At 65.5% G+C, this 57,024-nt stretch carries 56 protein-coding genes and 1 pseudogene (1 of these 57 only partly in view); 51 read left to right on the top strand and 6 right to left on the bottom strand.

Going from position 1 to position 57,024, the window contains the following annotated elements; translation table 11 throughout:
* From pilQ to AB1411_00180, 22 genes are all read left to right on the top strand, one after another.
* Positions 1-1,070, top strand: partial view of a type IV pilus secretin PilQ gene (gene pilQ / locus AB1411_00285; GenBank protein ID MEW6542033.1) — the 3' end only. The gene continues 1,186 nt to the left of window position 1, outside the view; 1,070 of the gene's 2,256 nt are visible here — the last part of the coding sequence; the start codon falls outside the window, past its left edge; its stop codon occupies positions 1,068-1,070.
* Positions 1,071-1,082: 12 nt separating this feature from the next.
* Positions 1,083-2,258, top strand: a complete 1,176-nt coding sequence (gene aroC, locus AB1411_00280) for a chorismate synthase (protein MEW6542032.1) — start codon at positions 1,083-1,085, stop codon at positions 2,256-2,258.
* A 159-nt stretch (positions 2,259-2,417) separates the two neighbouring features.
* Entirely contained in the window at positions 2,418-3,536 is a 1,119-nt protein-coding gene (gene aroB / locus AB1411_00275) for a 3-dehydroquinate synthase (protein ID MEW6542031.1), read from the top strand.
* Positions 3,533-4,798, top strand: coding sequence for a GAF and ANTAR domain-containing protein (locus AB1411_00270; GenBank protein MEW6542030.1), 1,266 nt, complete (start codon positions 3,533-3,535; stop codon positions 4,796-4,798). Before aroB ends, AB1411_00270 begins: the two co-directional genes overlap by 4 nt.
* Before the next feature lie 198 nt (positions 4,799-4,996).
* Positions 4,997-6,772, top strand: a complete 1,776-nt coding sequence (locus tag AB1411_00265; protein ID MEW6542029.1) for an NAD+ synthase — start codon at positions 4,997-4,999, stop codon at positions 6,770-6,772.
* Between the two features lie 35 nt (positions 6,773-6,807).
* Complete coding sequence (locus tag AB1411_00260; GenBank protein MEW6542028.1) at positions 6,808-8,151, top strand: ammonium transporter; 1,344 nt, start codon at positions 6,808-6,810, stop codon at positions 8,149-8,151.
* A 65-nt stretch (positions 8,152-8,216) separates the two neighbouring features.
* Positions 8,217-8,555: a P-II family nitrogen regulator gene (locus AB1411_00255; GenBank protein ID MEW6542027.1), complete on the top strand. Its 339-nt coding sequence runs from the start codon at positions 8,217-8,219 to the stop codon at positions 8,553-8,555.
* Positions 8,552-11,275 carry a [protein-PII] uridylyltransferase gene (gene glnD, locus AB1411_00250; protein MEW6542026.1) on the top strand — a complete coding sequence of 908 codons (2,724 nt, stop codon included), beginning with the start codon at positions 8,552-8,554 and terminating at the stop codon, positions 11,273-11,275. The genes AB1411_00255 and glnD overlap by 4 nt, the downstream gene beginning before the upstream one ends.
* A 28-nt stretch (positions 11,276-11,303) precedes the next feature.
* Positions 11,304-12,713: a type I glutamate--ammonia ligase gene (glnA, locus tag AB1411_00245; GenBank protein ID MEW6542025.1), complete on the top strand. Its 1,410-nt coding sequence runs from the start codon at positions 11,304-11,306 to the stop codon at positions 12,711-12,713.
* Positions 12,714-12,922: 209 nt separating this feature from the next.
* Positions 12,923-14,134 (top strand): sigma 54-interacting transcriptional regulator, encoded by a 1,212-nt coding sequence (locus AB1411_00240; protein MEW6542024.1) that lies wholly within the window; start codon positions 12,923-12,925, stop codon positions 14,132-14,134.
* 19 nt (positions 14,135-14,153) lie between these two features.
* Positions 14,154-15,431 (top strand): CmpA/NrtA family ABC transporter substrate-binding protein, encoded by a 1,278-nt coding sequence (locus AB1411_00235; GenBank protein MEW6542023.1) that lies wholly within the window; start codon positions 14,154-14,156, stop codon positions 15,429-15,431.
* Between the two features lie 9 nt (positions 15,432-15,440).
* Positions 15,441-16,319 (top strand): ABC transporter permease subunit, encoded by an 879-nt coding sequence (locus AB1411_00230; protein MEW6542022.1) that lies wholly within the window; start codon positions 15,441-15,443, stop codon positions 16,317-16,319.
* Positions 16,320-16,322: 3 nt separating this feature from the next.
* Positions 16,323-17,174 (top strand): ABC transporter ATP-binding protein, encoded by an 852-nt coding sequence (locus AB1411_00225; GenBank protein ID MEW6542021.1) that lies wholly within the window; start codon positions 16,323-16,325, stop codon positions 17,172-17,174.
* A 98-nt stretch (positions 17,175-17,272) separates the two neighbouring features.
* Positions 17,273-17,725 (top strand): cyanase, encoded by a 453-nt coding sequence (gene cynS, locus AB1411_00220; protein MEW6542020.1) that lies wholly within the window; start codon positions 17,273-17,275, stop codon positions 17,723-17,725.
* A 365-nt stretch (positions 17,726-18,090) separates the two neighbouring features.
* On the top strand, positions 18,091-18,381 hold the full coding sequence (locus AB1411_00215) for a hypothetical protein (protein MEW6542019.1): 291 nt from the start codon (positions 18,091-18,093) through the stop codon (positions 18,379-18,381).
* Positions 18,371-19,528, top strand: a complete 1,158-nt coding sequence (locus AB1411_00210) for an ammonium transporter (GenBank protein ID MEW6542018.1) — start codon at positions 18,371-18,373, stop codon at positions 19,526-19,528. The genes AB1411_00215 and AB1411_00210 overlap by 11 nt, the downstream gene beginning before the upstream one ends.
* A 142-nt stretch (positions 19,529-19,670) precedes the next feature.
* Positions 19,671-20,117: a ubiquinol-cytochrome c reductase iron-sulfur subunit gene (locus AB1411_00205; protein MEW6542017.1), complete on the top strand. Its 447-nt coding sequence runs from the start codon at positions 19,671-19,673 to the stop codon at positions 20,115-20,117.
* 95 nt (positions 20,118-20,212) lie between these two features.
* Positions 20,213-21,235 carry a cytochrome b N-terminal domain-containing protein gene (locus AB1411_00200; protein ID MEW6542016.1) on the top strand — a complete coding sequence of 341 codons (1,023 nt, stop codon included), beginning with the start codon at positions 20,213-20,215 and terminating at the stop codon, positions 21,233-21,235.
* Between the two features lie 106 nt (positions 21,236-21,341).
* Positions 21,342-22,757, top strand: a complete 1,416-nt coding sequence (locus AB1411_00195; protein MEW6542015.1) for a multiheme c-type cytochrome — start codon at positions 21,342-21,344, stop codon at positions 22,755-22,757.
* Between the two features lie 85 nt (positions 22,758-22,842).
* Positions 22,843-24,180, top strand: a complete 1,338-nt coding sequence (locus AB1411_00190) for an ammonium transporter (protein MEW6542014.1) — start codon at positions 22,843-22,845, stop codon at positions 24,178-24,180.
* Positions 24,181-24,282: 102 nt separating this feature from the next.
* A complete protein-coding gene (locus AB1411_00185) occupies positions 24,283-25,074 on the top strand; it encodes a CBS domain-containing protein (GenBank protein ID MEW6542013.1) in 792 nt (263 codons plus the stop codon).
* A gap of 145 nt (positions 25,075-25,219) precedes the next feature.
* A complete protein-coding gene (locus AB1411_00180; protein MEW6542012.1) occupies positions 25,220-25,516 on the top strand; it encodes a GYD domain-containing protein in 297 nt (98 codons plus the stop codon).
* Here AB1411_00180 and AB1411_00175 read toward each other — a convergent pair whose 3' ends face one another.
* On the bottom strand, positions 25,517-27,790 hold the full coding sequence (locus AB1411_00175; protein MEW6542011.1) for a hypothetical protein: 2,274 nt from the start codon (positions 27,788-27,790) through the stop codon (positions 25,517-25,519).
* Between the two features lie 77 nt (positions 27,791-27,867).
* On the opposite strand from AB1411_00175, the gene AB1411_00170 reads away from it, so the two are divergent.
* Positions 27,868-29,562 carry a hypothetical protein gene (locus AB1411_00170; GenBank protein MEW6542010.1) on the top strand — a complete coding sequence of 565 codons (1,695 nt, stop codon included), beginning with the start codon at positions 27,868-27,870 and terminating at the stop codon, positions 29,560-29,562.
* A gap of 63 nt (positions 29,563-29,625) precedes the next feature.
* On the opposite strand, the gene groL is transcribed toward AB1411_00170, so the two are convergent.
* From groL to AB1411_00155, 3 genes are all read right to left on the bottom strand, one after another.
* Positions 29,626-31,260 (bottom strand): chaperonin GroEL, encoded by a 1,635-nt coding sequence (groL, locus tag AB1411_00165; protein ID MEW6542009.1) that lies wholly within the window; start codon positions 31,258-31,260, stop codon positions 29,626-29,628.
* A 61-nt stretch (positions 31,261-31,321) separates the two neighbouring features.
* Positions 31,322-31,633, bottom strand: coding sequence for a co-chaperone GroES (locus AB1411_00160; protein ID MEW6542008.1), 312 nt, complete (start codon positions 31,631-31,633; stop codon positions 31,322-31,324).
* Positions 31,634-31,872: 239 nt separating this feature from the next.
* A complete protein-coding gene (locus tag AB1411_00155; GenBank protein ID MEW6542007.1) occupies positions 31,873-32,922 on the bottom strand; it encodes an RNA polymerase factor sigma-32 in 1,050 nt (349 codons plus the stop codon).
* Between the two features lie 151 nt (positions 32,923-33,073).
* Here AB1411_00155 and AB1411_00150 point away from each other — a divergent pair, with 151 nt between their 5' ends.
* From AB1411_00150 to AB1411_00095, 12 genes are all read left to right on the top strand, one after another.
* A complete protein-coding gene (locus AB1411_00150) occupies positions 33,074-34,297 on the top strand; it encodes an MFS transporter (GenBank protein MEW6542006.1) in 1,224 nt (407 codons plus the stop codon).
* Positions 34,298-34,370: 73 nt separating this feature from the next.
* On the top strand, positions 34,371-35,579 hold the full coding sequence (locus AB1411_00145) for a bifunctional 3,4-dihydroxy-2-butanone-4-phosphate synthase/GTP cyclohydrolase II (GenBank protein ID MEW6542005.1): 1,209 nt from the start codon (positions 34,371-34,373) through the stop codon (positions 35,577-35,579).
* Positions 35,580-35,722: 143 nt separating this feature from the next.
* A complete protein-coding gene (ribH, locus tag AB1411_00140; protein MEW6542004.1) occupies positions 35,723-36,244 on the top strand; it encodes a 6,7-dimethyl-8-ribityllumazine synthase in 522 nt (173 codons plus the stop codon).
* Between the two features lie 26 nt (positions 36,245-36,270).
* Entirely contained in the window at positions 36,271-36,744 is a 474-nt protein-coding gene (gene nusB / locus AB1411_00135; protein ID MEW6542003.1) for a transcription antitermination factor NusB, read from the top strand.
* A 72-nt stretch (positions 36,745-36,816) separates the two neighbouring features.
* Positions 36,817-38,136: an adenylosuccinate lyase gene (purB, locus tag AB1411_00130; protein MEW6542002.1), complete on the top strand. Its 1,320-nt coding sequence runs from the start codon at positions 36,817-36,819 to the stop codon at positions 38,134-38,136.
* Between the two features lie 4 nt (positions 38,137-38,140).
* Entirely contained in the window at positions 38,141-38,845 is a 705-nt protein-coding gene (purC, locus tag AB1411_00125; protein ID MEW6542001.1) for a phosphoribosylaminoimidazolesuccinocarboxamide synthase, read from the top strand.
* Positions 38,832-39,083, top strand: a complete 252-nt coding sequence (locus tag AB1411_00120; GenBank protein ID MEW6542000.1) for a hypothetical protein — start codon at positions 38,832-38,834, stop codon at positions 39,081-39,083. Before purC ends, AB1411_00120 begins: the two co-directional genes overlap by 14 nt.
* Positions 39,080-39,322 (top strand): phosphoribosylformylglycinamidine synthase subunit PurS, encoded by a 243-nt coding sequence (purS, locus tag AB1411_00115; protein ID MEW6541999.1) that lies wholly within the window; start codon positions 39,080-39,082, stop codon positions 39,320-39,322. Before AB1411_00120 ends, purS begins: the two co-directional genes overlap by 4 nt.
* A 78-nt stretch (positions 39,323-39,400) precedes the next feature.
* Positions 39,401-40,126, top strand: coding sequence for a phosphoribosylformylglycinamidine synthase subunit PurQ (gene purQ / locus AB1411_00110; protein ID MEW6541998.1), 726 nt, complete (start codon positions 39,401-39,403; stop codon positions 40,124-40,126).
* 51 nt (positions 40,127-40,177) lie between these two features.
* Positions 40,178-40,492, top strand: a complete 315-nt coding sequence (locus tag AB1411_00105; GenBank protein MEW6541997.1) for a hypothetical protein — start codon at positions 40,178-40,180, stop codon at positions 40,490-40,492.
* Entirely contained in the window at positions 40,474-40,674 is a 201-nt protein-coding gene (locus AB1411_00100; GenBank protein MEW6541996.1) for a DUF2283 domain-containing protein, read from the top strand. The genes AB1411_00105 and AB1411_00100 overlap by 19 nt, the downstream gene beginning before the upstream one ends.
* A 68-nt stretch (positions 40,675-40,742) precedes the next feature.
* Positions 40,743-41,726 carry a M23 family metallopeptidase gene (locus AB1411_00095; GenBank protein MEW6541995.1) on the top strand — a complete coding sequence of 328 codons (984 nt, stop codon included), beginning with the start codon at positions 40,743-40,745 and terminating at the stop codon, positions 41,724-41,726.
* 164 nt (positions 41,727-41,890) lie between these two features.
* On the opposite strand, the gene AB1411_00090 is transcribed toward AB1411_00095, so the two are convergent.
* Positions 41,891-43,192: an IS1380 family transposase gene (locus tag AB1411_00090; GenBank protein ID MEW6541994.1), complete on the bottom strand. Its 1,302-nt coding sequence runs from the start codon at positions 43,190-43,192 to the stop codon at positions 41,891-41,893.
* 935 nt (positions 43,193-44,127) lie between these two features.
* On the opposite strand from AB1411_00090, the pseudogene AB1411_00085 reads away from it, so the two are divergent.
* The 16 genes and pseudogenes from AB1411_00085 (at position 44,128) to AB1411_00010 (ending at position 56,412) form a co-directional block, all read left to right on the top strand.
* Positions 44,128-44,457 (top strand): annotated as a pseudogene (locus AB1411_00085) (DNA methyltransferase).
* Positions 44,458-44,580: 123 nt separating this feature from the next.
* Entirely contained in the window at positions 44,581-45,399 is an 819-nt protein-coding gene (locus AB1411_00080; GenBank protein ID MEW6541993.1) for a hypothetical protein, read from the top strand.
* Between the two features lie 71 nt (positions 45,400-45,470).
* Entirely contained in the window at positions 45,471-45,692 is a 222-nt protein-coding gene (locus tag AB1411_00075) for a hypothetical protein (protein ID MEW6541992.1), read from the top strand.
* 12 nt (positions 45,693-45,704) lie between these two features.
* Positions 45,705-45,920: a DUF433 domain-containing protein gene (locus AB1411_00070; GenBank protein ID MEW6541991.1), complete on the top strand. Its 216-nt coding sequence runs from the start codon at positions 45,705-45,707 to the stop codon at positions 45,918-45,920.
* 17 nt (positions 45,921-45,937) lie between these two features.
* On the top strand, positions 45,938-46,201 hold the full coding sequence (locus AB1411_00065) for a DUF4258 domain-containing protein (protein MEW6541990.1): 264 nt from the start codon (positions 45,938-45,940) through the stop codon (positions 46,199-46,201).
* Entirely contained in the window at positions 46,198-46,398 is a 201-nt protein-coding gene (locus tag AB1411_00060) for a DUF2283 domain-containing protein (protein MEW6541989.1), read from the top strand. Before AB1411_00065 ends, AB1411_00060 begins: the two co-directional genes overlap by 4 nt.
* Before the next feature lie 154 nt (positions 46,399-46,552).
* The gene (gene purL, locus AB1411_00055) at positions 46,553-48,826 is read left to right on the top strand and encodes a phosphoribosylformylglycinamidine synthase subunit PurL (protein ID MEW6541988.1); all 2,274 of its coding nucleotides are present in this window, start codon (positions 46,553-46,555) and stop codon (positions 48,824-48,826) included.
* A 72-nt stretch (positions 48,827-48,898) separates the two neighbouring features.
* Positions 48,899-50,305, top strand: a complete 1,407-nt coding sequence (gene purF / locus AB1411_00050; GenBank protein ID MEW6541987.1) for an amidophosphoribosyltransferase — start codon at positions 48,899-48,901, stop codon at positions 50,303-50,305.
* Positions 50,306-50,567: 262 nt separating this feature from the next.
* Positions 50,568-51,101, top strand: coding sequence for a TlpA disulfide reductase family protein (locus AB1411_00045; GenBank protein ID MEW6541986.1), 534 nt, complete (start codon positions 50,568-50,570; stop codon positions 51,099-51,101).
* Between the two features lie 19 nt (positions 51,102-51,120).
* Complete coding sequence (locus AB1411_00040) at positions 51,121-51,360, top strand: hypothetical protein (GenBank protein MEW6541985.1); 240 nt, start codon at positions 51,121-51,123, stop codon at positions 51,358-51,360.
* Between the two features lie 115 nt (positions 51,361-51,475).
* Positions 51,476-52,072, top strand: a complete 597-nt coding sequence (locus tag AB1411_00035; protein MEW6541984.1) for a hypothetical protein — start codon at positions 51,476-51,478, stop codon at positions 52,070-52,072.
* A 5-nt stretch (positions 52,073-52,077) separates the two neighbouring features.
* Positions 52,078-52,908: a tetratricopeptide repeat protein gene (locus AB1411_00030; protein ID MEW6541983.1), complete on the top strand. Its 831-nt coding sequence runs from the start codon at positions 52,078-52,080 to the stop codon at positions 52,906-52,908.
* On the top strand, positions 52,905-53,333 hold the full coding sequence (locus AB1411_00025; protein MEW6541982.1) for a hypothetical protein: 429 nt from the start codon (positions 52,905-52,907) through the stop codon (positions 53,331-53,333). The genes AB1411_00030 and AB1411_00025 overlap by 4 nt, the downstream gene beginning before the upstream one ends.
* 103 nt (positions 53,334-53,436) lie before the next feature.
* Positions 53,437-54,549, top strand: coding sequence for an aldo/keto reductase (locus tag AB1411_00020; protein ID MEW6541981.1), 1,113 nt, complete (start codon positions 53,437-53,439; stop codon positions 54,547-54,549).
* Positions 54,546-55,631, top strand: coding sequence for a class I SAM-dependent methyltransferase (locus AB1411_00015; protein MEW6541980.1), 1,086 nt, complete (start codon positions 54,546-54,548; stop codon positions 55,629-55,631). The genes AB1411_00020 and AB1411_00015 overlap by 4 nt, the downstream gene beginning before the upstream one ends.
* 379 nt (positions 55,632-56,010) lie before the next feature.
* Positions 56,011-56,412 (top strand): DUF393 domain-containing protein, encoded by a 402-nt coding sequence (locus AB1411_00010; GenBank protein ID MEW6541979.1) that lies wholly within the window; start codon positions 56,011-56,013, stop codon positions 56,410-56,412.
* A 47-nt stretch (positions 56,413-56,459) separates the two neighbouring features.
* Here the strand turns inward: AB1411_00010 and AB1411_00005 are convergent.
* A partial coding sequence (locus AB1411_00005) for a putative molybdenum carrier protein (GenBank protein MEW6541978.1) occupies positions 56,460-57,024 on the bottom strand: 565 nt, incomplete at its 5' end.

Raw genomic sequence — 57,024 nt, 5'->3', positions numbered from 1 at the left:
TGCTGAAGATGAACAACCTGGGCATGATCAAAGAGGGCAACATCATCTGGATCGACACGCTCGCCAACATCGCCAAGCAGCAGGACGAGGAGGCCAAGGCCAAGGAGTCCAGGGTCAAAGCCGAGGACCTGGTCACCAGGATCGTCTATGTGAAGAACGTCCAGGCGCAGGAGCTCCTTCAGACGCTCCGTCAGTACCTGAGCGCCAGGGGGCAGGTCCAGGTGGCCCAGGCTACGAACGCCCTGGTCATCCAGGATACGGAGTCCCGCATCGCCGCGTTTGCCAAGCTCGTCGAGGACCTCGACATCGAAGTGCCCCAGATCCAGATCGAGGCCCGGATCGTCCAGGCCGACACGACGTACATCCGGTCGCTGGGGGTCCAGTGGGGGGTCCAGAACCTGACCAACCTGCCCAACGACCGGGTGTTCAACTTCTTTAGCGGGAACACGGGCAACTTCGCGGCGCAGACGGGGAACTTCCTCGTCAACCTGCCGGCGTCGCCCGGCTTCACGGTCCCGGCGGTGGGCATCACGCTGGGGAAGACGACCGGCACGCTGCTGGACATGCGGCTCTCCGCGGGCGAATCCTTGGGCTTGACCAAAACGCTCGCCGCTCCTAAGATTACGACCCTCGACAAGAGGGAGGCGAAGATCGAGCAGGGGGAATCGATTCCCTACCAGACCACGTCGCTCCAGGGAACCCAGACCACGTTCGTGGACGCGTTGCTGACGCTCCAGATCACGCCTCAGATCACCTCGCGGGACCCCAAGGACCCGGCGAAACAGATCCTGATGAAGGTCAGGGCCACGAGGAACGCGCCTGGCTCCGCGAGCAACCCGAATGCGGGCGTCAACATCTCCAAGCGGGAGGCGATCACCCAGGTGCTCGTGCGCGACGGGGAGACGATGGTCATCGGCGGGATCATGGAAGACGTGCAGACGAACACGGTGAACGGCGTTCCCTACCTGTCGCGCATTCCGATCATCGGGTGGCTGTTCAAGAGCAAGACGGAGAACATCTCCAAGAAGGAACTGCTGATCTTCCTCACGCCGATCATCCTGAAGAGCTGAGGCGAAGTTTCTATGCTGCGGTACCTCAATGCGGGTGAATCGCACGGGAAGTATCTGCTCGCCGTGCTGGAAGGCGTGCCGGCCGGCCTGCCCCTGACGGCGGAGGACGTCAATCGGGACCTAGCCCGCCGTCAAAAGGGCTACGGGCGGGGCGGTCGCATGAGGGTCGAGGAGGACCGCGTCGAGTTCGCCTGCGGGGTCCGCAAGGGGTTGACGCTGGGGAATCCGGTCGGGCTGATCGTCGCCAACAAGGACTGGGAGAATTGGAAAGAGGTGATGGCGGCGGAGCCGGGGCCGGTGCCCCAGGAAAAGGTCGTGACCCGGCCTCGCCCCGGGCACGCCGACCTGGTTGGGGCGATCAAGTACGGCCATCGGGACGTGCGAAACGTGCTCGAAAAGGCCAGCGCGCGCGAGACGGCCATCCGCGTGGCCGTGGGCGGCGTCGCCAAGGCCCTGCTGGCGCAGTTCGGTGTGACGGTGCTCAGCTACACGACCGAGATCGGCGGGATCCTGGCCAAGAGGCCGGAAGGCTCGAGCCCGGCGGACTACCTCGCCGCCTACGAGCGGGCCGAATCCTCCGACGTCCGGTGTCCCGACCCGGAGGCCGGGGCCCAGATGATCGAGCGGATCAGGACGGCCAAGCACCGGGGGGACACGCTGGGCGGCGTCTTCGAGGTCGTGGTCACGAACCCCCCGATCGGGCTAGGGAGCTACGCCCAGTGGGACCGGCGCCTGAGCGCCAGGTTGGCCATGGCGGCCATGAGCATCCAGGCGATGAAGGGCGTGGAGATCGGCATGGGCTTCGAGGCGGCACGCCGGTTCGGCTCCGAGGTGCACGACGACATCTATTACGACCACGGTGAGCGGCGGTTCGTGCGCAAGACCAACAACGCGGGCGGACTCGAGGGCGGGATCACCAACGGCGAGCCCATCGTCCTGCGGGTGGCCATGAAGCCCATTTCCACCCTCTACAGTCCCAAGAAGAGCGTGGACATCCAGACCAAGGAGCCGTTCGACGCCACGGTCGAGCGGTCGGACATCTGTACGGTGCCGGCAGCCGGGGTCGTCGGGGAGGCGGTCATCGCGTTCGAGATGGCCAACGCCATGATCGAAAAGTTCGGCGGCGACAGTCTCGAGGAGATGAAGCGGAACGTCGAGTCCTACCAGGCCTACGTGAAAGCCTTTTAGCTTCCGCTCCGCTTGTGGTACCATCCCCGCAGTTCCACTCCGTCCCAGCAAGCCGATAGGAGTCTCGGCGAACTCCGTGCCTCCGGCTGGGGACCTTCTCCCGGAAGGCAGGAGTCTTCCTGCGGCTTGAGTTCCGGCATCGGTGGGCGAGGTCTTGAGGTGACTGCGAAACCCCGTTGCGTGACGGTCTCCCTGGCCGAACGCAGCTACGACATCCTGATCAAGGCCGGCTTGTTGGAAGAGACCGGCGCGCGGCTGCGGGCGCTCGGGCTCTCCGGGAAGGTGGCGGTCGTGACGGACCGGACCGTCGCCCGGCTGTACGCCCCGGATGTCGTCCGCTCCCTGAAGAGGGCCGGCTACGAGACCCGCACGGTCGTGGTGCCGGCCGGCGAACGGGCCAAGACCCTCCGCTGGGTGTCCTCGGTCCTGGACGGACTCGTCAGGGGGAAATTCGAGCGCCAATCCGTCCTGCTGGCCTTGGGGGGGGGAGTCGTCGGAGACCTGGCGGGGTTCGCCGCCGCGATCTTCGTCCGCGGCATTCCCTTCGTTCAAGCCCCGACCACGCTGGTGTCCCAGGTGGACTCCAGCGTCGGCGGGAAGACCGGGGTGAACCACCCGCTGGGGAAAAACCTGATCGGGGCCTTCCACCAGCCGCGGCTCGTCCTCATTGATCCGGCGACGCTCCGTACCCTGCCGGCCCGCGAATGGGTGGCCGGGCTGGCCGAGGTGATCAAGTACGGGGTCATCGAGGATGAGACGTTCTTCGCCTACCTGGAGCGGCACATGGAGGGCCTGTTGAAGGTGGAGGAGGAGCCGGTGGCGCACGTGATCACCCGCTCCTGTCAGATCAAGGCGGCGGTCGTGGCGGAGGACGAGCGGGAGTCCGGCCGACGGCGCGTCCTCAATTACGGCCATACCATCGGCCACGCGCTGGAGTCCCTGGGGCGGTATCGGAACCTGATCCACGGCGAAGCGGTCGCGATCGGCATGGTGCAGGAAGCGGACCTGGCCCGGCACCTGGGCCTGTGCGACGAGGCCGTGGTGGCCCGCCTGCGGGAGCTGGTGCGGGCCGCCGGGCTGCCGGACGCGCTGCCGCCCGTGACCTTTGCCGAGCTGTGGGACGCGATGCAGCACGACAAGAAGGTCGCCCAGGGCCTCGTCCACTGCGTCCTGCCCGAGCGGGTCGGCGCGGTCCGGATCGCGCCGTTGGAACGCACTGCGGTCAAGGACTGGTTCCGGCAGCGCACGCATCGCAGCCGGAGGCGGAAGCCATTATGATTTCCAAGCGGACGCCCTCACCCCAACAGCTCGAGCAGGCCCTGCGGGAGAAGACCCGCGAGGTGGACGTGCTGCACCGGATCAGCGAGTCCATCAGCGGGACGCTCGACCTGGAAGCGGTGCTCAAGCACATCGTCGAGGTGGTGGTGGAGGTCACCAAGGCCGACGCCTGCCTGCTCTACCTGCTCTCCGAGAGCCGGGAGGAGCTGATCCTGCGCGCGTCCAAGAATCCCCATCCCCGGCTGATCGGGCGGATCACGATCGGGCTGGGAGAGGGGATCACCGGCTGGGTGGCGCGCGAGCGCACGCGGGTCGTGATCCCCAGCAACGCCAACGACGATCCCCGGTTCAAGTTCTTCCACAACCTGCCCGAGGACCGGTACCAGGCCTTCGTCTCGGTGCCGATCATGGCGAAGAACGAGGTCGTGGGCGTGATCAACGTGCAGCACAAGCGCCCCCGCCGGTATCGGCCCGACGAGCTGGCCCTACTCTCGACGATCGCGAACCAGGTGGGCGGCGCCATCGAAAACGCCAGGCTCTACGCCGAGATGAAGCGCAAGGCCGTGCAGGTGGACACGCTCTCGCAGGTCTCGGAGACCGTGGCCTCGAACCGGCTGCTGCAGGACATCCTGCAACTGATCGTGACGGTGACCGCGCAGATGCTGAACTCCAAGATCTGCTCGATTATGCTGCTGGACCCGGAGAGCGACGAGCTGCGCATCATGGCCACGCAGAGCCTGAGCGAGCAATACCGCCGCAAGCCGAACCTGAAGGTCGGGCAGAGCATCAGCGGCCGGGCCGTGCAGGAGCGCCGTCCCATCATCGTGCCGGACGTCACCAAGGAGCGGGACTACATGTACCCGGAGATCGCCCGCAAGGAGGGGCTCTGCTCGCTGGTGTCGGTCCCGATGCTCATCCGTGACCGGGCGGTCGGGGTCATCAACAGTTACACTTCCGTGCCCCACACCTTCACCGCCGAGGAGATCAAGGTCCTGCAGGCCGTGGCCAACCAGGCGGCCATCGCGATCGAGAACGCCAAGCTCGTGGAGAAGTCCTTCGAGATGCAGGAGGCCCTCGAGGTCAGGAAGCTGGTGGAGCGGGCCAAGGGCTGCCTCATGCAAGCCAAGGGCATCTCGGAAGAAGACGCCTTCCGCCTGATGCAGCGCCAGAGCATGGACACCAGGAAATCCATGCGCGAGATCGCCGAAGCCGTGATCCTGGCGATCGGCATCGAACGGCAGGTCGACCGAAAAAGGGCTTGACAGGTCGGGCTGGCCGATGATACAAGGTCGTTCAATTGCGTAGGGAGACAACGACGTTTCCCCATTGGAAGTGAGCCCGGCAGAGCAGGCCGGATGACGGACGACGACGTCCTCAGCCCCCGAAGAGAGTCGGTGGGGCGAGGGCGTTTTTTTTTGCCTTTGATCCGGGGTTGTGAGCGCTGAAGAGGGTGACGGCGCGTGCGCACGTTCCGCATCGCCATGGTCCAGATGAACCCCACCGTGGGGGACCTGAGCGGCAACGTCCGCCGGATTGCGGATTGGCTGCGGGAGGCCAGGAAGGCGAGGGCGGATCTCGTCGCGTTCCCCGAGCTGGCCATCACCGGCTATCCGCCGGAGGACCTCCTGCTCAAGCCCAGGTTTCTGGAGGATACGAGACGGGCGCTGGAGGAAGTGGTGGCCAGGTGCCGCGACACGTCCGCCGTCGTCGGTTACGTGGCCGAGGGTGCCATGGCGGAGCCCAAGCCGGGCCATCCCATGGTCGTGCCGGCAGGCCGGCACGAGCTGTACAATGCGGCGGCCGTCATCGCCGATCGGCGGCTGGTCGCCACCTATTGCAAGATGTTCCTGCCCAACTACGGAGTGTTCGACGAAAGCCGGTATTTTCACCAGGGCCGCAGGGTACCGCTCATCGTTCTGAACGGGACCGTGCTGGGCGTGAACATCTGCGAGGACATCTGGTTTCCGGAGGGGCCGACCAGGATGCAGGCCGCGGCCGGGGCCGAGGTGATCGTGAACATCAACGCCTCGCCCTTCCACGTGGGTAAGAGCCGGTTCCGCGAGCAGATGCTGGCGACCAGGGCGCGCGAGAACGGCGTGATCGTGACCTATACCAACACGGTGGGCGGGCAGGACGAGTTGGTCTTCGACGGGAACAGCCTGATCCTAGACCAGACCGGCGAGGTAGTCTTGCGCGGCAAGGCGTTTGAAGAGGACCTGCTGGTGGCCGACCTGAACGTGTCGGCCGTGGCCAGAACCAGCCTGCACGGAAGGAGAAAATGGCCGGCCGGAAGGGCCGCCGCGTCCATCGAGCGGATCGTCGTCTCCGACGCTCCCGCGGCCAGGCCGCGCCCCGGGCTCGTGCCCCACAGTGAAGCCCCGATAAGTCCGTTGGAAGAGGTCTACGAGGCGCTCGTGCTGGGCGTGCGGGACTATGTCCGGAAGAACGGATTCAAGCAGGTCGTCATCGGGTTGAGCGGCGGGGTGGACTCGGCCCTGACCGCCGTGGTCGCGGTGGATGCCCTGGGGCCGGCCCATGTTCTGGGGGCCTTCATGCCTTCGCCCTACACGTCGCGCGAGAGCCGGGAGGACGTGGCGGAGCTGGTTCGCCGCCTGGGGATCGAGCAGTGCACGATCCCGATCACGGGCACGTTCCGGTCCTACCTCCGCACGTTGGCCGGGGTGTTTGCCCAGCGGAAGCCGGATGCGACGGAAGAAAACATCCAGGCGCGCATCAGGGGCAACATCCTGATGGCCATCTCCAACAAGTTCGGACACTTGGTCCTGACGACCGGGAACAAGAGCGAGATGAGCGTGGGCTATGCGACGCTGTACGGAGACATGGCCGGCGGCTTCGCCGTGATCAAGGACGTGCCCAAGACGATGGTGTACGATCTGGCGCGGTTGCGGAACCGGGCCGCCTCCCAGCCGGTCATTCCCAAACGGATTCTGGATCGGGCTCCGTCGGCGGAGCTCAAGCCGAACCAGCGGGACGAGGATACGCTGCCGCCCTATGCGATCCTCGATCCGATCCTGAAGGCGTACGTGGAGGAGGACCGGTCGCCGGAAGAGATCGTCGCGATGGGGTTCGACCGGGGCACGGTGACGCGCGTGATCGCCATGGTGGATCGCAGCGAGTACAAGCGGCGACAGGCGCCGATCGGAATCAAGATCACCCACCGGGCCTTCGGCAAAGATCGGCGGATGCCGATCACGAACGGTTATCGGAACGTCTGAGGAGCGCCCACACCATCCGGGGGGAGGAGGGGACGGTGACGCCAACGAGACGCAAAGGACGCGGGAGTCGGACTGGATGGGCGTGGGCGGCCCTGTGCCTAGCCGTGACGGCGGGGGAGGCCTGGGCGGAGCAGGGCACGCCGGCTCCGCCGGCTTCCGGGATCAACAGCGGCGACACGGCCTGGATGCTGGCCGCCTCGGCGCTCGTCCTCGCCATGGTTGCGCCCGGGTTGGCCCTGTTCTACGGAGGGCTGGTGCGGAGCAAGAACGTGCTCGGCACGATCATGCAGACCTTCGTCATCCTCTGCCTGGTCAGCGTCATCTGGGCCCTGTTCGGCTACAGCCTCGCGTTCGGGCCGGACAAGGGCGGGGTGGTCGGCAGCCTCGACTGGGCGGGGCTGGCCGGGGTCGGGGCCGCCCCCCATCCGGCCTATGCGCCCACGGTGCCCCACGGGCTCTTCATGGTTTTTCAGTTGCTGTTCGCCGCCTTCACTCCGGCCCTGATCGCCGGCGCCTTCGCCGAGCGGGTCCGATTCAGCGCCCTGCTGTTGTTCACGGTCCTCTGGTCGATCTTCATCTACAGCCCGCTCGCGCACTGGCTCTGGGGCGGGGGGTGGCTGGGCAAGATGGGGGCCGTGGACTTCGCCGGCGGAGCCGTCGTGCACACGAGCTCGGGCGCCGCGGCCCTGGCCTGCGCCCTGGTCGTGGGCAAGCGTCGGGGCTGGCGGACGGACTACATGCCTCCTCACAACCTGCCCCTGGTGATGCTGGGCACGGGGATCCTGTGGTTCGGTTGGTTCGGCTTCAACGGGGGGAGCGCGCGAGGCGCCAACGCGGCGGCGGTCGGTGCGGTGGTCTCGACCCATCTGGCGGCGGCGGCCGCGGTCCTGAGCTGGATGACCGTGGAATGGATGCACCGGGGCAAGCCCACGGTGCTGGGAGCCGCGACCGGGGCGGTGGCGGGAATGGCCAGCTCCACCGCCGGCGCCGGTTTCATCGGTCCCCTGGCCGCCCTGCTGATCGGCGGGACGGCCGGAATCCTGTGTTACTACGCCATTGTTTGGAAAGGGAGGATCGGCTATGATGACGCCCTCGACGTCGTCGGGATCCACGGGGCGGCCGGGATCGTCGGAATTCTGGCGGCGGGCCTCTTCGCCTCCAAGGCCGTGAATCCAGCCGGGGTGGACGGGCTCTTTTTCGGAAACTCCGCCCTCTTCGGGATCCAAGCGCTGACGGTCTTCGCGGTGGTCGCGTTTGCCTTCATCGGCACCTTTGTGCTCCTCAAGCTGGTCGACGGGGTGATCGGGCTGCGGGTTCCGCCGGAGCAGGAGTCCACCGGCCTGGATCTCAGTCAGCACAACGAGCGGGCGTACTCATAAGCAGCCGGGGCGCGGGGCTCGGGGCATCGGGCGCGGGGCGGGATGACAGCATACAGGGAGACCATATGAAACTCGTCGAGGCGATCATCAAGCCGTTCAAATTGGATGAGGTCAAGGACGCCCTGTTGGAGATCGGCGTCCAGGGCATGACCGTGACCGAAGTCAAGGGATTCGGCCGGCAGAAGGGGCACAAGGAGACCTATCGGGGCACCGAGTACACGATCGAGTTTGTGCCGAAGGTCAAGATAGAGGTGGCGGTGACGGACAGCCAGGTTCCCCGCGTGATCGAGACCATCACGCGCACGGCCAAGACGGGCAGCATCGGGGACGGCAAGATCTTCGTGCGGGATCTGAATGCGGCGGTCCGGATCCGCACCGGTGAAACGGGGGAAAGCGCGCTGTGACCGTGACGGCCGACAACCGGTCCGCGGTGGGCCTTCTGGGCGAGGGCCGCTCCGCCGCGACCCTGCTCGCCGAGCAGCGGCGGGCGATCCACCAGCGGCTGCTGGACGGGGCCTCGGGGGCCGAGGTGATGGCGGCCCTCACCGAGCTGGTGGACGGGTTGATCATCGGCCGCTACCGCAACGCGGTCCGGAGCGGGGACGAGGAGGCGCAGGCCGCGGGAACCCAACAGTGCTGCCTCGTGGCCCTGGGCGGCTACGGCCGTCGTGAGCTGGCGCCCCACTCCGACATCGACGTGATGCTCCTCTATCGTCCGGATGCCGCCCAGGCCGCCTCCGGCTTGGCCAAGGACGTGCTGCATCACCTGTGGGACCTCGGGTTCCAAGTCGGTCACAGCGTGCGCACCATCCAGGATTGCGTGGAGCTGGCAGCTGACGACTTGACGATCCGCACATCCATGATGGAGGCGCGGTTCCTCGCCGGCAGCCCCCAGTTGTTCCAGGCGTTTCACCGCCGGTACTTTCGCCAGGTGGTCGGGAGGGGAACGGACCGGTTCATCGAGCAGAAGCTGGAGGAGCGCCGTCGCGAGTACGAGAAGTTCGGAGAGACGGTCTACCTTCTGGAGCCCAACGTGAAGAAGAGCAAGGGCGGCTTGCGGGACCTGCACGTGCTCCAGTGGGCGGGGATGGCCCGCTACCAGGCCGCCACGCTCCAGGATCTGGCCGACCGGGGCATCCTCTCCCGCCGAGACTATCAGGCCCTCGTGGAGGCCCGCGAGTTCCTGTGGCGCGTTCGGGCCCTCATGCACGTCCATGCCGGCATGGCGCAGGAGATCCTCACGTTCGACGAGCAGGTCCGGCTGGCCGAGCAGTTCGGCTTCAAAGACCGGCCGCACCTCCTGGCGGTCGAGCAGTTCATGCAGCGGTACTACCGGCACACGATGGGCCTCCACGAGACCTCCGTCCGGTTCGTGGACCGCTGCCGCCGCGTGCCGGTCTGGCAGAGGCTGGCCGGCCTGTTGCCGTCCAGGAGGATCGACGGCCACTTCCAGGCGTCCGGTCGGCGGCTGACGGTGCCGATGGACCAGCGAAGCCGGGTCCTGGACAGTCCGGAGCTGCTCCTGCGTCTGTTCGAGCTGGCCGGGTCCCGGCGTCTGGCGATCGACACCGAGCTGCTCGAGGAGATCCATCGGCACGTGGACAGCGTCTCGATCGAGGCCTTCCGGGCTCCGGAGGTGAGCCGGGTCTTCTGCAAGATCCTTGCGGGACCCGGCGCGGTGGCCGAGACGCTCGCCGCCATGCACCGGGCGCACTTGTTGGAGAAGCTCATCCCGGTCTTCGCTACGGTGCGGGGGCTGATGCAGTTCAACCAGTACCACAAGTACACGGTGGACGAGCACAGCCTGCTCGCGGTGGCCAAGGCCGAGGATCTGGCGGGGGACCAGGGCGTGCTCGGCGAAGTGTACCGGGAGATCCAGCGCAAGGACCTTCTGCACCTGGCGATCTTGTTGCACGACCTGGGAAAGGGTCGGGAGGAGGACCACAGTGAAGTCGGGAAGGCCATCGCCGAGGAGGCAGCGGTCCGGCTGGGGTTCGACGAGCAGGAGACGAGGACCCTGATCTTCCTGGTGCATCGGCACCTGCTCATGGCCCACACGGCCTTCCGGCGAGACCCCTACGACGAGAAGGTTCTCCTGACGTTCGCCCGGGCGGTTGCGACGCCGGAGGTGCTCCGCAAACTGCTCGTCCTGACCGCGGCGGACATCGCGGCGGTGGGGCCTGGCGTCCTGACCAAGTGGAAGGAGTCTCTTTTGATCGAGCTCTACCTGCGGACGCTGCCGGAGGTATCCGGCGAACGGGATGCGGCGGTCGGGCTCGAGCGGATGAAGCGGCTGGCCGGGGAGGTGGCGCGCGAAGCCGGGCCGGCGGGGGCCGGTCCGATGGACCTGGCCTGGATCGAGTCCCAGATGGCCCAGTTCCCGCAGCGATACGTGCACGGAACCTTGCCCAGGCGGATGGCCGCGCATCTGGCGGCGGTGAGACGCCTGCAGCCGGACGAGGTCTTGGTCGAGGATCACTTCGACGAAGGGCTGGGAGCCTGCGAATATACGGTGGTGACGTTCGACAGCCTGGTGCCGGGCATTTTCTCGAAGATCGCGGGCGTCATGGCCGCCAAGGGGCTCCAGGTCCTCGATGCGCGGATCGTCACGCGGAAGGACGGGGTCGTCGTGGACACGTTCCAGGTGAGCGACGCGGACTACACCGGGGCCCCTCCGCCTTCGCGGCGGGCCGACATTGCCCGGATGATCGTGGCGGTCCTCAAGGGCGAGGAGCGGGTGGAGGACCTGGTGGCCAACAGCAGCCGGCTTCCTGCGACCAGGCGACTGCCGGCCAACCGCCAGCCGACGGAGGTCCAGGTGGACAACGAGACCTCGGACCGGTTCACGATCCTGGACGTGTTCGCAGACGACCGGCAGGGCTTGCTGTACGTGATCACCCATGCGATCTTCGAACTGGGGCTGTCGGTGCACGCCGCGCGGATCTCCACGCGGCTGGATCAGGTCGCCGACGTGTTCTACGTGACGGATCTCGACGGGCGGAAGGTCGAAGATCACGGACGCCTGGAGACCGTCCGCGTGACGATCAAGGACAGGATCGATCGCTTCCTGGGCGAGCCGGCTGGTTCCCAGGAGCGCAACTCATGGGCCATGTCATCTCAATGATTAGGTGGATGAGGAAAGGAGGCGTGGAATGAATCCCCGGGACGTGTTGGAGTTGGCCAAGAAGCACAAGGTGCAGGTCGTGGACCTGAAGTTCGTGGACCTGCTGGGCACCTGGCAGCACTTTTCGCTGCCGGTCGAGGAGATGAGCGAAGACCTGTTCAAGGACGGGTCCGGGTTCGACGGCTCCTCGATCCGGGGCTGGAAGGCGATCCACAACAGCGACATGCTGGCGGTGCCGGACCCGGCCACCGCCTGTCTGGATCCCTTCGCCGCGGTGCCCACGCTCAGCCTGGTCTGCACGGTGGTGGACCCGATCACGCGGGAGCCCTACGACCGGGACCCGCGGCACATCGCGCAGCAGGCCGAGCGGTACCTGAAGAGCACGAAGCTCGGCGACGTTTCCTACTGGGGGCCGGAGGCGGAGTTTTTCATCTTCGACCAGGCCCGGTACGACCAGACCAGCCACAGCGGCTCCTACGCCATCGATTCGGACGAGGCGGTCTGGAACGCGGGCAAGGAGGGGCCGAACCTGGGGAACAAGATCCGCCACAAGGAGGGCTACTTCCCGGTGGCGCCGGTGGACACCCAGCAGGACCTCCGCAGCGAGATGATCCTGGAGATGCAGAAGGCGGGCATCCCGATCGAGAAGCACCACCACGAGGTGGCCACGGCGGGCCAGGCCGAGATCGACCTGCGGTTCGACTCGCTGGTGAAGATGGCCGACAAGATGCTGCTGTACAAGTACATCGTCAAGAACGTGGCGCGGCGGTACGGCAAGACCGTGACGTTCATGCCGAAGCCGATCTTCGGCGACAACGGCTCCGGCATGCACACGCACCAGAGCATCTGGAAGGAAGGCAAGCCGCTGTTCGCCGGCAAGGAGTATGCGGGGGTCTCCCAGACCTGCCTCTATTACATCGGGGGGATTCTCAAGCACGCCCCGGCCCTGGCCGCGTTCACGAACCCGACGACGAACTCCTACAAGCGGCTGACGCCGGGGTTCGAGGCGCCGGTGCTGCTGGCCTATTCGAGCCGCAACCGGTCGGCCGGCATCCGGATTCCGATGTACTCGCCGAGCCCCAAGGCCAAGCGGATCGAGGTGCGGTTTCCCGATCCGGCCTGCAACCCCTACTTGGCCTTCGCGGCCATGCTCATGGCGGGGCTGGACGGGATCGAGAACAAGCTGGATCCGGGCGAGCCGATGGACAAGGACCTCTACGATCTGGAGCCGAAGGAGGCGGCCCGGATTCCGACCATGCCGGGGAGCCTGGACGAGGCGCTCCGGCACCTGGAGAAGGACCATCAGTTCCTGCTCAAGGGCGGGGTGTTCTCCGAGGAGCTGCTCGAGGCCTGGATCGGCTACAAGCGGGGCCGGGAGATTGACCAGCTCCGGCTGCGGCCGCATCCGTACGAGTTCATGCTGTACTACGACGTGTAAGGAGCCGCGTCCGGCCGGCCGCGACGGGGTGGCCAGACGGGGCAGGTCCAAGACGGAGGGGGCCCGACAACGGCGTCGGGTCCCCTCCCGTGGCAACGGCGCCAGGACCGGGTGGGAGTCGCCTGCGGGCGGGCTCCTGCTCCGGAATCCTGGCGCCTTTTTTTGGTTCGCGGGCTGACGGAGAGCACGGAGAGGCACGGCGGTCGCCCATGCGTGTGGCGGATGTGGTGGAGGAGCAGGTGCTGCAGGAGTGGACGGTGCTGGAAGCGATCGCGGCCGCCTTGACCAAGCCGGGGCCCGTGCAGGCCCGGCTGGAGGAGGGGCTGGACTTGGTCCGCGCGCGCCTGCGGTGCCTGCGGGCCCGGGGGGATCTGAGCCAGGAACCGGCAGGGGCGGCGGGCGGCGGCGCCTGTGGGAGCGCGGGCGGCGGGCTCCATGCGAGCCTCGTCGGGCAGAGCGAGGCGATGCGGCAAGTCTACGAGGCCATCCGGCGCGTGAGTCACAGTCCGGCCACCGTGCTGCTGCGCGGGGAGAGCGGCACCGGCAAGGAACTGGTGGCGAAAGCGATCCATCTGGAGAGTCCCCGGGCCCGGGGCCCGTTCGTGCGGCTCCATTGTGCGGCGCTGACCGAGACGCTGTTGGAGAGCGAGCTGTTCGGGCACGAACGGGGGGCCTTTACCGGAGCGGTGGAGAGCCGCAAGGGGCGGTTCGAGTTGGCGGACGGGGGGACCCTGTTCCTGGACGAGATCGGCGACATTCCGCCGGCGACCCAGGTCAAGCTCCTGCGCGTGCTCCAGGACCGGTGCTTCGAGCGGGTGGGGGGCACGAGGCCCATCCAGGTGGACGTACGGGTGATCTCGGCCACGCACCGGGATCTGGAGGCGCTGGTGCGGGCCGGGACCTTCCGGGAGGACCTTTATTACCGGCTCAACGTCGTGCCGGTCACGCTGCCGCCGCTGCGGGAGCGGGCGGGGGACGTGCCCCTGCTCATCGCGCACTTCCTGGCGCGGTTCAACCGGGAGAATCGGCGGCGGGTCCGGCTGGGGCCGGAGCTGCTGGCCCTGATGGCCCGCTATCACTGGCCCGGCAACGTGCGGGAGCTGCAAAACTGTGTGGAGCGGCTGGTGGTGATGGCCGAGCCGGGCCAGGAGTGGGTGACGCTGGAGCGGCTGCCCTCCTCCCTGCGGGGCTACTTTGCGGACCTGTGGCAGGTGACGCAAGGGGGCCGGGAGCCCGGGGGGAGCGAGCCGTCCGGGGGGTCGCTGGGCCAGAGCGTGCAGGCCCTGGAGCGCCGCCGGCTCGTGGAGGCCCTGGCGCAGGCCGGCTGGGTGCAGGCGCGGGCGGCCCGGGGGCTGGGCCTCACCCCGCGGCAGGTGGCCTACAAGATGAGGAAGTACGGGATTCGTGAACCGTCAACGTGAAACGAAAGGAGCGCGCCAGATGGAGCCGAAACTGACTTCGGAACAGTACTTCGAGAAGACGGTCGAGCGGTCCGTGGTCGAGGCGGTCCTGCGGGCGGCGGGGCCGAGTCGGCGGCAGTTCCTGGCCGGATTGGGCGGGGCGGCGCTGACGGCGCTGATCGCGGAGGTGCTGCCGCTCGGGAAGCTCACGGCCTTCGCGGCCGATCCGGTCGGGAAGCCGGAGAAAAAGGATCTCAGCGTCGGCTTCATTCCGATCACCTGCGCGACCCCGATCATCATGGCGGAGCCGCTGGGCTTTTACAAGAAACACGGGCTGAACGCGTCGGTGAAGCGGGCGGCGGGATGGGCCATGGTCCGGGACTGGGCGATCAACAAGGAAGTGGACGCGGCCCACATGCTGACGCCGATGCCGCTCGCGATCACGCTGGGCGCCGGCTCGGTGCCGGTCCCGTTCTACATGCCGGCGGTGGAGAACATCAACGGGCAGGCCATCACCCTGCACATCAAGCACAAGGACGTGAAGACCGCCGCAGACATGAAGGGATTCCGGTTCTGCGTCCCGTTCGACTATTCCATGCACAACTACCTGCTGCGGTATTTCCTGGCCGATGGGGGAGTCCACCCGGACAAGGACGTGCAGATCCGCGTCGTCCCGCCCCCCGAGATGGTGGCGAACCTGAAAGCCGGGAACGTGAACGGGTACCTGGCGCCGGACCCGTTCAACCAGCGGGCCGTGTACGAGAACGTCGGGTTCATCTACAAGCTTTCGAAAGAGATCTGGGACCGGCATCCCTGCTGCGCCTTCACGGTGTCGAAGGAATTCGCGACGACCTATCCGAACACGTTCGGAGCCCTGTTCCGGGCGATCGTGGACGCCACGCACTATGCGTCCAATCCGGCGCACCGGAAGGAGATCGCGGCCGCGATCGCGCCGGCCAACTACCTGAACCAGCCGGTCACGGTGCTCGAGCAGGTGCTCACCGGCACCTACGCGGACGGGCTGGGCGGCATCAAGAAGGTGCCCGACCGCATCGATTTCGACCCCTATCCCTGGCACTCGATGGCGATCTGGATCCTGACCCAGATGAGGCGTTGGGGGCACCTGAAGGGGGACGTCAACTACAAGGCGGTGGCCGAGCAGGTCTACCTGGCGGCGGACTGCGACCGGATCGCGAAGGAGCTGGGCTACCCGACTCACAATGCGACGGCGATGAAACACACGATCATGGGCAAGGTGTTCGATCCCAGTCAGCCGGAACAGTACGTCAAGAGCTTCAAAATCCACAGCATGGCATGAGGTAATCACATGGCCGGAAAAGACACGTGGCTGATCTCGGTCACGCTGCTGATCCTGTTTCTGGTGGTCTGGCACGTGGCGACGTTGCAGAAGGCCTTCGATCCGAAGGGGCTGACCGAGGAGCAGTTGCAACTCATGGAGTTCAACGGAGACATCGTCCGGAATCCGGACGGGAGCTACGCCTGGAATCCGGAGAAGGAGAAGGTCAAGGGCGTGCCGGGTCCGCTGACGGTGCTGGAGAAGACCCGCGTCGAGCTGGGCGAGGCCTTCGAGAAGAAGGGCACGAACGACCACGGGATCGCCTGGCTGGTGCTCTACACGGTCACGCGCTTCGCAGCCGGCTTCCTGGCGGCCTCGGTGGTGGCGATCATTCTGGGGGTCATCCTGGGGCTCAACAAGGTGCTCTACCGGGCGGTCAATCCCTACATCCAGATCCTCAAGCCGATCTCTCCCCTGGCCTGGATGCCGCTGCTGCTCTACACGGTGCGGGACCCGAAGTGGACCGCCGTCCTGGTCGTCTTCATGGCGGCGGTCTGGCCCACGCTCGCCACCACGGCCTTCGGAGTCAACTCTCTGCGCAAGGACTATCTGCACGTGGCGGCGATCCTGCAGTTGTCCTGGATCAAGCGTCTGTACAAGGTGATCCTGCCGGGGGCGGCCCCGACGATCGTGAACGGGCTGCGCATCTCCTTCGGGAGCGCGCTCGTGGCGGTCGTGCCGGCGGAAATGCTGCTGGGCGAGCTGGGCGTCGGGTACCTGAGTTGGATCGAGTGGAACAACCTGGACATCGCCGGCGTGATCTTCGCCATCCTCGTCGTGGGAGCAGTGGGGGTCGTCCTGGATTCGGGGTTCAACAAGCTGGCCGGACTTGTCACCTATCAGGAGTAAGCCATGGCGTTTCTACAGATTGACCACGTGACGAAGTACTTCCCGAGCCCGTCCGGGACGGGCCAGGTCTGCATCTTCAAGGACGTTACGATCAAGATCGAAAAGGGCGAGTTCGTCACCACGATCGGGCACTCCGGCTGCGGCAAGAGCACGTTGCTGAACATCATCGCGGGGCTGGAGACGATGACGGAGGGGGGCATCATCCTGAACGGCAAGGAGGTGTCCGGCCCGGGCCTGGACCGCATGGTGGTCTTCCAGAACTTCTCGCTGATGCCCTGGATGACCGTGTTCGAGAACATCCGGTTGGCCGTGCGGGCGGCCTATCCGGACTGGGACCAGGAGAAGGTGGCGGCGCACGTCCGCAAATACATCGAGCTGGTCGGGTTGAAGGGGGCGGAGGACAAGCGGCCGACGGCCCTGTCCGGGGGCATGAAGCAGCGGGTGGGGCTGGCCCGGGCCTTCTCGATCGAGCCGAAGGTTCTGCTCCTGGACGAACCGTTCGCCCAGATCGACGCGCTGACCAGGGGCGTGATCCAGGAGGAGCTGGTCCAGATGTGGACCACGGCCCGCAACACCGTGTTCATGGTCACGCACGACGTGGACGAGGCGATCCTGCTCTCGGACCGGATCATGCTGATGACCAACGGGCCGGGGGCCCGCATCGCCGAGATCATCGACGTGACGATCCCCAGGCCGAGGTCGAGGGATTCGATCATCGAGCACCCCCACTATTACAAGATCAGAAACCACGTGATCCACTTCCTGGTTCGTCACGCCACCCACGCGGCGGGGGACGATGCCGGCGCGGCCGACGAAGGCGGAACGGGAACCGCGCCGCTCGTCGTGAGATTCTGACGGCGGAAGGCCGCGTGGATCGTGACGGTGCGCTCGCCATCTTCTGACCATCTCCGGCTCTTCGGAGCGGGAGTCTTAGCCAAAAGGAGGACCCAGACATGGAGAAAAAGGACGTCGTCGCCAAACTCCTTGCCTTGAAGGAGGCTTCCGGAAAAACCTATACGGAGCTGGCGGAGGCTCTTGGGCTCTGCAACGTCTACGTGGCCCAGTTGTTCCGTCGTCAGGCGCAGCTCAAGAAGGAGACCGAGGGCAAGCTGGTGAAGCTGGTCCCCGGCTTGACCGAGGACCTCCTCAAGGAGATGCGGAAGCCGCCGCTCCGCTCATACGACCCGGCCATTCTGCAAGAGCCCCACGTGTACCGGATGACCGAAGTCTGCGCGCACTACGGCGACGGGATCCTCGCGGTCATTCACGAGATGTTCGGCGACGGCATCATGTCGGCGATCGACTTCAAGTTCACGATCCAAAAAATCAAGGGCAGCCAGGGGGAGGATCGTGTGCTGATGACCTGGAACGGGAAGTTCCTTCCCCACATCGAGCAGACGAAGTAAGCGGCGTGGATCGGCATCCGAGGCATTCTCGTCATTGGAGCCACGCGGCGGCTCTGAGGGCCGCGAGCGGCAAGGCGCTGCCCTATTCCGACGACGAGGGCTGGGCCCAGCAGCACTGAGCATTCGTGTTTCGGCGGAGCGCTTGCGGCGAGTCCGTTGCAGGCGCTCCCCCGTTCTCTTTCCGTCCATTCGTCTCTTCAATTTTCCGTTCCTCCCATTTTGTCGGGCCTTCGACAAAATTGTCGCAAGAGCGGAGCGAATCCGTCACAGGAACGAGCTTTTCCAAGGAAATTGGCAAGGGGCGATGGCACTGAATTTGCTGTTGCCTGTGCAGCGTGAGGGTTGCGTCCGTTGAGGAGGGTGCGATGGCGCTGCAGGGGATCCGCACGGGACAGGGGCAAGGGGATCTGTCGTCGGTTGAGCTGACGCTGCTTCAGGCACTGCGGATGGGCGGAGCCAGGACCATTGACCAGTTGGCCTCTCTGCTCCCCTCCGTGAGCTGGAGCCAGGTGTTCCTGGCGGTGGATCGGCTCAGCCGGGTCGGCGCGGTGACCATGCGGCGGGCCGGCAATCGCGAATATCTGGTGTCGCTGGGGCCTGCCGGCGGCATGGGGCCCGGTGTTGGACAGGGAGTGGGGATCCACGGTGCCGCATGAAGTCAGTCAGATCGGGTGGCTCCTGATCTGCTCCGCATGGCTCCTCCTGTCCCTCCCCGGCGTGGCCCTGTTTTACGGCGGGATGGTGCGGAAGAAGAACGTGCTGAACACGATGGGGCTGGTGCTGGCGGCCCTCCTGCTCGTGTCGGTTCTCGGAGTGTTCGGAGGACTGCTCAGGGGCGGCTTCCCGACGATGGAGTTCGGGGTAGCTGGGCTCTCGCCGGTGCCGGTCTACGAAACGATGGCTGGGGCCCTAGCCCTGGCGCTGGTGGCCGGCGGGCTGGTCGAACGGGTCCGGTTCTCGTTTTTCCTCGTCTTCGGGTTCCTGTGGGCCTGGTTCTGCTACGGCCCGATCGCTCGCTGGCTCTGGGACGGGGGCTGGCTGGCCGATCTGGGCGGCCTGGACTTCGCCGGCGGGGCCGTGATCCACGTCAGCGCCGGCGTCACGGCCCTGGTGGCGGCGATCGTGGTTGGGCCGAGGAAGGGCTTCGGGCGGACCGAAATGAAGCCGAACAACCTGCCGCTGTCGGTCTGCGGGGCCGGGCTGCTCTGGGTCGGGTGGACCGGGTTCGCGGCCGGGCGCGGCCTGGCATCCATGCAGGCGGTGACCGCCGCCTTCGTGGCCATTCAGGTCTCGGCCGCATCGGCGGCCCTGGCCTGGACCGCCGCGGAGTGGGCCCAGCGGGACAAGCCGACTGCCCTGGGCACGGTCAGCGGGGCGGTGGCCGGGCTGGTCGCCATCGCGCCGGCAGCCGGATACGTCAGCCCGCTCTCGGCGCTCGTGATCGGCATCGGAGCCGGCGGGACCTGTTACATGGTCGTGAACTTCGTGAAGCCGATCCTGGGCTATGACGATTCGCTGGACGTCTTCGGGATGCATGCGGTGGGGGGGACGTGGGGCATGATCGCGGTCGGCCTCTTCGCCTCTACGGCGGTGAATCCGGACGGAAGCGACGGCCTGCTGTATGGGTACCCCTACCAGTTCCTGGTCCAGGTGGTGGCCGTCTCGACGGTCTGGATGTATGCGGCCGGCGCGACCTTCCTGCTGCTCAAGGGGCTCCACCTCGTCATGCGGCCGCGCGTGGACGGTGAAGCGGAGATCATGGGGCTGGACCTGGCCGAGCACGGCGAGCGGGGCTATTCGTGAAACGGGAGACGGGAGACGTAAAACGTGAGACGTGAAAGGTGATGGATGAAACGAGGAAGGCTTTCGCGAGCAGAATCCGGCCCGTGTCCCAGAGTGTTTTACGTCTCACGTTTCACGTCTCGCGGGTGTGAAAGGGATTGTAATGGCCATCATCCACGATGACCTGGGACGGCGCCGGTTCCTTAGCCAAGCGGTCATGGCCTTCGGGCTCCTCTTCGGGATGGGAACGCTGGCCCTGCGGTTCGCCCAGTTCCTGGTTCCCAGTCCGAAGGCGAAACGGTACGAGGCGGTCCTGATCGGGGCCGAGTCCCGCGTGCCGCTGGGAGAGGGAGTGTCAATGGATCTCGGAGGCCACAAGATCGTGGTCCTGAGGACGGACGAAGGCGTCGCGGCCTTTTCCCGGCGTTGCACGGACCTGGGCTGTCTCGTGTCCTGGAACAGGGACCGGCAGCAGTTCCTCTGTCCCTGCCATCAAGGGGTCTTCGACAAGACGGGGCGAAACATCGCCGGGCCGCCGCCGCGCCCGCTGGATCGGTTCGAGGTCGTGAAGCGGGGAGACCAGTTGTACGTGAACATCCAGAGCGGCTAGTTATCAGTGGTCAGTCGTCAGTTATCAGTCTGTTCCTAAAACTGATAACTGATAACTGATCACTGAAAACTGAGAACCGATCGTGGGGACAGTGTATGGAGTCGGCAGCGACACCGGCCGAGCACAGGGCAGGACAGAAAAGCTGGATTGACTACATCCAGAAGGACCTGCCGGCCCACCTGGACTGGTGGCCCTACACGCTCGGGGCGATTCCGCTCACCCTGTTCGGCCTGCTGGTGGCAACCGGCCTCATGCTGACCTTCTACTACGTGCCCTCGCCCGAGAAGGCCTACGAGAGCGTGGAGCAGATCACCCACGAGGTCTACCTTGGCTGGTTCGTGCGCGGCCTGCACAAGTTCTCCGTGGACCTGATGATCCTGTTCCTCCTGTTCCACGTGATCCGGGTCTTCGTCACCAGAGCCTATCGGCCGCCGGGCGAGTGGAAATGGGTGAGCGGCTCGCTCGTGCTGTTCCTCGCCTTCGCGATGGGATTCACCGGCTATTCGCTGGTCTACGACAACGTTTCCTACTGGGGCATGACCGTCGTGACCAGCATGCTGGGGAGCTTGCCCGTGGTCGGCACCCCGCTCCTCTATCTGCTGCGGGGCGGGGAGGAGGTGTCGGGCGGGACGCTGCTGCGGCTCTACGACTTGCACACCAAGCTCCTGCCGGTTCTGCTGGCCGGCCTCGTGATCGGCCACGTGCTCGTCGTCCGGCTCTCCGGCTTCGCGGAGGTGCCGGGCAGCCGCGGGTTCCATCCCTTCTACCCGGAACACGCCCTCACCATGGGGGCGATCGCCGTCGGGCTGCTGGTCCTGCTCGTGGACCTCGTGATGATCTTTCCGCCCACGCTGGGGCCGCCGGCCAACCCCCAGGAAGTCGCGACGGACGTGTCGCCGCCCTGGTACTTCTCGGCGCCCTACATGTGGATCACGCTCCTGCCCGGGCCCGTCGCCCTCTGGAGTCTTCTGGCCGGCGCCGGCATCTTTGCTGCCTATCCGTTCGTGGATCGTGTCCTGTCCGAACGGGGCTGGCCGATGGCGCTGGTCAACGGGGTGGTCGGAACAGCGGTGGTGTTGGCGGTCGCGGCCTTGATGATTCTGGACACGAGGATGTGAGGAACGGGCTAGGGGCGAGGGGCTAGAGGCGATGCCTAAGGGAACAGCCACGATCCCTTGCCCCTCGCCTCGTGCCTCCCACCCGTGATGCTAAAGGAGGGATGCTGTGACAGAGCCGGGCCATGATGAGTCCGAGGGCCACGTGACCGCGCCGAACGGGAAATTGAATTTCACCCGCTACTTGATCGGCGGGTTGTGTCTGGTCCTGTTCCTCGCCCTGACCGGCGTCGGCTACGTCCAGGTGGAGGAGCGGCGGGGAGGCGGGCTCCGGCCGTTCATCTCCGCCGAGAACAAGAAGTGCATTGACTGCCACACGGCGAAAGACATCTCGGTCGGCGGCATCAACGACTGGAAATACAGCCGCCACGCTCCCAAGGGCATCGGTTGCGTCGAGTGCCACCAGGCCGAGAAGGGGGAGCCGGACGCGTACGACCACTACGGCAAGGTCATCTCCACGCTCGTGACGCCCAAGGACTGCATGAGGTGCCACGACAAGGAAGCCCGGGAGTTCGAGAAGTCCCACCATGCCAAGGGGGCGCAGTTCACCAATTCCCTCGACAATTTCCTCGGGAACGTCGTGGAAGGGCCGGAAGTGATCACGACCGGATGCGCCGGCTGCCACGGGAGCGTGGTCAAGGTGATGGACAACGGGAAGCTCCATCCGTCCACCTGGCCCAATTCGGGCATCGGGCGGGTGAATCCGGACGGGTCGAAGGGCACCTGCGCCGCCTGCCACGCGCGGCACGGCTTCTCGATCGCCCAGGCCCGGCAGCCGGAGAACTGCGGGCGGTGCCACATGGGCCCGGACCATCCCCAGATCGAGGCCTATTACGAGAGCAAGCACGGCGTGCTGTTCACCGCGAACAAGGACAAGATGAAGCTCGCCCAGCCGACGGAGAAGTGGCACCCGGGGAAGGACTATCTCTTCCCCACCTGCGCCACCTGCCACATGAGCGCCACCGACACGCAGGAGGTGACCCACGACGTGGGCGACCGGATCAGTTGGACCCTCCGGCCGGTCGTTTCGACGCGGCTCGAGAACTACGAGGTCCGGCGAAAGGCCATGCGCCAGGTCTGCGCCTCCTGCCACAGCGAGGAGATCGTGGAGCGGTTCTTCACGCAGATGGACCAGGGGATCACGCTGTACAACGAGAAATTCGGCAAGCCGTCCAAGGCGGCGATGGACAAGCTGCTCGCGATGAAAAAGATCACGCCGACCCCCTATGACGAAGCGATCGAATGGGTGTTTTACGAGCTCTGGCACCATGAGGGGCGGAGGGCCAGGCACGGGCTGTCCAAGGTCGCGCCGGACTACGTCCACTGGCAGGGCTTCTACGAAGTGGCCAAGCATTTCTACACCAAGTTTCTGCCGATGGTGCGGGAGCTGTCGCCCGACGTGGCGAAGGATCTGGTCTCGCAGGAGAGCCACAAGTGGGTGGAGCAGGGGATGAGCAAGGAGGAGATCGCCCGGATGATCGAATTCTACGAGAAGGAGATGCAGGGGAAACGAGGCGGCGGGTAGGGCCGGTCCCCGCCTGGTGGAGCAAGGCGCTGGCAGGGTTCCTGCCGGCGCCTTTGCTGTGTCTATGGAGGAGAAGGAGAGGGACATGAGCCGATCGGGACGACTGACGAGTCTGGTGTTGATCGCACTGGCAGCGGGCCTGGGGCTGGCGATGGCGGGGACGGGCTGGGCGCAGGACGCCCCGGCGCCCACGCCGCTCAAGGTGGACACGGCCGACACGGTCTGGGTGCTGACTTCATCGGCGCTCGTGCTGGCCATGATCGTGCCGGGCCTGGCCCTCTTCTACGGGGGGCTGGTACGCAGCAAGAACGTGTTGGGCACCGTCATGCAGAGCTTCGTGATCCTCTGCCTGGTGACCCTCCTCTGGATTCTGGTCGGGTACAGCCTGGCCTTCGGGCCGGACAAGGCCGGGCTGATCGGCGGCCTCGAATGGGTCGGGCTGAACGGCGTGGGCACGGAGCCCCATCCGACCTACGGTCCGACGATCCCCCACCAGGCCTTCATGGTCTTCCAGCTCATGTTCGCCGCGATCACGCCGGCTCTGATTACGGGGGCCTTTGCCGAGCGGATGAAGTTCGGGGCCCTGCTGCTGTTCGCCGGCCTCTGGTCCCTGCTGGTCTACTGTCCGGTGGCCCACTGGCTCTGGGGCGGCGGCTGGCTGGGGAGGCTGGGGGCGCTGGACTTCGCCGGCGGGGCGGTCGTGCACATCAGCTCCGGCGTCGCGGCCCTGGTCTGTTCCCTGATGCTGGGGGCGCGGCGCGGGTACGGGACCGACTACATGGCGCCGCACAACCTCCCGTTGACGCTCCTGGGCACCGGGCTCCTCTGGTTCGGCTGGTTCGGGTTCAACGCGGGGAGCGCCCTGTCCGCAAACAACGTGGCGGTGGGCGCCTTCATCACGACCCACACGGCGGCGGCTGTCGGAGCCCTGACCTGGATGGCGGTCGAGTGGGTCCACCGGGGCACGCCGACCGTGCTGGGGGTGGCCAGCGGCGCGGTGGCCGGTCTGGCGACCGTGACCCCCGGAGCCGGTTACGTCGGGCCCTTCTCCGCCCTCCTGATCGGGCTCGTCGCCGGGGGGCTCTGCTACGTCGCGGTGATCCGCTGGAAAGCCAAGCTGGGCTACGACGATTCGCTGGACGTGGTCGGCATCCACGGAGTCGGCGGGGCGGTCGGGATTCTGGCGACGGGCCTGCTGGCCTCGAAGTCGGTCAATTCGGCCGGAGCCGACGGCCTCTTCTCCGGCAATCCCGGGTTTTTCGGCGTCCAGGCGCTGGCCGTGCTCGTCACGGCGCTGTTCTCGCTCGTCGCCACCTATGCGATCCTCAAGCTGGTGGATCGAGTGGTCGGGCTGCGGATCTCCGCCGAGGAGGAGTCCATGGGCCTCGATTTGAGCCAGCACAACGAACGGGCCTATTCGTGACCGCTCCAGATCGGGCGAATCCCCTCCCTTGAGCCTCGCCCGGTCGTTGAGGTAGTCTTTTTCTCCCGGGCAGTCGGTTGGGTTGTCACGGTAGGGGGGATCATGCAAAAGGGCGCGGGCCGGCGACCGGCCAGACGGCTGTTCGTGGAACGGGACATCCAGCGGTTGCAGCAGCAGTTGGCCGCATTTCGCCCGTTCCTCTCCAGACGCCGGCCTGCCGCGTCGTTGGACGAGTTCGATGCCGCGACCGAACGGCTCATCAGCCGCATCTTCGGGGAATCCTCCGATCTGCTGGAGGCCTACCAGTATGCCAAGCTGGGCGAAGCCGGAGGCCTGGTCAACCTGCCGGAAGAGGCCCAGGAGAGCGGAGTCCAGGACACGGAACGGGAGAGCCTCCAGCAGCGCAAGCGGGTTCTGGAGAGCTGCATCTCGGAGCTGGAGACCCTGCGCGCGGAGGGCAACCGCCGCACCCCGTTGGCCGGCTCGCGGGTGGCCGACTACATGTCCACCGACGTGCGGAGCGTGCACAAGGACGCCACGTTGAAGGAGGCGGGCCGGCTGCTCTCCAAGTGGCGGGTGGGGTCGCTCCTGGTGGACGACAACTGCCGCTACATCGGGATCATCACCGACACGGATTTGAGCCGCAAGGCGGTGGCGCGGGGATTGGACCCGAACGAGGCCACGGTCAAGCTCTGCATGAGCAAGCCGGTCCTCACGATCGAGGACAGCGAGCCGCTGGCCGCCGCCATCGCGCTGATGAAACAGAAGGGGGTCCGCCACCTGGCGGTGACCGAGGATCGGACCATCATCGGAATCCTCTCGGTCTCGGACGTGCTGCGGGCCTATGCGGAGTTGGCCGGGCTGGACGAAGAAGCGGACGCGAACGGCGAGTGAAAATATCCCACAGGGCCAAAACCCACTCTGCCTGCACGTGATCGAAGCGGGCGGCTCGCGCAAGCTTGTACTGGAGGCAAACAAACTATCCGCTCACATGTGATCGAAGTGAGCGGCTCAAGCAAGCTTGGTATGGAGGTGCGCGATGGCGACCTACATCGTGTTGTTCCGGTGGACGGAGCAGGGGATCAAGGGTGTCAAGGACACGACGAAGCGGGCGGCTGCGTTCAAGGCCCTGGTCAAGAAGGCCGGCGGGCAGGTCAAAGACGTCTATTGGACCATGGGGCAGTACGACGGCGTTCTCATCTTTACGGCCCCGGACGACGAGACCGCGACCGCCGTGCTCATGAGCGCCGGTTCCCTGGGGAACGTCCGGTCGGAAACCCTGCGCGCCTTCGGCGAGGACGAGATGCCGGCGATCCTGGCGAAGGTCGGGTCCTGATCACGGCTGGACCGCGCCGTCTCCGAACTTGCTCGCGAACAGCGCCGCGGTCCGCTCCATGTGCCGGGCGATGTCCGCGGCCAGGCGCGCCGATCCCTCCTCCCACCGCTCGGTCGTGTAGCCCATCCGCCGGGCCAGGAACACGAAGGCGTCCGACCCGGCCGGGGGGAGCACCAGGTCCTTGGCGTCGCCGCGGACGATGCGGAGCGCGTCAATCAATCCCCGGAGGAAGAGGTAGGTGTCCCTGAGCTGGGCCGCCTCCTCCCGCGCCAGCGCGCCGCCGTCTCCTAGCGCCGCCAGCGCCTCCAACGTGTTGGGCGTCCGGAGCCGGGGGTCTGCGTGGCCGTGCATGATCTGTAGATACTGGACCGTATATTCCACGTCGATCAATCCGCCCGGGCTGTACTTCACGTTGCGCTGATCCGGCTCCACCAGCTCCTTCACCTGCCGCTGGCGTAGCTCCAGGGCGGCCGCCAGGTCCCAGGGCCGGCCGCTGTAGACGAAGGCGTCCCGGAGCGCTTCCACCTCCCGGCCGAGCCGCTCGTCGCCGGTCACGAACCGGAGCTTGATCAGGGCCTGCCGCTCGAACGGCGCGCTGAGTCCGGCCGGGCTGTAGTAGGTCCGCAACTCGTCCAACCGGCTCGCGAGCAGCCCCTTCCCCCCGTGAGGCCGCAGCCGGACGTCCATGTGAAAGATGCCCTCCTGCTTTGCCTCGATGCGCTGGAGGATGTCCTGGGCCACCCGCTCGAAATACTCGCTGTGCTCGAGCGGACGGCGGCCGCCGGTGCGTCCCGGCCCGCCGTACACGAAGAGGACCTCGATGTCCGAGGCGTATCCCAGCTCACGTCCGCCGAACTTGCCCATCCCGAACACCGAGAAGGGGCAGGGGCGGCCGCCGGACAGGCGGGGCGAGCCGTGGAGGCGGGAGAGCTTGGCCTGGGAGTCGCGGACGGCCTGGTCCAGGACCGCCTCGGCCAGGTCGGTGAGCGAGCGGGAGAAGTCCGGCAGGGTGGAGGAGGGCTCCATCAAGTGCTTCATGTCGATGCGGAAGAGCTCCTGGTCCTTGTACTGGTTGAGGGCCCGCCGCCGCTCCTCGTCCGTGCGGGAGCGGGCGAGGCGGCGGCGCAGCTCGCGGGCCATGGCCGCGCGGGACCGGAGGAGCGGAACCTTCTGGTAGCTCTCCAGCATCGGGAGCAGGTTGTCGTACTGGCGGCGGAGGAAGTCTTCCCAGAGGAAGTCGCTGGTGCCGAGCAGGCGGGCCAGGAGGGGGAGGCTCCCCTTGCCCTTGAGGAAGTGCAGGGCCTTGCCGTCGCGCGACTCCTTCAGGATCAGGTCCAGGAAGCGGTCGAAGTGCTCGATGGCGCGGGCCGGGTCCGGGGCCCAGGTCAGGAAGTGGGTGAACTGCTTCATGAGGGTCGCGGTCACCCGCAGCTCCTGCTGCTCCTCCTGGTCCACGATCTTCTGCCCGTGCCGGCCCCGCACGAAGAACCGATCGTGGATCTCGGCCCCCACGTTCTGGAAGCGGGCCTTCCTGATGTAGATGCCCCGCATCGCCAGCGCGTTGGCAAAGGCGTAGAGGAAGGCCGGCGTGTCGGTGGAGCGGATGTCCATGATCGTGTCGGTCGGGGACTGGTCGTTGTCGAACCGGATCTGCACCGGGTTCAGGAGCCCCGTGAAGGAGCCGCGGGAGCGGCCGAGCGTCTCGACGAGCCGCCGGTTGACCAGGCCGCGGGCCTCCTGGAAGCGGTTGGCGTCCAGGAGCCGGACCACCCGGTCGAGCTCCTCGGCGAAGCGCCGCCGCTGGACGGCGGTGAAGGGCATCTCCGGCATCGGGGCGGCGCGGAACACGTCCACGATCTTCTTGCGACTCAGGCCGGCCCTGCCTCTCGCCCGCGCGCGTCTCGGCCAGGGGAAGTGCCGCTCGGGGCGTCGGTCCGGACCGTCCGGCTCGGCTTCGGCCGAGGTGTAGACGCCTCCTTCGCGGATGTCGAGCCCGAAGGAGGAGAGCAGACCGCAGATCGTCGCGAATTCCGAGAAGTAGTCGTAGGCGACGACGACGACCTCGACCAGGCCGCCCTCGGCTTCGGTCACGGCCGCCAGGCAGGGACGGTCCGGATCGAGCTGGGCGACGAGCGCGACGTGCCGGGCGATGTCCTCCGGCCGGAACTGCGCGAAATACTCCGCGTCCATCCGCAACACGAAGTCGCGCAGCACCTCTTCCTCGACCTGGGGGCAGAAGGGCAGCAGGGTCTGGATCAACCGGTCCGGCGTCATGGTGCGTCAGTATACCTGCGTCACGACGGCATTGCACTTCGTTGTCTGTTCGTCGTCCCGCCGGTATAATCCCTGCGATGACGCCCAAGACGACTCCCGCCTCGAAACGTGAAATCCCGCGGGCTGCGGCGCGGCTGCTGCTCGCCACCGGTCTGGGCGAGGAGGAAGTGATCGCGCTGCTGGCCCCCTACGGCCTCGCAGACCCGAAGCGGGCGGACGCCAACATCCAGGCGATGGCCGGGGAGCCGCGGTCGCGCGGGCTGCTCGCCCAGATCCTGGACGAGCTGCTGGCATCCGTCGGCGAGACGGCCGATCCGGACCAGGCCCTCACCTACTGGGAGCGGTTTCTGGAGGCCGGAGTCAACCGCGTCCAGCTCTTCGACTATCTGCGCGGCTTCCCCCGGATGCTGCACCTCCTCTGCACGATCTTCGGGAACAGCCCGGCCATGGCCCAGACGCTCATCCGCGACCCCCTGCTGGTCTACTGGCTGGCGGAGACGCAGGTACTCGTCAGGCGCCCAACCAAGCTTTCGCTCGAGCAGGAGCTGCGGGCGATGCTCGCCAACGTGGGAGCGATGGAGTTGAAGCTGGATGCGCTCCGTCGGTTCCGGCGGCGGCAGATGTTGCGGATCGGGATCAGGGACCTGTTGCGGCTGGCCGACGTGCCGGAAACCACTGCGGTCCTGTCCGACCTGGCGGCCGTGCTGATCCAGGCGGCCTACGAGAGCGTGGCGGCGGATTTGCGGGGCCGATACGGCATCCCCGTGCACCGGGGTGCGGGAGGCCGGTCGGTCGAGACCGGCTTCGCGGTGATCGCGATGGGCAAGCTGGGTGGAGGGGAGTTGAACTTCAGCTCGGACGTGGACCTGATCTACGTGTACGGCTCCGACGAGGGGCACACGGTCGGCCGCTCCGGTTCCACCAGGACGGTCTCGATCCCGAACGAGGAGTATTTCGAATACCTGGCCAGGGACCTGACGAGGGCGCTGACCGAAGCGACCCAGGAGGGCCACGTGTTCCGGGTGGACCTCCGGCTCCGGGCGGAGGGCTCGGTCGGGCGGCTGGCGAGGCCGCTCGCCGGCTACGCCCAGTATTACCGGGCGAGGGGGCAGACCTGGGAGCGGCTGGCGCTGCTCAAGGCCTGGCCGGTCGCCGGCGATCTGCGTCTGGGCCATACGTTCCTGCGGGCCGTGCGTCCCTTCGCCCTCGGGCTCAGGGCCGGGCCGGAGACCGGGGAGGCCGAGGCCGTTTTAGAGCAGGTGCGGGCGGTCAAGGAGATGATTGACGACAAGATGGCGCTCCGGGGGCACGAGCGCCGGAACGTCAAGCTGGGGACGGGGGGCATCAGGGAGATCGAGTTCGTCGTGCAGGCCGTTCAGGTTTTGTGCGGAAACCGCCTGCCGGGCATCGTGAACCGGGGCACCCTGGACTCCCTCTCCCGCTTCAAGCTCCACGGGCTTCTCTCGGGCATGGAGCACGACCGGCTGGTCCGGGCCTATCTCTTTCTGCGGGACGTGGAGCACAAGCTCCAGATGGTGCACGATCTGCAGACCCACGCGCTGCCGGAGGGGGCCGAGGAGCTGACCCGCTGCGCGATCCGGCTGGGCTATCAGGCCAAGGACCGGCGCGAGGCGATGCAGCGGCTCGCGGCCGATTACCGGCGGCACACCGGCTCGGTCAACCGGGTCTTCCGCAGCCTCTTCTACTCTCCGGGCCGCTGCCCGCTGCTGAAAGCCGCACTGGCCAAAAAGCAACGGCCCGGCGGGAAGTGACCCCGCCGGGCCGTCGAGCCGCCGGCTAACGGCTATACGCCATTGGCTCTTGTTGCTCTCCGCTCAGTACATGCCCTCCATGCCGTGGCTGTGGCCCGGCATCGCCGGCTCCTTCTTCTCCTCCGGCAGCTCGGTGATCATGACCTCGGTGGTGAGCATGAGCCCGGCCACGCTGGATGCGTTCTGCAGCGCGCAGCGGGTCACCTTGGTGGGGTCAATGATCCCGACCTTCAGGAGATCCTCGTACTGCTCGGTGGCCGCGTTGAACCCGAACGAGGAGCTGGAGTTCGCCCGCACCTTCTCCACCACGACCGACCCCTCGACGCCGGCGTTCTCGACGATCTGGCGGATCGGCTCCTCCAGCGCGCGGCGGACGATGTTGACGCCGACCATCTGCTCGGCCGGCACGTCCTTCAGGTTGTCCAGCGCGGAAATGCACCGCAGCAGGGCCACGCCGCCGCCGGGCACGATGCCCTCCTCGACCGCCGCCTTCGTCGCGTGCAGCGCGTCCTCGACGCGGGCCTTCTTCTCCTTCATCTCGGTCTCGGTCGCCGCGCCGACGTTGATGACCGCCACGCCGCCCACGATCTTGGCCAGCCGCTCCTGCAGCTTCTCCCGGTCGTAGTCGGAGGTGGTCTCCTCGATCTGGGCCTTGATCTGCTTCACGCGGCCCTCGATCTTCTTCGGGTCGCCGTAGCCCTCTACGATCGTCGTGTTGTCCTTGTCGATCGTGACCCGCTTGGCCCGGCCGAGGTCCGTGAGCTTCACGTTCTCGAGCTTCAGGCCCAGCTCCTCGGAGATGACCTGCCCGCCGGTCAGGATCGCGATGTCCTCGAGCATGGCCTTCCGGCGGTCGCCGAAGCCCGGCGCCTTCACCGCGGCCACGTTCAGGGTCCCGCGCAGCTTGTTCACGACCAGGGTCGCCAGCGCCTCGCCCTCGACCTCCTCGGCGATGATCACGAGCGGCCGGCCCATCTTGGCCACCTGCTCCAGGAGGGGCAGCAGGTCCTTCATGCCGCTGATCTTCTTTTCGTGGATCAGGAGGAACGGTTCTTCGAGGGAGGCTTCCATCCGCTCGGCGTTGGTGACGAAGTAGGGGGAGATGTACCCGCGGTCGAACTGCATGCCTTCCACGACGTCGAGCGAGGTGGACATGGACTTGGCTTCCTCGACCGTGATGACGCCGTCCTTGCCGACCTTCTCCATCGCCTCGGCGATCAGGTCGCCGATGGTCTTGTCGTTGTTCGCGGAGATCGTGCCGACCTGCGAGATCTCGGTCTTAGTCTGGCAGGGCTTGCTGAGCTTCTTGAGCTCCTGGACCACCGCCTCGACCGCCCGGTCGATCCCGCGCTTGATCTCCATCGGGTTGCCGCCGGCCGTGATGTTCTTGGCCCCCTCGCGGTAGATGGCCTGGGCGAGCACGGTCGCGGTCGTGGTGCCGTCGCCGGCCGTATCGCTCGTCTTGCTGGCCACTTCCCGGACCAGTTGGGCCCCCATGTTCTCATAGGGGTTCTTCAGCTCCACTTCCTTGGCGACCGTGACGCCGTCCTTCGTGATCGTGGGCGCGCCGAACTTCTTGTCGAGAATGGCGTTCCGCCCCTTCGGTCCCAGCGTCGCCTTCACGGCGTCGGCGAGCTGGTTGACGCCCTTCAGGATCGCGGCCCGGGCCGAGTCGCTGTACAGCAGTTGCTTTGCCATCGTCGTTCCTCCTTAACGTTCTTCGATTGCGTCGTTCGCGAACTGTCGAAACGGGGCCGTCTTACTTGCTCGTGAAGATCCCGAGCACGTCCTCTTCCTTCAGGATCAGGCAGTCCTCGTCCTCGATCCGCAGCTTGGTGCCGGAGTACTTGTCGAAGAGCACCTGATCGCCGACCTTCAGGTTCTTCACGTCCTTGCCGACCGCCTGGACCGTCCCGCGCTGCGGCTTCTCCTTGGCCGTGTCCGGCACGTAGATCCCGCCGGCGGTCCGCTCCATCTCCTCCGTGTAGGTGATGAACACCCGCTCGCCCAGGGGCTGAAAGCCCTTCGCCGACGTGCCCGTGGTCGCCTTTTCCTCAGTCTTCGCCGCCATAGCCAACCTCCTCCTTCCTAAAGCTGATAATGAATGGTCCCGTTCAGAGGACTCTGTTGGACCCTAGAAACCCTGGTGAAACACCCGATATCGTCGCGCGCCTGAAGAAGCGCAGGAAGCGAGGGGAAAGATAGCCCTTCCCCCGGGGGAGTCAAGAGCCTGGTCGAGATTTTCTTTGCACGCAGGCCAAGCGAGCAAATGGCAAGAAAGACATGAAAAAACAATAGGATAGGTATGTTTTACGAGCGGAGCTGGTCGAAATCCTTGATTTCTTTTTTGAGAAAGTCCCGGAGCCGTTTGATGATCCGGGCCTCCAGTTGACGGGTCCGCTCCTTGGTGATCCCGTACTTTTGGCCCAGGTCGTCCAGGGTGAGGGGGGGCTCGGACAGGATGCGATTCCGGAGGATGTCCTCCTCCCGCTCTCCCAGCGTTTTGATGAACTCGGCCAGCTTGGCCCGGAAGATCTCGCGGAGCTCGGTGTCCGCCAGGGCCTCGTCGGCCGGCTGCTCCTGGGCCGGCAGGATGTCCAGCAGCGTGCCGTCCGTGTCCTGGCTCAGCGGCTGGTCCAGGGACAACTCCCAGCTCCCCAGCCGCTGGTCCATCTCGATGACGTCCCGCTCGCGCACGTTGAGCCGGTCCGCCAGCAGCTTCGTGTCGGGCGCGAAGCCCTGCCGCTCCAGCTTGGCCTTTTCCTTCTTGAGGTTGTAGAAGAGCTTGCGCTGGTCCTGCGTCGTGCCGACCTTGACGAGCCGGTAGGTGTTGAGCAGGTAGCGGAGGATGTAGGCCCGGGCCCACCAGGCGGCGTAGGCGTGGAACCGCACGTTCTTGGTCGGGTCGAATTTCTTGATCGCCTGCATGAGCCCCACGTTGCCTTCCTGGATCAGGTCCATCTGGTCCGCGCCCGTGTGCAGGTATTCGGAGGCGATCGCGACGGAGACGCGCAGGTTGGCGAGGATCAGCTTGACGGCCGCCTCCCGCTTGCCCAGAACCTGATATTCGTGGAAAAGCTGGAGCTCTTCTTCTTTCGACAGGAACGGGTAGCGCCGGACCTCGGCCAGGTAGCGCTGAAGGGTCGTGACCGGGACGACCGCGGTGGCGCCGTCCCGGTGCTCCGCCTGTTCCTCCGATCGGGGAGGCGGCAGGTCGTGCAGGGCTTCGCCCTCTTCAGACAGCTCCGTCTCGTCGAGGTCGGCTTCGATCTCGACGAGATCGTCCGTCTCCACTTTGGGCGGCTGGCCCTGGCGGTCGCCGGCCTTGTCTCGCCGGTTGGATCGAATCGGTTTCCCCATCGGTTCCGGAGATTATAAACGGAACCTCGGCGGGAGCCAAACCGCGATCGAACGGAGGGGCCAGCCTTGCTTGTCCGAGGGCGCTGTCCCTATAGTACGGCCCCCGTGAACGGGAAGGACACATGACGGGCTGTCAACGACAGGCAGGCGTATGGGCAGCATGCTGAAAGCCTTGCGAAGCGGGCATTGGCCCTCCTTGATCGGGGCCTGGCTCCATTTCGAAGTCAGCTTCATGGCCTGGCTCCTCATCGGGGCGCTGGGCGTGTCCATTGCGGAGGAGTTCGGCCTGAGCGCCACTCAGAAGGGCTTGCTGGTCGCGGTGCCGCTCCTCGGCGGGGCCCTGCTCCGCGTGCCCGTCGGCCTCGCCAGCGACCGATTCGGGCCCAAGCCCATCGGCCTGCTCCTGCTCGGGTGCGAGTTGCTCGCGCTGCTCTGGGGCTGGCTGGCCGCTTCAAGCTACGGGGAGATGCTGGCCGTGGGCCTCTCCCTCGGCGTGGCCGGCGCCAGCTTCGCGGTGGCGATGCCGCTGGCCAGCCGGGCCTATCCGCCGGCGCACCAGGGATTGGCCATGGGCGTGGCGGCCTCGGCCAACAGCGGCACGGTGCTCGCCATGCTGCTCGCGCCGCGACTGGGGCAGGCCGTCGGCTGGCACGGGGTCTTCGGCCTGATGACCCTGCCGATCCTGTTCACGCTCCTTCTCTTCGCCTGGATGGTCCGGGGCAACGGCGGGATGGCCAGGCTGGAGCGGCGATCCGGCTGGTGGGACGCGGCTGGCGAGCTGCTCCGGCTGCGATCCATCTACTGGCTCTGCTTCCTGTACGGGGTGACGTTCGGGGGATTCGTCGGCTTCTCCAGCTTCCTGCCGATCTTTCTGCACGACCAGTACGGGCTCGACCTGGTGACGGCCGGCTCGCTCACGGCGCTCTGCGGGCTGGCCGGGAGCCTCATTCGGCCTCTCGGCGGCTACGTGGCCGACCACCTGGGAGGCCTCAAGGTGCTCCTGGTTCTTTTCCCGGCGATCGCGGCCCTGACGGCGGCGGCCGGCACGTTGCCCGGCCTGGGGTGGGCCGCGCTGTTGCTGGTTCTGGCCGTGGCCAGCATGGGATTCGGCAACGGCGTGGTCTTCCGCGTCGTCTCCGACCGGTTCATGAAGCAGATCGGGATCGCCTCCGGCCTGATCGGGGCGGTCGGCGGGTTCGGCGGGTTCCTCCTCCCGGCCTGGCTCGGACTGCTCAAGGATCTGACCGGCACCTACGGGACCGGCTTCCACCTCTATGCGGGGCTGGCGCTGGTTGCCTGTGCGAGCGTGGCCGTGGCGCTGCAGCGGCGTCGGGCCGCCGGCGCTGGAGCGGGAGAAGAGAGGCTCTCCGATTGACAGTTCCGCCCCCAGGCTTTATGGTGAAGACGCCGATCGCCCGGTGGGGCGGCGCGGCGTGGAGGGAGAGCGCATGGCTCCGGAGTTCGATTCCATCGAGGACGCCGTCAAGGAGATCAAGAAGGGCCACTTCGTGATCCTGGTGGACGACGAGGACCGGGAGAACGAGGGGGACCTCGTGATGGCGGCCGAAAAGGTCACGCCCCAGGCCATCAACTTCATGGCGAAGCACGGCCGGGGCCTGATCTGCCTCGCCCTGACGCCGGAGCGGGTGGAGGAGCTCCAACTGCCGCCGCAGGCGCCGGAGAACACGGCGACGTTCGGGACGGCCTTCACGGTCTCGATCGACGCCCGGCGCGACATCACGACCGGCATCTCCGCGGCCGACCGGGCCACGACGATCCGGGTCGCCGTGGATCCCGGGACCAAGCCGTCCGACCTGGCCAGGCCCGGCCACGTCTTCCCGCTCAAGGCCCAGAAAGGCGGCGTGCTCAAACGGGCCGGACAGACCGAGGGGTCGGTGGACCTGGCACGCCTGGCCGGGCTCTATCCGGCCGGGGTCATCTGCGAGATCATGAACGAGGACGGGACGATGGCCCGCGTGCCGGAGCTGACGGAGTTCGCCCGGCGGCACAAGCTCAAGATCGTCACGATCAAGGCCCTGATCGAGCACCGGCTGCGCCGGGAGACCTTCATCAAGCGGGTGGCCAGCGCCAAGCTTCCCACGGTCTTCGGCGAGTTCGAGGCGGTCGTGTTCGAGAACGAGATTGACGGAGGCTCGCACATCGCCCTGGTCAAGGGGCGGGTGGACGACGGCGTGCCGACGCTGGTCCGCGTCCACTCCGGCTGCCTCACGGCCGACGTCTTCGGCTCCCTCCGCTGCGACTGCCGGGACCAGCTCCAGAAGGCGATGGAGATCATCCAGAAGGCCGGCCGGGGCGTGCTGCTCTATCTGAACCAGGAGGGGCGCGGCATCGGGCTGATCAACAAGATCAAGGCCTACAAGCTGCAGGACGAGGGCCACGACACCGTGGAGGCCAACCTGCGCCTGGGCTTCAAGCCCGACCTGCGGGACTACGGGGTCGGCGCCCAGATCCTCGTGAACCTCGGGATCAGGGACCTGCGGCTCATCACGAACAACCCGCGCAAGATCGTCGGCATCGAGGGGTACGGGCTGAAGGTCGTGGAGCGGGTACCCATCGAGATTCCCCCGCGCGAGGCCAACGAACGGTACCTGCGCACGAAGAAGACCAAGCTCGGGCACATCCTCAACAAAGTCTGACAATCTAGTTCTTGCCACCCCTCGCGCGAACCTGCTAAGGTGCGGGTGGCTCCACCTTTTCTTCCGGTTTCCTGACAAGACATGGGCCCTCGTCGCTTCCGGCTGGTCCGCCCCGTCCGGAGGTCTGGAGGGGGACGGCGCGCATGAAGACCCTGGAAGGGCACCTCGACGCCAAAGGGCTCCGCTTCGGGCTCGTCGTCAGCAAATACAACGAGTTCGTCACAGGCCGTCTCCTGGCCGGCGCGATGGAAGTCCTGAGCAAGGCCGGAGCCGGCGAACAGGCGGTGGAGGTGGCGATGGTGCCCGGCGCCTTCGAGATTCCGCTCGTGGCGCGGCGCCTGGCCGCCTCGGGCCGGTTCGATGCGGTCGTCTGTCTGGGCGCCGTCATCCGCGGCGAGACGCCGCACTTCGAATACATCAGCGCGGAGGCGGCGCGGGGGATCGCGCAGGCCTCCTGGGACACGGGCGTGCCGGTCGTCTTCGGCGTGCTGACCACCGAGACCGTGGAGCAGGCCCTCGAGCGGGCCGGGGCGCCGGAGCGGAACCGGGGCGCCGAAGCGGCGCGGACCGCCGTCGAGATGGCGACGCTCATGAGGCAGTTGCACGTGAAAGGGGAAAGGTTCGAAAGGAAAAGCAGGCGGCTCCGGAAACGGGCGCGGCGCTGAGACGGGAATCCGGCCGTTCGAGCACTATGGGCGTCAGACGTCAGTCACGAGAGCGGGCCTTGCAGATCCTCTTTCAGTGGGACATCCACGGGAAGGTCGGGGACTGGCTGGAAGACTTCTGGACCCAGCATCCGGCGCCGGAGGACGTGCGGGCTTTCACCGACCGGCTCGTGGAGGGGGTCATCGCCCGCAAGGCCGAGCTGGACAAGCTGATCGGGGCCTATGCGACGAACTGGAAGGTCAGCCGCATGCCGATCGTGGACCGGAACATCCTCCGGGCGGCCCTCTTCGAGCTGTTCTGGATGCCCGACGTGCCGGCCAAGGTGACGGTGAACGAGGCCATCGAGCTGGCCAAGAAGTTCGCCGACGACGAGACGAAGAAGTTCGTGAACGGGATTCTGGACCACGTGCTCAAGAGCGAGGAGCGGCTGAAGGAGAAACGGGCCGAGCTGGCAGCCGAAACGGCGGGCGCGGGGCCCGGGGCGCGGGGCGCGGGGTAGGCTCATGCGAAGCGGTGTGAAAGCGTTCTTGCCCCTAGCCTCGTGCCTCGCACCCCGCACCTTGAGGCTTATATGATCGAGCGTTACACCCGGCCGCAGATGCAGGCGATCTGGGAGCTGCAGCACAAGTATGAGATCTGGCTCCAGGTCGAATTGCTCGCCTGCGAGGCGCTGGAGCGGGCCGGCAAGGTGCCTCGCGGCGTCACGGCCCGCATCAGGAAGAAGGCCAGGATCAACCCGGGCCGGATCGCGGCGATCGAGAAGGTCGTCAAGCACGACGTGATCGCCTTTCTGGAGTCGCTCGCCGAGCCGGTTGGGAAGGAAGCCCGGTTCCTCCACATGGGCCTGACCTCCTCCGACATCGTGGACACCTCCCTGGCTGTCCAGATGGTCGAGGCCCTGGACCTCATCCTGGCCGACCTGGAAGCCCTCCTGGAAGTGCTCAAGCGGCGGGCGTTCGAGCACCGGGACACGGTCATGGTCGGCCGCTCCCACGGCATCCACGGGGAGCCGGTCTCCTTCGGGTTCAAGCTGGCCATCTGGTACGAGGAGATGAAGCGTCACCGGGCGCGCCTCGCGGTCGTGCGGGGGGAGGTGGCGGTCGGGAAGCTCTCCGGCGCGATGGGCACCTTCGCGCACCAGGGGCCGGAGGTGGAGGCCTACGTCTGCAAGAAGCTTGGCCTGACGCCCGATCCCGTGTCCAGCCAGGTGGTCCAGCGGGACCGGCACGCGGCCTATCTCGCGGGCCTGGCCCTGCTCGCGGCCAGCATCGAGAAGGTTGCGACGGAGATCCGCCACCTGCAGCGGACCGAGGTGCTGGAGGCGGAGGAATATTTCTCGGCCGGCCAGAAGGGCTCCTCGGCCATGCCCCACAAGCGGAACCCGATCGCCTCCGAGAACCTCTGCGGGCTGGCGCGGGTGGTGCGGGCCAACAGCCTGGCCGCGATGGAGAACGTGGCCCTCTGGCACGAGCGGGACATCAGCCACTCCTCCGTCGAGCGGGTGATCCTGCCGGACAGCACGATCCTCCTGGATTACATGCTCGCCCGGCTGACCGAGATCATCCGGACGTTGCTGGTCTACCCCTCCCGCATGAAGCAGAACCTGGACCTCACCGGCGGGCTCATCTATTCCCAGCGGCTGTTGCTCGAGCTGGTGGACCGGGGTGCCCAGCGGAAGGAGGCCTACGAGGCGGTGCAGCGCTGCGCGATGGAGGCCTGGAAGGGCCGGGCCGGCTTCCAGGACCTGGTCGGCAAGGACCCGCTGGTCACCAGGTACCTCACGCCAGCCCAGGTCCAGGCCTGCTTCGACCCCAAGTACTACCTCCGACACCTGGGCACGATCTACCGGCGGGTGTTCGGAAGCAGCGCGAAACGCAAGCGGCGGGGCTAAGACCATGACGAAGGGCGCGCTCATCTACGAAGGCAAGGCCAAGAAGCTCTTCGCCACGGACCGGCCCGACCGCGTCATCCAGTATTTCAAGGACGACGCGACCGCCTTCAACGCCCAGAAGCGCGGGACGATCGTCGAGAAGGGCGTTGTCAACAACCGGGTCTCCGAGCGTCTGTTCCGGCTGCTGGAGGAGGGAGGGGTCCCGACCCACTTCGTCGAGCGGCTGAGCGATCGCGAGATGCTCACCAAAAAGGTCACGATCGTCCCGATCGAGGTGGTGGTCCGGAACGTCGTGGCCGGCAGCCTGGCGAAGCGGCTGGGGCTCACGGAAGGGGAGAAGATCGAGCCGCCGGTCGTCGAGTACTATTACAAGAACGACGCGCTGGGCGATCCGCTGATCACCGACGAGCACATCCGGCTCATGAAGCTGGCCGATCCGTCCCTGGTCGCGGACATCAAGGCCCGGGCGCTCCAGATCAACAGGCTCCTGGTGCCGTTCTTCCAGCAGCGGGGCCTGGTGCTCGTGGACTTCAAGCTGGAGTTCGGCCTGCACGACGGCAAGCTGGTCCTGGCGGACGAGATTTCGCCGGACACCTGCCGGTTCTGGGACCAGAAGACCAGGGAGTCCATGGACAAGGACCGGTTCCGGAAGGATTTGGGCAAGATCGAGGAGGCCTACCAGGAGGTGCTCCGCCGTGTCTGTGCCTGAGCCGGCCCCGGAGCGACGGACGATCGCGCAGCGCCTGATGGACTATGGGCTGATCGCGGCCATCCTCGTCTGGGCGTCGGCCGTGGCCCTCATGGCCTATCACACGCCGGACCCGGTGTGGCGCTGGTCATTCGCGGCCCTGTCGTTCGCGGGACTGGGGACGATCGGAGGGATTCTCTGGGTGCGACGGTACATCGGCAGCCTGACCGAGACGTCGAAACGGGAGCGGCAATCGTGAGAGCCAAGATTCACGTCACCTTGAAGCCTGGCATACTGGACCCGCAGGGGAAGGCGATCGAGCATGCGCTGGAGACCCTGGGGTTCGCCAACGCGGGCAACGTGCGGATGGGCAAGTACCTGGAGCTGGACCTCGAAGAGGAGGACAAGGCCAAGGCCGAGGCGCAGGTCAAGGCCATGTGCGAGAAGCTCCTGGCCAACACGATCATCGAAGAATACCGGTTTGAACTGACACAGTGAGTTTTGAGTGTTGAATTTTGAGTTTTTAGTTAAGGGCGGCCTAACTCAAAACTAAAAACTCAAAACTTAAAACTACCCATGAATTTCGGCGTCGTCGTCTTTCCCGGAAGCAACTGCGACCATGATTGCGTCCACGTGCTCGGCTCGGTCCTGGGCCAGACCGTGCGGGAGATCTGGCACAAGGACACGGACCTGGCCGGGCTCGACGCGGTGATCCTCCCCGGCGGCTTCTCCTACGGCGACTACCTCCGCACCGGCGCCATTGCCCGGTTCTCGCCGGTCATGGGCGCGGTCAAGAAGTTCGTGGACGCAGGCGGCATGGTCCTCGGCATCTGCAACGGCTTCCAGATTCTCCTGGAGGCCGGCCTGCTGCCCGGGGCCATGCTCCGCAACCGGTCCCTCTCCTTCATCTGCAAGGACGTGCACGTGCGGGTGGAGAACGCGGCCACGCCCTTCACGGGCCGGTGCGAGCCGGGGCAGGTGCTCAAGATTCCCATCGCCCATGCGGACGGCAACTACTACACGGACGACGTCACCCTCTCCCAACTGAAAGCCAACGCTCAGGTGGTCTTCCGCTACTGTACGCCGGACGGGGAAGTCGCGGACGAGGCCAACCCCAACGGCTCGCTTGACTGCATCGCCGGCATCAGGAACGCGGCCGGCAACGTGCTCGGCATGATGCCGCACCCGGAACGGTGCGCCGAGGCGGTCCTGGGCAACGACGACGGACGGCTGATCTTCCTCTCCATGCTTGACGCGCTGAAGAAGGCCAAGCTCCAACCGAAGACGGTTTTAACTGGGTAGCGCAGCCGGTCTGAAAGTCCCAATGGCCTTGGTGCTCCGAGCGGGAGAGCGGTGAAAGTTCTCCGTGACTATCAGGGGCTATCCATCCGGTTGACCGATGAGCGGCTCGCGCACATTCTCGAACATCCGGAGATGGCCGGGCGTGAGCGGGCGATCGAGGAAACCTTGCTCGGTCCGCACACGGTCATGGAATCCCTGAGCGATCCGCAGTCGAGGCTCTATTACCGCTTCTATTTCGGGACGAAGGTCGGCGACAAATACCTGTGCGTAGTGGTCAAGATCGCGGAGGCGGACGCCTTTGTACTCACGGCCTATCTCACGGACACGATCAAGAAGGGAGTGCAACTATGGCCGAGAGGAAAGTGAAAATCTGGTACGACCCGGAGGGAGACTATCTGGAAGTGCTCTTTGACCAGAAGCCGGGGTATTTCCGGGAGACCAGCAACGACCTGGTTATGGAAAAGGTGGACGAAGCCGGCAATGTGATCGGGTTTTCAGTGCTCAAAGTGAGCTCCCTGAAGCGGGTTCCGCTGGAGGTTGCTCTCTGAGCACGGTGGGACGAAGGGCCTCCGCGACGGCCTTCGATTGGCTTAGGAAGCCGGCTGTTGTTCTGTGGTTGAGCCTGTGCCTTGCGGTTCCCAACGCCTCTGCCGCCTCGAATCCGGTCGAAGCGGAGGGCCTGGGGCTGCCGCTCGCCTGCACCCTCGGCGAGACCTGCTGGGCGGCCAACTACGTGGACATGGACCCCTCCGCAGAGGCGCAGGACTTCCGCTGCGGCAAACGGACCTACAACGGACATGACGGGACCGACTTCGCGATCCGGGACCTGGCGGTGATGGCCAAGGGGGTGCCGGTCGTGGCGAGCGCGCCGGGTGTCGTGAAGAACGTCCGGGACGGGATGGAGGACGTGGCGCTCACGGATGCGGCTTCTCGCGCCAGGATCAAGGGGAAGGAGTGCGGGAACGGGGTGCTGGTCGAGCACGGGGAAGGCTGGGAAACCCAATATTGCCACCTGCGGAAGGGCAGCGTCGTGGTCAGGGCCAACGAGCGGGTGCAGGCTGGCCAGCAACTGGGGCTCGTGGGCCTGTCCGGTCAGACGGAGTTTCCCCACGCACACCTGACCGTGCGGCACAACGGCCTGGCGGTGGACCCCTTCACGGGACGGACGGTGGGCTCCGGTTGCGGGTTTGCGGGGACCATGTTGTGGCGGACGTCCGCGCCGGTGCCCTATGAGGAGGTGGCGCTCTACAACGCCGGCTTCGCCAGCAGCAAGCCGAGCGTCGAGATGATCCGGAGCGGCTTGCGGGAAGACGGGCCGTTCCCGGCGACCGCCCCGGCCCTGGTTCTCTGGGTGGACCTGTTCGGCGTCCAGGCCGGCGACAGGCTCCGGTTTCGGATCACCGGCCCTGATGGGAAGGCGGTGCTGGAAGAAGAGGAGCAGATCGAGAAGACCCAGGCGCGCCGCTTCGTCTACGTCGGCAAGCGCCGCAAGGATAAATCCTGGACCACCGGCGCCTACACGGGCCTCGTGACCCTGACCCGCGCCGCCGAGGGCAAAGAACTCAGTCGCGAAGTCACCAGAACGGTGGCGGTGCGTTAAAGAGGCGCTGATGCGCCCAATGCCAGGTAAGGACATGGCCAACCGCTCCGGCGCCTCTGACACCGGCCAGGCGGGTGCCTGGCTGTTGGAGTTCTTCGGGCAGCGATATTTCAAAGAGTGTGCACTGAGAGTTGAACCTGAATCCGGCGTGAAAAGTGATGGTTTCACAGTTTGAGATGTTCGATCCTCTGCATGGCGTACTCCCATGCCGCCTGCCTGGTTCCGCTAGCTGGTAGAGCGAGCCGCGGGCGATTGCCAGTTCGAAGAAGCTGGGCGGGCATGAGCAGGATTTTGTTCCGCAACGTCTGCAACGTGGCGCGCTGAAATTCCTCTGGTAAGCACAACCGCCGGAACCAGTTGACCAGATTGTAGGCGAGCAGGAGCAGATGGAAGTAGGTCTCGTTGGCAAAGAAGTGGCGGGTTGGGATGTTGCCCATCGCGTAATCCCCTTTGAGCTGTTTGATGAGCAGCTCGACCCCGGCGCGGTCGTTGTAGAACCGCCAGAGGTTGAGGGGACGCAAGGGGCGATTCGTGACCAGGACCTGATAGTGATACCGGCCGAGTTTGAAGAGCGTCAACTGATCCGTCGGTTCCTCGGGCTGGAGCCGTCGGACGACGACGAACCGGTAGAGACGGGGCCAATGGGTCGGTTGGTAGCGAAACTCGGCAACCTCGATGCCACGACTGGGGCTAGTGTATCGCAGGTGCGGCAGCTTGCGTTTGATGGGCGCCGTCAGCCGGGCGACGATCACGAAACGAGCCCGCCGCGCTTCGAGCCACTCGACCAGCGTGTGGTCGTAGAACCCTTTGTCCGCGCGGACAATCGTCAACCGGACGCCAGCCGGGATCTTCGCAAAACACGCCGCGAGCAGGTCGCGCGTGCCCGTCGCGGTATGGGCATCGCCCGCGCGCAATTCGCCGTGCCAGAAGTCCTTGCTCTGGCCCTCGAAGCACAACAGGGGATGATAGGAAGACCGCCCGCGCTTGATGGGGTTGTAGCCAATGCGGGCCCCCTCCTGCTTGCCATAGACCACCAAGACGGTGGAGTCGACATCGAAGATCAGCCGCGAGGGGCGCCGGGGCTGACTCAGCATGCGGCGGAGTACGCGATCGTGCAAGGCCCGCAACCGCTGCAGGCCGCCAGGGGCAACCCGCAGCAGGAAGCGACGGAGCGTGGTCGCCTCGGGATAGCTTGGCAGCCCGGTCAGGTACTGAAAGACGCCGTTCTGCCGCAGGAGTTGAGTGGTCTCGATCCGTTCGAGTCCGAGGATCATCGGGTCGAGCACGGCCAGAAACATCTCGCCAGCGCTGTAACGATTGTTGCGTTGCACAAGGCGGATGTCCTGCGCGAGCGCGTGTTTGAAGCCGATGCGGGTGAGAAACCGATGAAGAAGGTACACGCCGCCATAGTGAGTCAGCGTCTCCGCACCAAAAGTAATACGCAGTGTACGGGGTCCTTTGGGCATCCCGCTGAACCTTACCTAATAGGTAGGGTTCAGTGCAACGGCATAACTTCGTGCACATCCGCGTCGCTAGCAGCGTCCAATAACTTGCGATCAACGCTTCGCGCATGATTCAGGTTGAAGAGAAGGAGGAGAGGACCTGAACGCCAAAGGAAATGATGTCCAGTATCTTGCTCTTGTAGTCGATGCGGTAAGGGTTTGCGCGAAGTATCGACCACGGCTGGGGCATGGTCGAAAGGGTGGTTTCTCCCTCTCAGATTTTCAGGCTCTATATCGCGCCGATCCCTTTTATGCGTGGTTCGGGTTGGATTCGCCTCTTATGTATGCTGCTCACAAGGCGGCAGGTGGAATGACATCGGTGTACCGCCAAATTGGAATCGGCTGCCAGTGGCTATTCAATCAGATCCTGCGTGACCACCTTGGCCTTTCAGAGGCTGATGCGAACTGGTCATATACTGTACCGGGGAGTGAAGGACGTAAAAGGACCTTATCCCTTGACGCGCGAATCCCTATTGCACAAATCCCTGACCGCATCAAACGCGACCGTGTTGAAACATGGCTCTCTCGTGCGGCAGGTCATCTCGCTTTAAACGCTCAGACGAGACGTTCCTTGAACGGGGCAGTATTCGAGGTGAGACAGGGATATAAAAGCAAAGATTCAAAGCGGCAAAACGCTGATGTTGCTAACGCCTCGAATGCATACGCCTTCCATTATTTGCCCATTGTAGGACTGCTGTCCACGCAAATCGACTCCGATGTTGCCGAGCGGTATCAGCGTGCTCGCTGGCTCGTTCTGAGAGGTACAACAACGGGCTCTGATCTCACGAGCACATATGTTTTCATGCGAGATATTGTGGGATATGATTTGGCTCGGTTTTTCAGGCGGAACTCAACGACGTTAAGGAGAGAGGTCGAAAGTGTGTTAAGGAGTCTCCTTCGTGAAAAATGAGAGAACTCTTCTGCTCTTCGAAGATATAGCGTCTAGAACAGTTCCGCTTGGCCGGAGAGAACACTTAACCTTCAAAGGTAACGAGGGGCAAGGTCGGCACGGTTGGCTTCGACTTACTCCTGCCTATTCTTTACAGTTGGTCCAACGACTTGTCTCGGAACTGCGCGACACTGACTTAGTTTTGGATCCATTCTGTGGGACTGGAACAACAGCGCTAGTCTGCTCTCAAGCCGGATTGAGATGTCATACGGTTGACATCAACCCGTTTTTAGTCTGGCTGGCTCGTGCGAAGTGCACTACTTACAGCGAGAGCGACATTTCACGGGCGAGATTGTTTTTGCGCAGAGCGTGCCAAAGCAGGACCTGTCGATCCAAGGAGGGCCATTGGGTTCCAGACCTACATGAGATTGAAAAGTGGTGGAATAAGTCTGACCTTGCAACGTTGGCGCACCTCTTCGGTTTGCTCTCTTCATCTTCTCTGTCGGAGTCGGTCAAGAATTTGCTCAGGATTGCTTTTTGTCGTGCTGCGATTCAGGTTGCAAACGTGAGTTTCGGTCATCAATCAATGTCCTTTCGTAAGCGGACTCACAGCTCCGCGCTGTTTGAAGATGACTTCGTGCCCTCCCTTGGCCCATTGTTTTGGAGAGTGTTTGAAGAAGTTGCTGCCTCTGCCCGTGTTCCTGCAGGCAGTGGCAGCATTAAGGTGCACCTAGGGGACTCAAGGAACTTGATCGAGGTGCTGCCGCGCCGTGACTTTACCGCAGTTATTACCTCTCCGCCCTACCCTAATCGCATGAGCTATATCCGTGAGTTGCGGCCTTACATGTATTGGCTTGGATACCTTAAGTCTGGAAGGCAGGCCGGCGAGCTTGACTGGCAGGCTATCGGCGGTACGTGGGGTTGTGCGACGAGTAACCTCATGAAGTGGAAGCCAAACAAGTCCGTTATTATTCCCGATCGGGATTTCGACGCGATGATCGAGAAGATTCGAGGTCATAGCGAAGTCCTAGCCAGATACGTCCATAAATACTTTGAAGATGCGGTCCTGCATGTGTACTCGTTGCGGAGGGTGTTGGCATCAGGTGCGGCGGTCTTTTATGTGGTTGGTAACTCAAAGTTTTATGATGTTATGGTTCCTGTTGAGAGTATATATGCTGAGATATTTCGCTCTGCCGGATTTCATCGTACTTCAATAGAGAAGATTCGTAAGCGGACTTCCAAGAAGGAGCTTTATGAATATGTGGTGTCAGCGATAGCATGAAATTCTGGGGCGGGAGCCGAACCTGACCGAGCTGGGCATGTTCTCGATCCGTTGGCAATGGGATGTCTCACATGAAACCAAAAGTCATCGAGTGGGATGGGAGTCATCTTCCAAAGGAATTGAGAGAGCTGCCGCAGGGCCGTTATTCGATCGAGCCGATGGAGCCGCCTGAAACCCTCAGCGAGGACGAGGAGCAGGGGATTCTGGCAGGTCTTGAGGAACTGGATGCGGGTAGAGGCATTCCGGTGGACGATGTGGTTCGTGAAATTCGGACCCATTCGTCCAAGAATTGAGAGGTGACGGCTATGGAAATCTTTCCCGGCATCTCGATGGACCCGAATGTTCGCTTCGGCAAGCCGTGTCTGGCCGGCACGCGGATTGATGTCGCCACCGTGGTTGGCGCGCTGGCTGCTGGCGAACCCTTTGAATCGGTGCAGGAGGCCTATCAGCTTCGCCGCGAGCAGGTGCTGGCCGGTCTGAGCTACATGCGCATATTCTTTCGTACCTGCCGCCCGCGGTGAAAGTCTGACCTTACGGTATGCCGGAAGACTTTCCCTATGCGTTGACGGCTCATGCCGCAAAGGTGATTGCCGAGCGCGAAATATCGAAAGACTGGGTCGTCCTAGTTCTTGAGCACCCTGTACGAACTGAGCCAGACCGTGTAGACGCAGGACTTCGTCACTCATTGGCCCCCATCCCCGAATTTGGCAACAGAGTGTTGAGGGTGATCTATAATCCCACTGTCAGCCCTTGGCTTATTGTCAGCGTCTACTTCGATCGAACCCAGCGAGGCCGACTATGAAAGTGCATTTTGATGAAAAGGCCGATGCGATCTACCTGCGCCTGGATGACTCCAAGATTATCGAGTCTGAGGAGGTGGAGCCCGGCGTCGTGCTGGACTATAACGAGCAGAATCAGGTTGTCGGTGTGGAAATCCTCAGGGTCAAGAGCCGGGTACCGCTTGCGAACCTCAAGCAGATGGAGTTCGAGGTTCTCTAGCTCTGGACGTTGCGCCTATGCGCAAGACTTATAAGCGGAAGCGGCGGGCTTGCGGGCTGTGCAAGCCCCACAAGAGAGGCTGGGTCGCCCGCTGGAAAGTGAAGGAGGCAGCCAAGTTGCGCTCCATGGATCAGGAAATCAGACGACAGGCCTTATGAAAGCTGCAGATCAGCCGATCACCAACGACCTCATCGCGCAGCATGGGCTGTCGGACGAGGAGTACAAGAAGATCGTCGAGATTCTGGGGCGGGAGCCAAACCTGACCGAGCTGGGCATGTTCTCGGTCATGTGGTCGGAGCACTGCTCCTACAAGAGCTCCCGCGTCCACCTGAGAAAGCTGCCGACGACCGGGCTGCGGGTGGTCCAGGGGCCGGGGGAGAATGCCGGCGCGGTGGACATCGGGGACGGGCTCTGCGCGGTCTTCAAGATGGAGTCGCACAACCACCCCTCCTTCATCGAGCCCTATCAAGGGGCGGCGACCGGGGTGGGCGGCATCCTGCGGGACATCTTCACGATGGGGGCGCGCCCGATTGCGCTGCTCGATTCGCTCCGCTTCGGCTCGCTGGAGCAGGCCAAGAACCGGCACCTGTTCAAGGGCGTGGTGGCGGGGATTGCCGGCTACGGCAATTGCATCGGGGTGCCGACGGTGGGCGGCGAGGTCGTCTTCAACGACATCTATGCGCTCAACCCGCTCGTGAACGTCTTCTGCCTGGGCATCGCGCGGAAGGACCGGCTGTTCAAGGGCAAGGCCTCGGGGATCGGGAATCCCGTCATCTACGTCGGCTCGAAGACGGGGCGGGACGGCATCCACGGGGCGACGATGGCCTCGGACGCCTTCGACGAGACCTCCGAGTCCAAGCGGCCGACCGTGCAGGTGGGCGATCCCTTCACGGAGAAGCTGCTTTTGGAAGCCTGTCTGGAATTGATGGAGAAGGACCTGCTCGTCGGCATCCAGGACATGGGGGCGGCGGGGCTGACCTCCTCCTCCTGCGAGATGGCCTCGCGGGGTGGGACGGGGATTGACCTGGACCTCACACAGGTGCCGCGGCGCGAGCCGGGCATGATCCCCTACGAGATCATGCTCTCCGAATCGCAGGAGCGGATGCTGATGATCGCCAAGGAAGGCCGTGAGGAGGAAGTTCTCGCCATCTGCCGCAAGTGGGACCTGGACTCGGCGGTGGTCGGGCGGGTGACGGGGGACGGAGTCCTGCGGGTGCGGGACAAGGGACAGCAAGGCGAGAAGGTCGTCGTGGCGGAGATTCCGGCCCGAGCCTTGGCGGAGGACGGGCCCCGCTACGAGCGGCCCCATGCGCCGCCCACCTATCAGGAGCACCTCCAGTCGCTCAACCTCGATCTCCTGCCGGACGTGAAGGACGCGACGGCTGTCCTCCTGTCGCTGCTGGAATCCCCCACGATCGCGAGCAAACGGTGGGTGTACCAGCAGTACGACCACATGGTGCGGACGAACACGCTCGTCCGGCCCGGCTCGGATGCGGCGGTCGTGCGGGTGAAGGGAACGGACAAGGCCCTGGCCCTGACCGTGGACTGCAACGGCCGGTATTGCCTGCTGCACCCCTACGTCGGGGCGACGATCGCGGTGGCCGAGGCGGCGCGCAATCTCGTCTGCTCCGGCGCCGAGCCGATCGGGCTGACCGATTGTCTGAACTTCGGCAACCCCGAGCGGCCGGACATCATGTGGCAGTTCGTCCTGGCGATCGAGGGGATCAAGGACGCCTGCGAGGCCTTCGGGGTTCCCGTCGTCAGCGGGAACGTCAGCTTCTACAACGAGACCAACGGGCTCTCGATCTATCCGACGCCGATGCTCGGCATGGTCGGTCTGATCGAGCCGGCGGACCGGGCGATGACCCAGTGGTTCAAGGAGGCAGGCGACGCGATCCTCCTCCTGGGCGAGACGGGGGAGGACCTGGGCGGGACGGAATATCTGAGCGTGGTCCACCATCGGGAGCAGGGGGCCCCGCCGACGCTCAACTTGGAGACGGAAAAGAGGATGCAGGTCTGCGTGCTCAAGTTGATCCGCGAGGGCCTGGTCAAGTCGGCGCATGACTGTTCCGATGGAGGACTGGCTGTAGCGCTGGCTGAATCCTGTGTGTCCGCTCCTGCTCAAACACTCGGTGCTGTGGTACGATTGAAGGCGAACGGGCTCAGGCGGGACGCCCTCCTGTTCGGGGAGAGTCAGTCGCGGGTGATCCTCTCGGTCGGCCCGGCCCAGCGGGACAAGGTGCTCAAGCTGGCCGGAGAATTGGGCGTGCCCGCGGAGGCGATCGGGACGGTGGGAGGCGACCGCCTCATCGTAGAGGTGGAGGCGGACCGGAAGGGGCCGGCCTGCCGGATTGACGCGGATGTGGCCCGGCTCCATGACTTCTGGGCGAACGGCTTGGAACGGTCGCTCGAACCTCGTGAAGCGTGAAGCGCAAAATATGGAAGATCGAGCCCTTTTGCACGTGACGCAGCACGCTTCACGAACGACGAGATGCGCTTTATGATGCTGACCACCCCCGACAAATTCCACGAGGAGTGCGCGGTCTTCGGCATCTACGGCCACCGTGAGGCGGCCAACCTGACCTACCTGGGCCTCTACGCGCTCCAGCACCGGGGGCAGGAGGGCTCCGGCATCGTGTCCTCCGACGGGGAGCAATTCCACGTCGAGAAGGGCATGGGGCTCGTCGCCGACATCTACACCAAGCCGGTGATCAAGCGGCTGCCCGGCCACGTGGCCATCGGCCACAACCGCTATTCGACAGCGGGCGGCAGCAACCTCAAGAACGTCCAGCCGCTGACCGTCAACTTCGCGCTCGGCAACCTGGCCCTGGCCCACAACGGCAACCTCATCAACGCGCAGATGCTCCGGAACGAACTGGAGGCCTACGGGGCGATCTTCCAGTCCACCTCGGACAGCGAGGTCATGATCCACCTGATCGCCCAGTCCCGCGCCGACTCGCTCCTGTCCCGCGTGATTGACGCGCTGAGCCAGGTGCGCGGCGCCTTCTCGGTGGTGATCCTGACGGACCAGGGCATCGTCGCGGCCCGCGATCCCTGGGGGTTCCGGCCCCTCTGCCTGGGCCGGCTGCGGGAGGCCTGGCTGGTGGCCTCGGAGACCTGCGCCTTCGACCTGATCGGGGCCGAGTACGTGCGGGAGATCGAGCCGGGCGAGCTGGTCGTCCTGAACCAGGAGGGGGTGACTTCCTACAAGCCCTTCGCGAGGGCCAAGCCGGCCCAGTGCGTGTTCGAGTACATCTACTTCGCCCGGCCGGACAGCCGCATCTTCGGGAACCACGCGGTCTACCTGACCCGCAAGGCCCTGGGCCGGCAACTGGCCAAGGAGGCCTGGGTGGACGCGGACATCGTGATCCCGGTCCCGGACTCGGGCGTGCCGGCGGCGCTGGGCTTCTCGGAGGGCGCCGGCATTCCGTTCGAGAACGGGCTCATCCGGAACCACTATGTGGGACGGACCTTCATCGAGCCGGAGCAGCGCATCCGCCACTTCGGGGTGAAGATCAAGCTGAACGCGGTGCAGGAGGTGCTGAGCGGGAAGCGGGTGGTGGTCGTGGACGACTCGATCGTGCGGGGAACGACCAGCCGCAAGATCGTCAAGATGCTGCGGCACGCCGGCGCGAAGGAAGTCCACATGCGGATCAGCTCGCCCCCGATCCTCTCGCCCTGCTTCTACGGCATCGACACCCCGACCAAGAAGGAGCTGATCGGCTCCAGCCACTCGGTCCAGGAGATCCGAAAGTACATCACGGCCGACAGCCTGGCCTACCTGAGCCTGGACGGGATGCTCAAGGCTGCGCCCGGCTCCCCCGACCTCTACTGCAACGCCTGCTTCACCGAACGCTATCCCATCCCCTTCACGAAAGCGGAAGAGCTGCAGCTCGGGCTCTTCTAACCGTCTGCCGAGGAGCGTCGCTCGTCTTTCGTCTCTCGTGAGGGAGGGACTGGATTTCCCATCCCACGCTTCACGAACGACGAGCGACGATTGGCGCGTTTACTCCCCTGTTGCCCCTCAAAATTTCGCCGTGCTACCATAGCTCTCCGACGGAGCATATGGCACATAGCTGATGGCCAGTCGCTCAGGAATTATCTGCTTTGGGTTCTACTGCCATTCGCCATATGCCATAAGCTCTTTGTTGCCATTGAGGGAGGCTGTCATGAAACGGATCATCGTGATGCTGCTGGCGCCGGTTCTGCTCGCCGCGCTCGCGGCGACGGTGTCGGCCAAGAGCTTCTTCAAGGTCGGCGAGAAGGCCCCGACCTTCACCCTGACCTCGGTCGCCGGCGAGACCGTCTCGCTGGACAGCCTGAAGGGCAAGGTGGTCGTGCTCGGGTTGTTCCATATCTGCGAGCCCTGTCTGATGCAGGGGACCAACCTGCAGAAGGTGTACGAGGCCACCAGAGGCAAGGACGTGGCGGTCGTGGGGGTGAATTCGTCCGGCAATTCCAAGAAGGCCATCCTCGAATTCCTCTCCCAGTTTCCGGTCAAGGTGACCTATCCGTACCTCGTGGACCCGGAGAAGGTCACGGACAAGCTCTACGGCGGGGGCCGGTTCATCCCGAACGTCTACATCATTGACCGGGACGGGGTGATCCGCTGGCAGCGGGTCGGCAACATGGACCTGGCCGGCCCGGACGTGATCCTCGCGGAGGTGGACAAGCTGCTGGCCGGTACGCCGTCGAGGATGTAGCAGGAAGGGAGCCGCCGACGTGGATGAAATCGAGGCTGGCAAGCAGAAGTTCCTGGAGTTGGTGAAGGACGTTGACGCGGCCGTGCAGGTCGTGATTCCCGTGACTCCCTCCAACAGCTTGTTCCTGATCTCCCTCACCAAGGGCTCCAACCGCAAGTTCATCACGATCCCCGAGGACGACATCATGGACCTGCCGAACGAGGACGACATCCGGATCAAAGTCGCGAAGGTCGTCAAAGACGCCGTCGCCTCTCTTTAGAAGACGTGAAACGTGAGACGTTCGACGTGAGACGAAGGACACAGAAATCCGTATCCTGCATCTTGTGTAGCTATTAGCTATACGCCATAGGCCATAAGCCATACGCTCTTCTCTTATGAAGCAACTGTTCCCCGGCATCTGGCAGTGGTCCTGGTTCTCGGAGGAGAAGCAGCTCGACTTCAACGGGCTGTTCCTCACCGTCGGGGAGCACCGCGTCCTCGTGGACCCTCCGCCCATGACCGCCGAGGTGAAGACGGAGATCAAGCGGCGCGGCCCGGTGGACTATCTCGTCCTGACCAACCGCGACCACGAGCGGGAGGCCGCGGCCTGCCGGACCGAGTTCGGCTGCAAAGTCATGGTCCCGGAAGCGGACGCGCCTGAAATGACGATCAAGGCCGACCGGACCTACAAAGACGGGGAGTTGCTGCCGGGCGGCATCTGGGTCGTCCGGCTCCAGGACCAGAAGTCGCGCGGGGAGTCGGCGCTCTTGATCCAGCAGGGGAAGGGCGTCCTGATCGTGGGGGACGCGCTGATCGGGAAGCCGCCCGGCACGCTCAGGCTCCTGCCCCAGGAAAAATACGCCGACCCGGCCAAGGCGAAGGACGGCCTGCGCCGCCTGCTCAAGCTCGACTTCGACGCGATCCTCGTCGGGGACGGCGCTTCGGTCCTCACCGGCGCGAAGCCGGCGGTCGAACAAGCCCTCCGCGCCTGACCTCCATGCTGTCCACGCAATCAGAGCAGCTCAACCGGCAGGGCAACGACCACTTCTCGCGCGGCTTCTACACGGAGGCCTACGTCTGCTACGTGCAGGCGCTGGAATGCGACCGGCTCAGCGGGGACCGGCGGGCGATGGCGGCCACGCTCGGCAACCTCGGCAACATCTGCGCCGTGAGCGGCAGGCGGGAGCAGGCCCTGGCCTATTACCAGGAGGTGCTGGAGCTCCAGAAGATCCTGGGCGACGAGCGGGGCATCGGCACGACGCTGGCCAACCTGGGCAACCTGCGCGCCGACGCCGGCGAGTGGGAACGGGCCAAGGCCTACTATCTGGAGGCGCTGGACCTGATGCGGCGCACCGGGGACGAGATGGGCATGGCGGTGCTCTATTCGGACCTCGGGCTCGTGGCCCGCGAGACCGGCCAGTACGAGGAGGCCATGCGGCACTATGAGCAGTCGCTGACCTTCATGCGCCGGCTCGGCAACCACGCGGGCATGGCCGACGCCTGGCGCATGATGGCCCGGACCTACCTGACTCAGGACCGGCCGGAGGAGGCCCTGGCCTGCTGCCGGACGAGCCTGGCCCTGGCCGAGCGGGTGCGGGACGACCTGCGGGTCGGCGGCGCCTGGTATCTGATGACCCATTGCTACGAGCAACTGGGCCGGCTCAGGGAGGCGGTGGAGCTGCTGGAGCGGGTCGTGCGCGTGGATCAGAAGTACCATCTGCCCAAGCTGGAGGAGAATGCCAAACGGCTGGAGGCCCTGAAGGCCAGGCTCGCGCACGGAGCCGCGGCCGAGCCGGCCTCTTCCCGGGCCTCGGAGCGGCCGGCATGAGCGGCGCGCCTGCGGTCGGATGGGAGGAGACGAGGGCCAGGCTCCGCAAAAGCGAGCCGGGCTTCTACGAGCTGGAGCCGGGCGGAGCCCTGGCGCTGCAATTGGCCGACGGGGAGTGGATGCTGGAGCTCACGCCGGACGGGCGCCTGATCTGCCAGACCGGCATGGATCTGGACGACGTGAAGAGCCTCCTTTCCGGCGGGACCCCCGAGGACCTGAACACGGACGAGCTGGCCAAACAGGCGAAGTACTACCTCCAGCCGGTCGTTTCCAAGGTCAGGAGGCGGCTCCTGGAGGCGGGGTTTGAAGAGGCCGTGGAGATGAACGGGGAGTACGTGGCCGCGACGTTCCAGCGGCCGGTGGACTTGGCGAAGCCGGACGACGTGGTGCAGACGGTCCGCTGGTGCCGCGATCAAATCATGTGAAGGGTGAACGGTGACGAGTGATGGGTGGTGAAGAGCTGCGGAGGATCAAGCACGTTTTGAACCTGTCACCCATCACCGATCACCCATCACGCGGGTGAAGCATATGCCAGTTGAGGGACATGCGACGGCGGAGGGGACCAGGCGGTACCGGGACCGGATGGTGGCCGGGAACGTCGCCCACGCCGGGCATTTCCGGGAGGGATTCGACGGGCTGACCCTCTCTTCCGTCGGGCTCGGCACCTACCTGGGCGGCCACGACGAGGGCACGGACTCCCTCTACCTGGCCGCCGTCAAGCAGGCGGTTGCGTCGGGCTGCAACGTCTTCGACAGCGCGATCAACTACCGCTGCCAGCGGAGCGAGCGCGTGATCGGCCGGGCCCTGGCCGAGCTGATCGGCGGCGGGCTCTGCCGCCGCGACGAAGTGGTGATCGCGACCAAGGGCGGGTTCATCCCCTTCGACGGGGCGCCGCCGGACGACACCGACGCCTATCTCCAAAAGACCTTCGTCATGCCGGGCGTCATCCAGTCCTCGGACATCGTCGCGGACTGCCACTGCATGACGCCGGGCTACCTGCGCCACCAGCTCCAGGCGAGCCTGGCGAACCTGGGCTTGGCCTGTCTGGACGTGTACTATCTGCACAATCCGGAAACCCAGCTCGATGCGGTGTCGCAAGCCGAGTTCCTCAAACGTCTGCGCGCGGCCTTCGAGGTGTTCGAGGAGGCGGTGGCTCAGGGCAAGATCCGCTGGTACGGAACCGCGACCTGGAGCGGGTATCGGACCCGCCCGAACTCGCGCGGGCACCTGTCGTTGGAGACGCTCGTCCGGCTCGCCGAAGAGGTGGGCGGCAAGGGCCATCGGTTCAAAGTGATCCAACTGCCGTTCAACCTCGGCATGCCTGAGGCCCTGGCCCAGCAGACGCAGATGCTTCACGGCAAACCGGTCAGCCTGCTCGAAGCGGCCAAGGTGCTCGACGTGTACGTCATGGCCAGCGCGACCATGCTCCAGGGCCAGCTCACCCGAAGCCTGCCGCGAGAGATGCGGGAGGTCCTCGGCGACGGGAGCGACGCGCAGCGGGCGATCCAGTTCGCCCGCTCCACGCCCGGCCTGGGCACGGCCCTGGTCGGCATGAAGCAGACCGCGCACGTGAAGGACAATCTCGCCGTGGCCGGCCGGCCTCCTCTGGCTCTGGACCAGTTCACGCGGCTCTTCTCATGAGGGGCCGGCGCGTCTGGACCGGCGTCATCCGCACCTTCGACCAGTTCCGGGACGCGATTTCTTCGTTCCGGCTCCCCCGCGTCTTGATCACGGCCCTGGAGCTGAACCTCTTTGCCGCCGTGGGTGACCGGGCCTGGACGGTTCCGGCCCTGGCCAGGCGCCTGAAGGTCAACGAGCGGGGCCTCGACATCCTCTGCCGGAACCTGGCCAGCGCCGGCCTCCTGGTGAAGCGGGGGGACCGCTACCGGAACGGGACCCTGGCGAGGACGGAGCTCAACTCCCGCCACCCCGATTTTCGTGGCGCCTACCTCGAGCTGATTCGCAGCCATTGGGACGAGTGGTCCCAATTGACCACCAGCGTCCGAACCGGCCGGCCGGTCGAGCACGAGGATCCGGACGAGCCGGCCTACCGGCGCCGGTTCTCCTGGGCGATGCACCAGCGCTCGATTCGGGCCGCGGCCGAGGTCGCGGCCCAGGTCAAGCTGGACGGAGCAGGGACCCTGCTCGACCTGGGCGGCGGGCCGGGCACCTATGCGCTGGCGTTTCTGGCGCGCAATCCCCGGCTCCGCGCCACGGTCTGCGACCGGGCGCCGGCGCTCGAGGTGGCCAGGGAGATCGCGGCGACCCACAGGCACGGCAGGCGACTGGCCTACCTCCCGCTGGACTTCATGAAGCAGGCCGTGCCGGGCCGGTACGACGTCATCTGGTACTCGAACGTCCTGCACATCTACTCGCCGGAGGAGAACCGGCGGCTCTTCCGCCGGCTGGCCAGCGCGCTCAACCCGGGCGGACGCCTGCTCATCCAGGACATCTTTCTGCTGGATCGGGAGGGGCTCTATCCGGCTGAAGCCAACCTGTTCGCCGCCACGATGCTGCTGTTCACGGAGGGGGGCAACACCTACGGCCTGCGTGAGACCGCAACCTGGCTGAGGGAAACCGGCTTCGCGCAGGTCAGGCCGATCAAGCTGAAGGAAGGGACGGGGGATTGGGAGGGGGATCTGCTCGAGGCACGTCTGACCCGGCGCCAGCAGGACCGACGTTCAGGAACCCGCGCCCGCCGAACAGGATCAGGAGCCCGTTAAGCAAGCCCGTCAGCCCGCTCATCACGATCTGGTTGCGTAGATCACCGGCGAGCGTCTCGGCGTGACTCAGGAGCTGGACGACAGTCGAGATGTCCAGGGCCAGGCCGATCGTGCCGTAGATCACGCCGCCCATCAGGGCCCAACGCGCCCCAGCCAGCAGGAACCCACCCAGGAGGAGCGGCAGGCCAAACAGGTAGCCCTCCCAGGCCAGCCGGTTCAGCAGCGTCGTGTGTGCGGCCGTCCCTTGGGTTATCCGTGCTACAAGGGCCAGCAGGAAGAGGGCCAGGAGCAGGACCGCCATGACCCGATGGGCCGACATGGCCGGCATGATAGCGGACCGCTGCGGCCCGGACAATCGCCTTGCGCGGGCCTCAGCCCAGTGCTAGCGTACCGTCGGATCGCCATGGCGCAGGAGCCGAGAGAGCGACAGCGGGAGCGGGTCCTGATCTACGATGGGGAGTGCCGCCTCTGCGTGACCGCTAAGGAAGGGCTGGAGCGGATGGGGGCGGACCGGGACGTCCGCTTCGTGCCCTATCAGAGCGACGAGGCGGCGGCCCGGCTCGGCGCCGACTACAAGCCGGGCCGCCCGGACGTGGCCTTTCTGGTCGAGCGGGACGGGCGCATCAGCCGCGGACTCGACGCCTTCCTGCCTTTGCTGCCCGGGCTGAGGAGCGGGAAGGTCTGGCTCGCGCTGCTCAAGATTCCCTTCGTGCGTCCGCTCGCCCTGCTCGTCTATCGTCTCGTCGCCCGCTATCGGTATCGCTTGTTCGGCCAGGTGTAGGCGGGCAGTGAGCCCGTCGAACCAGGCGCCGTCGAAGCGTCGAAGGGTCAATGAGCGGACAGGAGCTGGCGGAGGAACGTGGCAGCCCGGTCGTAGATGCCCGGACACTTGCTCTCGCGCGGGCCGGCCACGTTCAGGACGCGGATCTGGTGCGTGATCGCCCAGGTCTTGACCGTCGCGGCGGACGGGTGGTCGTCCAGGTCCAGCACCAGGCTAGGCTTCCGCAACCGTTCGGCCACCTGCACGGTGAAGGCCGTGCCCTCCGTCGGGGGGCCGACGGTCAGCACGAGCGTCCCGTCCGAGTCGCGGACGTTCCATTCCGTCCGCTGCGCATAGTCGTCGGACGGGGTTTCCTCGAGCGGGTACCGTTTGGGAACGCGGCCGCCCTCCGCCTTGCGTCCTTTGGGACACCAGCCGCCGCAGGGAATTCCGAGCTGGAGAGCCACGTCCAGCGCCGCCCGGTCCACGCCCGTCTGCCCGCCCGAGACGATCTTCTCGACCATCCAGTCCTCTCCGTCCTTCCAGGGCCGAGCATAGCCAGGGCCGTCAAGCTGGTCAATCGGCGCCTCTCTCCGGGCCGGTTGCCATGTAAGCTCCCCCGCATCTGAGACA

Source organism: Nitrospirota bacterium (assembly GCA_040757595.1).
In the GTDB taxonomy this organism is placed as follows: domain Bacteria; phylum Nitrospirota; class Nitrospiria; order Nitrospirales; family Nitrospiraceae; genus JBFLWP01.
This window is presented reverse-complemented; position numbering and strand designations above follow the sequence as displayed.

What these genes read in the sequence shown, in the direction of transcription:
- aroC (MEW6542032.1), top strand. Translation starts at nt 1,083, where the DNA reads ATGCTGCGGTACCTCAATGCGGGTGAATCGCACGGGAAGTATCTGCTC.
- AB1411_00270 (MEW6542030.1), top strand. Translation starts at nt 3,533, where the DNA reads ATGATTTCCAAGCGGACGCCCTCACCCCAACAGCTCGAGCAGGCCCTG.
- AB1411_00255 (MEW6542027.1), top strand. Translation starts at nt 8,217, where the DNA reads ATGAAACTCGTCGAGGCGATCATCAAGCCGTTCAAATTGGATGAGGTC.
- glnA (MEW6542025.1), top strand. Translation starts at nt 11,304, where the DNA reads ATGAATCCCCGGGACGTGTTGGAGTTGGCCAAGAAGCACAAGGTGCAG.
- AB1411_00240 (MEW6542024.1), top strand. Translation starts at nt 12,923, where the DNA reads ATGCGTGTGGCGGATGTGGTGGAGGAGCAGGTGCTGCAGGAGTGGACG.
- AB1411_00235 (MEW6542023.1), top strand. Translation starts at nt 14,154, where the DNA reads ATGGAGCCGAAACTGACTTCGGAACAGTACTTCGAGAAGACGGTCGAG.
- AB1411_00230 (MEW6542022.1), top strand. Translation starts at nt 15,441, where the DNA reads ATGGCCGGAAAAGACACGTGGCTGATCTCGGTCACGCTGCTGATCCTG.
- AB1411_00225 (MEW6542021.1), top strand. Translation starts at nt 16,323, where the DNA reads ATGGCGTTTCTACAGATTGACCACGTGACGAAGTACTTCCCGAGCCCG.
- cynS (MEW6542020.1), top strand. Translation starts at nt 17,273, where the DNA reads ATGGAGAAAAAGGACGTCGTCGCCAAACTCCTTGCCTTGAAGGAGGCT.
- AB1411_00215 (MEW6542019.1), top strand. Translation starts at nt 18,091, where the DNA reads ATGGCGCTGCAGGGGATCCGCACGGGACAGGGGCAAGGGGATCTGTCG.
- AB1411_00205 (MEW6542017.1), top strand. Translation starts at nt 19,671, where the DNA reads ATGGCCATCATCCACGATGACCTGGGACGGCGCCGGTTCCTTAGCCAA.
- AB1411_00200 (MEW6542016.1), top strand. Translation starts at nt 20,213, where the DNA reads ATGGAGTCGGCAGCGACACCGGCCGAGCACAGGGCAGGACAGAAAAGC.
- AB1411_00190 (MEW6542014.1), top strand. Translation starts at nt 22,843, where the DNA reads ATGAGCCGATCGGGACGACTGACGAGTCTGGTGTTGATCGCACTGGCA.
- AB1411_00185 (MEW6542013.1), top strand. Translation starts at nt 24,283, where the DNA reads ATGCAAAAGGGCGCGGGCCGGCGACCGGCCAGACGGCTGTTCGTGGAA.
- AB1411_00180 (MEW6542012.1), top strand. Translation starts at nt 25,220, where the DNA reads ATGGCGACCTACATCGTGTTGTTCCGGTGGACGGAGCAGGGGATCAAG.
- AB1411_00175 (MEW6542011.1), bottom strand. Translation starts at nt 27,790, where the DNA reads ATGACGCCGGACCGGTTGATCCAGACCCTGCTGCCCTTCTGCCCCCAG.
- AB1411_00170 (MEW6542010.1), top strand. Translation starts at nt 27,868, where the DNA reads ATGACGCCCAAGACGACTCCCGCCTCGAAACGTGAAATCCCGCGGGCT.
- groL (MEW6542009.1), bottom strand. Translation starts at nt 31,260, where the DNA reads ATGGCAAAGCAACTGCTGTACAGCGACTCGGCCCGGGCCGCGATCCTG.
- AB1411_00160 (MEW6542008.1), bottom strand. Translation starts at nt 31,633, where the DNA reads ATGGCGGCGAAGACTGAGGAAAAGGCGACCACGGGCACGTCGGCGAAG.
- AB1411_00155 (MEW6542007.1), bottom strand. Translation starts at nt 32,922, where the DNA reads ATGGGGAAACCGATTCGATCCAACCGGCGAGACAAGGCCGGCGACCGC.
- AB1411_00150 (MEW6542006.1), top strand. Translation starts at nt 33,074, where the DNA reads ATGGGCAGCATGCTGAAAGCCTTGCGAAGCGGGCATTGGCCCTCCTTG.
- AB1411_00145 (MEW6542005.1), top strand. Translation starts at nt 34,371, where the DNA reads ATGGCTCCGGAGTTCGATTCCATCGAGGACGCCGTCAAGGAGATCAAG.
- ribH (MEW6542004.1), top strand. Translation starts at nt 35,723, where the DNA reads ATGAAGACCCTGGAAGGGCACCTCGACGCCAAAGGGCTCCGCTTCGGG.
- nusB (MEW6542003.1), top strand. Translation starts at nt 36,271, where the DNA reads ATGGGCGTCAGACGTCAGTCACGAGAGCGGGCCTTGCAGATCCTCTTT.
- purB (MEW6542002.1), top strand. Translation starts at nt 36,817, where the DNA reads ATGATCGAGCGTTACACCCGGCCGCAGATGCAGGCGATCTGGGAGCTG.
- purC (MEW6542001.1), top strand. Translation starts at nt 38,141, where the DNA reads ATGACGAAGGGCGCGCTCATCTACGAAGGCAAGGCCAAGAAGCTCTTC.
- purQ (MEW6541998.1), top strand. Translation starts at nt 39,401, where the DNA reads ATGAATTTCGGCGTCGTCGTCTTTCCCGGAAGCAACTGCGACCATGAT.
- AB1411_00100 (MEW6541996.1), top strand. Translation starts at nt 40,474, where the DNA reads ATGGCCGAGAGGAAAGTGAAAATCTGGTACGACCCGGAGGGAGACTAT.
- AB1411_00090 (MEW6541994.1), bottom strand. Translation starts at nt 43,192, where the DNA reads ATGCCCAAAGGACCCCGTACACTGCGTATTACTTTTGGTGCGGAGACG.
- AB1411_00075 (MEW6541992.1), top strand. Translation starts at nt 45,471, where the DNA reads ATGAAACCAAAAGTCATCGAGTGGGATGGGAGTCATCTTCCAAAGGAA.
- AB1411_00070 (MEW6541991.1), top strand. Translation starts at nt 45,705, where the DNA reads ATGGAAATCTTTCCCGGCATCTCGATGGACCCGAATGTTCGCTTCGGC.
- AB1411_00065 (MEW6541990.1), top strand. Translation starts at nt 45,938, where the DNA reads ATGCCGGAAGACTTTCCCTATGCGTTGACGGCTCATGCCGCAAAGGTG.
- AB1411_00060 (MEW6541989.1), top strand. Translation starts at nt 46,198, where the DNA reads ATGAAAGTGCATTTTGATGAAAAGGCCGATGCGATCTACCTGCGCCTG.
- purL (MEW6541988.1), top strand. Translation starts at nt 46,553, where the DNA reads ATGAAAGCTGCAGATCAGCCGATCACCAACGACCTCATCGCGCAGCAT.
- purF (MEW6541987.1), top strand. Translation starts at nt 48,899, where the DNA reads ATGATGCTGACCACCCCCGACAAATTCCACGAGGAGTGCGCGGTCTTC.
- AB1411_00045 (MEW6541986.1), top strand. Translation starts at nt 50,568, where the DNA reads ATGAAACGGATCATCGTGATGCTGCTGGCGCCGGTTCTGCTCGCCGCG.
- AB1411_00035 (MEW6541984.1), top strand. Translation starts at nt 51,476, where the DNA reads ATGAAGCAACTGTTCCCCGGCATCTGGCAGTGGTCCTGGTTCTCGGAG.
- AB1411_00030 (MEW6541983.1), top strand. Translation starts at nt 52,078, where the DNA reads ATGCTGTCCACGCAATCAGAGCAGCTCAACCGGCAGGGCAACGACCAC.
- AB1411_00025 (MEW6541982.1), top strand. Translation starts at nt 52,905, where the DNA reads ATGAGCGGCGCGCCTGCGGTCGGATGGGAGGAGACGAGGGCCAGGCTC.
- AB1411_00020 (MEW6541981.1), top strand. Translation starts at nt 53,437, where the DNA reads ATGCCAGTTGAGGGACATGCGACGGCGGAGGGGACCAGGCGGTACCGG.
- AB1411_00015 (MEW6541980.1), top strand. Translation starts at nt 54,546, where the DNA reads ATGAGGGGCCGGCGCGTCTGGACCGGCGTCATCCGCACCTTCGACCAG.